The sequence below is a fragment of the Paenibacillus mangrovi genome (genome assembly GCF_022898935.1).
In the GTDB taxonomy this organism is placed as follows: Bacteria; Bacillota; Bacilli; order Paenibacillales; family Paenibacillaceae; genus Paenibacillus_AQ; species Paenibacillus_AQ mangrovi.
Window position 1 is genome coordinate 1 of the sequence record NZ_JALIRP010000017.1, and the last position, 55,800, is coordinate 55,800.

At 47.8% G+C, this 55,800-nt stretch carries 69 protein-coding genes, 2 rRNA genes and 1 other annotated feature (1 of these 72 only partly in view); of the genes, 69 read left to right on the plus strand and 2 right to left on the minus strand.

What is annotated here, in order from left to right:
• The 10 genes from MUG84_RS25085 to pssA all read left to right on the plus strand — a co-directional run.
• Positions 1 to 225 (plus strand): 23S ribosomal RNA (locus MUG84_RS25085); the annotation flags it as partial.
• Between the two features lie 206 nt (positions 226 to 431).
• Positions 432 to 548 (plus strand): 5S ribosomal RNA (gene rrf / locus MUG84_RS25090).
• Positions 549 to 954: 406 nt separating this feature from the next.
• A complete protein-coding gene (locus MUG84_RS25095) occupies positions 955 to 2,124 on the plus strand; it encodes a GNAT family N-acetyltransferase (protein WP_244730607.1) in 1,170 nt (389 codons plus the stop codon).
• Positions 2,125 to 2,595: 471 nt separating this feature from the next.
• Positions 2,596 to 3,057: a CtsR family transcriptional regulator gene (locus MUG84_RS25100; protein ID WP_244730828.1), complete on the plus strand. Its 462-nt coding sequence runs from the start codon at positions 2,596 to 2,598 to the stop codon at positions 3,055 to 3,057.
• A 28-nt stretch (positions 3,058 to 3,085) separates the two neighbouring features.
• Positions 3,086 to 3,610 carry a protein-arginine kinase activator protein McsA gene (gene mcsA, locus MUG84_RS25105; RefSeq protein ID WP_244730609.1) on the plus strand — a complete coding sequence of 175 codons (525 nt, stop codon included), beginning with the start codon at positions 3,086 to 3,088 and terminating at the stop codon, positions 3,608 to 3,610.
• Between the two features lie 29 nt (positions 3,611 to 3,639).
• A complete protein-coding gene (mcsB, locus tag MUG84_RS25110; protein ID WP_244730611.1) occupies positions 3,640 to 4,701 on the plus strand; it encodes a protein-arginine kinase McsB in 1,062 nt (353 codons plus the stop codon).
• Positions 4,702 to 4,766: 65 nt separating this feature from the next.
• Complete coding sequence (gene clpC, locus MUG84_RS25115; RefSeq protein ID WP_244730632.1) at positions 4,767 to 7,220, plus strand: ATP-dependent protease ATP-binding subunit ClpC; 2,454 nt, start codon at positions 4,767 to 4,769, stop codon at positions 7,218 to 7,220.
• A gap of 207 nt (positions 7,221 to 7,427) precedes the next feature.
• Positions 7,428 to 8,795 carry a DNA repair protein RadA gene (radA, locus tag MUG84_RS25120; RefSeq protein ID WP_244730640.1) on the plus strand — a complete coding sequence of 456 codons (1,368 nt, stop codon included), beginning with the start codon at positions 7,428 to 7,430 and terminating at the stop codon, positions 8,793 to 8,795.
• Positions 8,796 to 8,808: 13 nt separating this feature from the next.
• Positions 8,809 to 9,885 (plus strand): DNA integrity scanning diadenylate cyclase DisA, encoded by a 1,077-nt coding sequence (gene disA, locus MUG84_RS25125; protein WP_244730647.1) that lies wholly within the window; start codon positions 8,809 to 8,811, stop codon positions 9,883 to 9,885.
• Between the two features lie 55 nt (positions 9,886 to 9,940).
• Positions 9,941 to 10,669 carry a CDP-diacylglycerol--serine O-phosphatidyltransferase gene (gene pssA, locus MUG84_RS25130; RefSeq protein WP_244730649.1) on the plus strand — a complete coding sequence of 243 codons (729 nt, stop codon included), beginning with the start codon at positions 9,941 to 9,943 and terminating at the stop codon, positions 10,667 to 10,669.
• 107 nt (positions 10,670 to 10,776) lie between these two features.
• Here pssA and MUG84_RS25135 read toward each other — a convergent pair whose 3' ends face one another.
• The gene (locus MUG84_RS25135) at positions 10,777 to 11,172 is read right to left on the minus strand and encodes a nucleoside triphosphate pyrophosphohydrolase family protein (protein WP_244730651.1); all 396 of its coding nucleotides are present in this window, start codon (positions 11,170 to 11,172) and stop codon (positions 10,777 to 10,779) included.
• A gap of 206 nt (positions 11,173 to 11,378) precedes the next feature.
• Here MUG84_RS25135 and MUG84_RS25140 point away from each other — a divergent pair, with 206 nt between their 5' ends.
• From MUG84_RS25140 to rpsI, 59 genes are all read left to right on the plus strand, one after another.
• Positions 11,379 to 12,455, plus strand: a complete 1,077-nt coding sequence (locus MUG84_RS25140; protein WP_244730653.1) for a PIN/TRAM domain-containing protein — start codon at positions 11,379 to 11,381, stop codon at positions 12,453 to 12,455.
• Between the two features lie 112 nt (positions 12,456 to 12,567).
• Complete coding sequence (gene ispD, locus MUG84_RS25145; RefSeq protein WP_280521502.1) at positions 12,568 to 13,272, plus strand: 2-C-methyl-D-erythritol 4-phosphate cytidylyltransferase; 705 nt, start codon at positions 12,568 to 12,570, stop codon at positions 13,270 to 13,272.
• Positions 13,269 to 13,757, plus strand: a complete 489-nt coding sequence (gene ispF, locus MUG84_RS25150; protein ID WP_244730665.1) for a 2-C-methyl-D-erythritol 2,4-cyclodiphosphate synthase — start codon at positions 13,269 to 13,271, stop codon at positions 13,755 to 13,757. The genes ispD and ispF overlap by 4 nt, the downstream gene beginning before the upstream one ends.
• Positions 13,758 to 13,809: 52 nt before the next feature.
• Positions 13,810 to 15,267: a glutamate--tRNA ligase gene (gene gltX / locus MUG84_RS25155; protein ID WP_244730677.1), complete on the plus strand. Its 1,458-nt coding sequence runs from the start codon at positions 13,810 to 13,812 to the stop codon at positions 15,265 to 15,267.
• A 485-nt stretch (positions 15,268 to 15,752) separates the two neighbouring features.
• Entirely contained in the window at positions 15,753 to 16,436 is a 684-nt protein-coding gene (cysE, locus tag MUG84_RS25160; protein WP_244730679.1) for a serine O-acetyltransferase, read from the plus strand.
• Positions 16,437 to 16,503: 67 nt separating this feature from the next.
• Positions 16,504 to 17,910 carry a cysteine--tRNA ligase gene (gene cysS, locus MUG84_RS25165; RefSeq protein WP_244730681.1) on the plus strand — a complete coding sequence of 469 codons (1,407 nt, stop codon included), beginning with the start codon at positions 16,504 to 16,506 and terminating at the stop codon, positions 17,908 to 17,910.
• Positions 17,907 to 18,362, plus strand: a complete 456-nt coding sequence (locus MUG84_RS25170) for a Mini-ribonuclease 3 (protein WP_244730687.1) — start codon at positions 17,907 to 17,909, stop codon at positions 18,360 to 18,362. Before cysS ends, MUG84_RS25170 begins: the two co-directional genes overlap by 4 nt.
• 18 nt (positions 18,363 to 18,380) lie before the next feature.
• Entirely contained in the window at positions 18,381 to 19,124 is a 744-nt protein-coding gene (gene rlmB, locus MUG84_RS25175; RefSeq protein WP_244730689.1) for a 23S rRNA (guanosine(2251)-2'-O)-methyltransferase RlmB, read from the plus strand.
• 6 nt (positions 19,125 to 19,130) lie between these two features.
• Positions 19,131 to 19,652: an NYN domain-containing protein gene (locus MUG84_RS25180; RefSeq protein ID WP_244730691.1), complete on the plus strand. Its 522-nt coding sequence runs from the start codon at positions 19,131 to 19,133 to the stop codon at positions 19,650 to 19,652.
• Positions 19,653 to 19,815: 163 nt separating this feature from the next.
• Positions 19,816 to 20,460 (plus strand): RNA polymerase sporulation sigma factor SigH, encoded by a 645-nt coding sequence (sigH, locus tag MUG84_RS25185; RefSeq protein WP_244730697.1) that lies wholly within the window; start codon positions 19,816 to 19,818, stop codon positions 20,458 to 20,460.
• Between the two features lie 396 nt (positions 20,461 to 20,856).
• Positions 20,857 to 21,006, plus strand: a complete 150-nt coding sequence (gene rpmG, locus MUG84_RS25190) for a 50S ribosomal protein L33 (protein WP_076176720.1) — start codon at positions 20,857 to 20,859, stop codon at positions 21,004 to 21,006.
• 21 nt (positions 21,007 to 21,027) lie between these two features.
• On the plus strand, positions 21,028 to 21,219 hold the full coding sequence (gene secE, locus MUG84_RS25195) for a preprotein translocase subunit SecE (protein WP_244730699.1): 192 nt from the start codon (positions 21,028 to 21,030) through the stop codon (positions 21,217 to 21,219).
• Between the two features lie 31 nt (positions 21,220 to 21,250).
• On the plus strand, positions 21,251 to 21,784 hold the full coding sequence (nusG, locus tag MUG84_RS25200) for a transcription termination/antitermination protein NusG (protein ID WP_036712536.1): 534 nt from the start codon (positions 21,251 to 21,253) through the stop codon (positions 21,782 to 21,784).
• Positions 21,785 to 21,853: 69 nt separating this feature from the next.
• Positions 21,854 to 22,279, plus strand: coding sequence for a 50S ribosomal protein L11 (gene rplK / locus MUG84_RS25205; RefSeq protein WP_160501045.1), 426 nt, complete (start codon positions 21,854 to 21,856; stop codon positions 22,277 to 22,279).
• A gap of 90 nt (positions 22,280 to 22,369) precedes the next feature.
• Positions 22,370 to 23,062, plus strand: coding sequence for a 50S ribosomal protein L1 (rplA, locus tag MUG84_RS25210; RefSeq protein WP_244730701.1), 693 nt, complete (start codon positions 22,370 to 22,372; stop codon positions 23,060 to 23,062).
• Between the two features lie 70 nt (positions 23,063 to 23,132).
• Positions 23,133 to 23,290, plus strand: a sequence feature (ribosomal protein L10 leader region).
• A gap of 112 nt (positions 23,291 to 23,402) precedes the next feature.
• Entirely contained in the window at positions 23,403 to 23,906 is a 504-nt protein-coding gene (gene rplJ, locus MUG84_RS25215) for a 50S ribosomal protein L10 (RefSeq protein ID WP_244730703.1), read from the plus strand.
• Positions 23,907 to 23,975: 69 nt separating this feature from the next.
• Positions 23,976 to 24,341, plus strand: coding sequence for a 50S ribosomal protein L7/L12 (rplL, locus tag MUG84_RS25220; protein WP_244730705.1), 366 nt, complete (start codon positions 23,976 to 23,978; stop codon positions 24,339 to 24,341).
• Positions 24,342 to 24,484: 143 nt separating this feature from the next.
• On the plus strand, positions 24,485 to 25,090 hold the full coding sequence (locus MUG84_RS25225) for a class I SAM-dependent methyltransferase (protein ID WP_244730706.1): 606 nt from the start codon (positions 24,485 to 24,487) through the stop codon (positions 25,088 to 25,090).
• 356 nt (positions 25,091 to 25,446) lie between these two features.
• Complete coding sequence (gene rpoB / locus MUG84_RS25230; RefSeq protein ID WP_244730708.1) at positions 25,447 to 28,992, plus strand: DNA-directed RNA polymerase subunit beta; 3,546 nt, start codon at positions 25,447 to 25,449, stop codon at positions 28,990 to 28,992.
• 79 nt (positions 28,993 to 29,071) lie between these two features.
• Positions 29,072 to 32,686, plus strand: coding sequence for a DNA-directed RNA polymerase subunit beta' (rpoC, locus tag MUG84_RS25235; RefSeq protein ID WP_244730710.1), 3,615 nt, complete (start codon positions 29,072 to 29,074; stop codon positions 32,684 to 32,686).
• 170 nt (positions 32,687 to 32,856) lie between these two features.
• A complete protein-coding gene (locus MUG84_RS25240) occupies positions 32,857 to 33,108 on the plus strand; it encodes a ribosomal L7Ae/L30e/S12e/Gadd45 family protein (protein ID WP_244730712.1) in 252 nt (83 codons plus the stop codon).
• A 168-nt stretch (positions 33,109 to 33,276) separates the two neighbouring features.
• Positions 33,277 to 33,699, plus strand: coding sequence for a 30S ribosomal protein S12 (gene rpsL / locus MUG84_RS25245; protein ID WP_127606536.1), 423 nt, complete (start codon positions 33,277 to 33,279; stop codon positions 33,697 to 33,699).
• Between the two features lie 43 nt (positions 33,700 to 33,742).
• Complete coding sequence (gene rpsG / locus MUG84_RS25250; protein ID WP_127606534.1) at positions 33,743 to 34,213, plus strand: 30S ribosomal protein S7; 471 nt, start codon at positions 33,743 to 33,745, stop codon at positions 34,211 to 34,213.
• A gap of 48 nt (positions 34,214 to 34,261) precedes the next feature.
• Entirely contained in the window at positions 34,262 to 36,343 is a 2,082-nt protein-coding gene (gene fusA / locus MUG84_RS25255; protein WP_244730720.1) for an elongation factor G, read from the plus strand.
• Positions 36,344 to 36,458: 115 nt separating this feature from the next.
• Positions 36,459 to 37,649, plus strand: a complete 1,191-nt coding sequence (gene tuf, locus MUG84_RS25260; RefSeq protein ID WP_244730722.1) for an elongation factor Tu — start codon at positions 36,459 to 36,461, stop codon at positions 37,647 to 37,649.
• Between the two features lie 428 nt (positions 37,650 to 38,077).
• Positions 38,078 to 38,386, plus strand: a complete 309-nt coding sequence (rpsJ, locus tag MUG84_RS25265; protein ID WP_005544556.1) for a 30S ribosomal protein S10 — start codon at positions 38,078 to 38,080, stop codon at positions 38,384 to 38,386.
• A 33-nt stretch (positions 38,387 to 38,419) separates the two neighbouring features.
• Complete coding sequence (gene rplC, locus MUG84_RS25270) at positions 38,420 to 39,043, plus strand: 50S ribosomal protein L3 (RefSeq protein WP_244730729.1); 624 nt, start codon at positions 38,420 to 38,422, stop codon at positions 39,041 to 39,043.
• A 26-nt stretch (positions 39,044 to 39,069) separates the two neighbouring features.
• A complete protein-coding gene (gene rplD, locus MUG84_RS25275) occupies positions 39,070 to 39,693 on the plus strand; it encodes a 50S ribosomal protein L4 (RefSeq protein ID WP_244730736.1) in 624 nt (207 codons plus the stop codon).
• Positions 39,693 to 39,986, plus strand: a complete 294-nt coding sequence (gene rplW, locus MUG84_RS25280) for a 50S ribosomal protein L23 (RefSeq protein WP_244730738.1) — start codon at positions 39,693 to 39,695, stop codon at positions 39,984 to 39,986. Before rplD ends, rplW begins: the two co-directional genes overlap by 1 nt.
• A gap of 12 nt (positions 39,987 to 39,998) precedes the next feature.
• Positions 39,999 to 40,829 carry a 50S ribosomal protein L2 gene (gene rplB, locus MUG84_RS25285; protein ID WP_244730740.1) on the plus strand — a complete coding sequence of 277 codons (831 nt, stop codon included), beginning with the start codon at positions 39,999 to 40,001 and terminating at the stop codon, positions 40,827 to 40,829.
• A gap of 69 nt (positions 40,830 to 40,898) precedes the next feature.
• On the plus strand, positions 40,899 to 41,177 hold the full coding sequence (rpsS, locus tag MUG84_RS25290) for a 30S ribosomal protein S19 (protein ID WP_244730741.1): 279 nt from the start codon (positions 40,899 to 40,901) through the stop codon (positions 41,175 to 41,177).
• A 34-nt stretch (positions 41,178 to 41,211) separates the two neighbouring features.
• A complete protein-coding gene (gene rplV / locus MUG84_RS25295; protein WP_136609112.1) occupies positions 41,212 to 41,544 on the plus strand; it encodes a 50S ribosomal protein L22 in 333 nt (110 codons plus the stop codon).
• Positions 41,545 to 41,557: 13 nt separating this feature from the next.
• The gene (rpsC, locus tag MUG84_RS25300; RefSeq protein WP_136609113.1) at positions 41,558 to 42,223 is read left to right on the plus strand and encodes a 30S ribosomal protein S3; all 666 of its coding nucleotides are present in this window, start codon (positions 41,558 to 41,560) and stop codon (positions 42,221 to 42,223) included.
• Positions 42,224 to 42,225: 2 nt separating this feature from the next.
• Positions 42,226 to 42,660, plus strand: a complete 435-nt coding sequence (gene rplP, locus MUG84_RS25305; RefSeq protein WP_094600172.1) for a 50S ribosomal protein L16 — start codon at positions 42,226 to 42,228, stop codon at positions 42,658 to 42,660.
• Entirely contained in the window at positions 42,650 to 42,847 is a 198-nt protein-coding gene (rpmC, locus tag MUG84_RS25310; RefSeq protein WP_036712586.1) for a 50S ribosomal protein L29, read from the plus strand. The genes rplP and rpmC overlap by 11 nt, the downstream gene beginning before the upstream one ends.
• 43 nt (positions 42,848 to 42,890) lie before the next feature.
• A complete protein-coding gene (gene rpsQ, locus MUG84_RS25315; RefSeq protein WP_136609114.1) occupies positions 42,891 to 43,157 on the plus strand; it encodes a 30S ribosomal protein S17 in 267 nt (88 codons plus the stop codon).
• Positions 43,158 to 43,195: 38 nt separating this feature from the next.
• Entirely contained in the window at positions 43,196 to 43,564 is a 369-nt protein-coding gene (gene rplN / locus MUG84_RS25320; RefSeq protein WP_244730743.1) for a 50S ribosomal protein L14, read from the plus strand.
• 82 nt (positions 43,565 to 43,646) lie between these two features.
• Positions 43,647 to 44,000 carry a 50S ribosomal protein L24 gene (gene rplX / locus MUG84_RS25325; RefSeq protein ID WP_244730745.1) on the plus strand — a complete coding sequence of 118 codons (354 nt, stop codon included), beginning with the start codon at positions 43,647 to 43,649 and terminating at the stop codon, positions 43,998 to 44,000.
• A gap of 31 nt (positions 44,001 to 44,031) precedes the next feature.
• Complete coding sequence (gene rplE / locus MUG84_RS25330) at positions 44,032 to 44,574, plus strand: 50S ribosomal protein L5 (RefSeq protein WP_244730747.1); 543 nt, start codon at positions 44,032 to 44,034, stop codon at positions 44,572 to 44,574.
• Positions 44,575 to 44,620: 46 nt separating this feature from the next.
• Entirely contained in the window at positions 44,621 to 44,806 is a 186-nt protein-coding gene (locus MUG84_RS25335; RefSeq protein ID WP_074961883.1) for a type Z 30S ribosomal protein S14, read from the plus strand.
• Positions 44,807 to 44,838: 32 nt separating this feature from the next.
• Positions 44,839 to 45,237, plus strand: a complete 399-nt coding sequence (rpsH, locus tag MUG84_RS25340) for a 30S ribosomal protein S8 (protein ID WP_244730749.1) — start codon at positions 44,839 to 44,841, stop codon at positions 45,235 to 45,237.
• A gap of 30 nt (positions 45,238 to 45,267) precedes the next feature.
• Positions 45,268 to 45,810, plus strand: coding sequence for a 50S ribosomal protein L6 (gene rplF, locus MUG84_RS25345; protein ID WP_244730751.1), 543 nt, complete (start codon positions 45,268 to 45,270; stop codon positions 45,808 to 45,810).
• Between the two features lie 83 nt (positions 45,811 to 45,893).
• On the plus strand, positions 45,894 to 46,262 hold the full coding sequence (rplR, locus tag MUG84_RS25350; RefSeq protein WP_194234544.1) for a 50S ribosomal protein L18: 369 nt from the start codon (positions 45,894 to 45,896) through the stop codon (positions 46,260 to 46,262).
• A 26-nt stretch (positions 46,263 to 46,288) separates the two neighbouring features.
• The gene (gene rpsE / locus MUG84_RS25355) at positions 46,289 to 46,786 is read left to right on the plus strand and encodes a 30S ribosomal protein S5 (RefSeq protein WP_244730759.1); all 498 of its coding nucleotides are present in this window, start codon (positions 46,289 to 46,291) and stop codon (positions 46,784 to 46,786) included.
• A gap of 12 nt (positions 46,787 to 46,798) precedes the next feature.
• On the plus strand, positions 46,799 to 46,984 hold the full coding sequence (rpmD, locus tag MUG84_RS25360; protein WP_244730770.1) for a 50S ribosomal protein L30: 186 nt from the start codon (positions 46,799 to 46,801) through the stop codon (positions 46,982 to 46,984).
• Between the two features lie 44 nt (positions 46,985 to 47,028).
• Entirely contained in the window at positions 47,029 to 47,469 is a 441-nt protein-coding gene (gene rplO / locus MUG84_RS25365; protein WP_127606501.1) for a 50S ribosomal protein L15, read from the plus strand.
• Positions 47,469 to 48,767: a preprotein translocase subunit SecY gene (secY, locus tag MUG84_RS25370; protein WP_244730772.1), complete on the plus strand. Its 1,299-nt coding sequence runs from the start codon at positions 47,469 to 47,471 to the stop codon at positions 48,765 to 48,767. The genes rplO and secY overlap by 1 nt, the downstream gene beginning before the upstream one ends.
• A 90-nt stretch (positions 48,768 to 48,857) precedes the next feature.
• Positions 48,858 to 49,502 carry an adenylate kinase gene (locus MUG84_RS25375; protein WP_244730774.1) on the plus strand — a complete coding sequence of 215 codons (645 nt, stop codon included), beginning with the start codon at positions 48,858 to 48,860 and terminating at the stop codon, positions 49,500 to 49,502.
• Between the two features lie 5 nt (positions 49,503 to 49,507).
• Positions 49,508 to 50,260: a type I methionyl aminopeptidase gene (gene map / locus MUG84_RS25380; protein ID WP_244730776.1), complete on the plus strand. Its 753-nt coding sequence runs from the start codon at positions 49,508 to 49,510 to the stop codon at positions 50,258 to 50,260.
• A gap of 10 nt (positions 50,261 to 50,270) precedes the next feature.
• Entirely contained in the window at positions 50,271 to 50,579 is a 309-nt protein-coding gene (locus MUG84_RS25385; protein ID WP_244730778.1) for a KOW domain-containing RNA-binding protein, read from the plus strand.
• 2 nt (positions 50,580 to 50,581) lie between these two features.
• Positions 50,582 to 50,797 (plus strand): translation initiation factor IF-1, encoded by a 216-nt coding sequence (gene infA, locus MUG84_RS25390; protein WP_006212898.1) that lies wholly within the window; start codon positions 50,582 to 50,584, stop codon positions 50,795 to 50,797.
• Positions 50,798 to 51,029: 232 nt separating this feature from the next.
• The gene (gene rpmJ, locus MUG84_RS25395) at positions 51,030 to 51,143 is read left to right on the plus strand and encodes a 50S ribosomal protein L36 (RefSeq protein WP_003322638.1); all 114 of its coding nucleotides are present in this window, start codon (positions 51,030 to 51,032) and stop codon (positions 51,141 to 51,143) included.
• 21 nt (positions 51,144 to 51,164) lie between these two features.
• Positions 51,165 to 51,533: a 30S ribosomal protein S13 gene (gene rpsM / locus MUG84_RS25400; protein WP_160501020.1), complete on the plus strand. Its 369-nt coding sequence runs from the start codon at positions 51,165 to 51,167 to the stop codon at positions 51,531 to 51,533.
• 19 nt (positions 51,534 to 51,552) lie between these two features.
• Positions 51,553 to 51,948 carry a 30S ribosomal protein S11 gene (rpsK, locus tag MUG84_RS25405; RefSeq protein WP_244730780.1) on the plus strand — a complete coding sequence of 132 codons (396 nt, stop codon included), beginning with the start codon at positions 51,553 to 51,555 and terminating at the stop codon, positions 51,946 to 51,948.
• Positions 51,949 to 52,082: 134 nt separating this feature from the next.
• Positions 52,083 to 53,027, plus strand: a complete 945-nt coding sequence (locus tag MUG84_RS25410; protein WP_244730781.1) for a DNA-directed RNA polymerase subunit alpha — start codon at positions 52,083 to 52,085, stop codon at positions 53,025 to 53,027.
• A 34-nt stretch (positions 53,028 to 53,061) separates the two neighbouring features.
• A complete protein-coding gene (gene rplQ, locus MUG84_RS25415; RefSeq protein WP_036712632.1) occupies positions 53,062 to 53,427 on the plus strand; it encodes a 50S ribosomal protein L17 in 366 nt (121 codons plus the stop codon).
• Positions 53,428 to 53,682: 255 nt separating this feature from the next.
• Positions 53,683 to 54,459, plus strand: coding sequence for a tRNA pseudouridine(38-40) synthase TruA (gene truA, locus MUG84_RS25420; protein WP_244730783.1), 777 nt, complete (start codon positions 53,683 to 53,685; stop codon positions 54,457 to 54,459).
• Positions 54,460 to 54,643: 184 nt separating this feature from the next.
• Positions 54,644 to 55,081 carry a 50S ribosomal protein L13 gene (gene rplM, locus MUG84_RS25425; protein ID WP_244730785.1) on the plus strand — a complete coding sequence of 146 codons (438 nt, stop codon included), beginning with the start codon at positions 54,644 to 54,646 and terminating at the stop codon, positions 55,079 to 55,081.
• A gap of 19 nt (positions 55,082 to 55,100) precedes the next feature.
• Positions 55,101 to 55,493 (plus strand): 30S ribosomal protein S9, encoded by a 393-nt coding sequence (rpsI, locus tag MUG84_RS25430; RefSeq protein ID WP_244730786.1) that lies wholly within the window; start codon positions 55,101 to 55,103, stop codon positions 55,491 to 55,493.
• Positions 55,494 to 55,636: 143 nt separating this feature from the next.
• Here the strand turns inward: rpsI and MUG84_RS25435 are convergent, their stop codons facing one another.
• A protein-coding gene (locus MUG84_RS25435; protein WP_244730788.1) for a hypothetical protein crosses the window boundary here: on the minus strand, positions 55,637 to 55,800 show its 3' portion. 61 nt of this gene lie beyond the right edge of the window; the window shows 164 of its 225 coding nt (coding positions 62-225); its start codon lies beyond the right edge, outside the window; its stop codon occupies positions 55,637 to 55,639.

The following is a 55,800-nucleotide window of genomic DNA, read 5'->3' on the forward strand; positions in this document are numbered from 1 at the left end:
CGGGATGGACGTACCGCTGGTGCACCAGTTGTTCCGCCAGGAGCATGGCTGGGTAGCTACGTACGGAAGGGATAAGCGCTGAAAGCATCTAAGCGTGAAGCCCCCCTCAAGATGAGATTTCCCAATTCGTAAGACCCCTTGAAGACGACGAGGTAGATAGGTTGGAGGTGGAAGTGCAGCAATGCATGGAGCTGACCAATACTAATCGGTCGAGGGCTTATCCTAAAAGTTTTTCGAAGAAAAACTGGCTTCGGAAGCGTTACGCTTTGCATCGAAGCAGCTTCGAAAACAAATTTTAAAACGCAAATTTATTTCGTATCTAGTTTTCAGGTGATCAAACATCTGAACGATTTTTAAGCTGCATGTCCTTTATAAGGATGGATATTTTGCTGGTGAGTAATCATTGAAGCAAGCGCAGCGCAAAAATCCTGTTTGGTGGCGATGGCGGAGGGGTTCCACGCGTACCCATCCCGAACACGACCGTTAAGCCCTCCAGCGCCGATGGTACTTGGACCGAAGGGTCCTGGGAGAGTAGGAAGCTGCCAAGCAAAGAACCACTGTTGATAACAATCGACGGTGGTTTTTTTATTCGCTTTAATCCTCGAATAAGCTGTGGATTAGTTCAAATCATCGAATGATCATCCACAGATCAAATAAAAATCCCTTTCAGTTCTTCGCACTTGTACACAAAGATATGCACTTCACTCACATTTCCCGCGTTGATTAGTATTCATTCCGCAAAAATTCGTCCACAAATTCACAAATTCATCCCCATCATTCACAGGTTGCTGTGCAGAATGTGCATTTTCGCATGGTATTAATTTTGAAATAGGCTCTGCTTGTGGGTAAATCATTGACTTTGCCAACACCGTTTGCCATACTCGAGATGTAATCCACATGAAGCAAGAAATATAATAGTAGTCTCTTTTCAAATACATAGGTGAGGTGAATGGGATGGAGATCAGGACACTTACGCCCGAAGATTTTGATGCAATGATTGAGCTTGGGGAATATGCTTTCCAATATCGCATGTCTGCAGAACAAGAGGAAAAAGCAAGGAAACGGTTTACTCCGGAGAACACTTGGGGTGCTTTTGATGAAGAAGGACGACTAAGCGCGAAGCTCGCATTACTTCCTGTTGATATCTATGTTTATGGTGAAAAAATGCCGATGGCAGGGATCGCCGGGGTAGCAACTTGGCCGGAATACCGCAGGCAGGGCCTTGTGAAGCAGCTGCTTACGCACTCTCTTCAGGTGATGAATGAATCAGGCAAGCTTCTTTCCATGCTCCATCCGTTTTCATTTCCTTTTTACCGCAAGTACGGATGGGAAATGTTTAGTGAATATAAAAAATACGTCATTCCAACCGACAAGCTGCCGGCTAAGGAAGAAACCGAAGGTACAGTACGCCGCGATATCAAGGATATTGCGATTTTGAATCAGATATATGAAGAGTATGCCAAGGGTTATAACGGTATGATGCTCCGGAGTGAAGATCGCTGGAAGAATTCTATTTTAGATGATGAACATACCGCAGTGTATTATTCCCCATCCGGAGAACCGGAGGGATATCTGCTATATATAGCTGAGAAAAAAGAGCTGTTTGTAGCGGAGTTTGTATGGCTGAGTGAAGAGTCCAGAAAGGCATTATGGACATTCCTGTGCAATCATGACTCGATGGTAACCCAGACCGTATTGGCTCAATTGCCTGCAGATGACGGTTTGGCTTATATGCTAGCAGATCCACGAGTAACTCAGGAGATCGTACCATTCGGTATGGCCAGGATTGTTAACGCAGCAGGTTTTATAGAAGCGTTTCCTTTTCAAAGCAGTGGTCAAGAACAGTCCTGGACAGTACAAATCAGTGATCCCTACGCTCCTTGGAATGAAGGCGGCTGGCAATGGAAGTTATCGGGAGATGGTAAAGCATCGGCTATACCTGCTGATCCGAATGAGAAAACACAGCTTCAATGTGATATCCAAACGCTTACTACCATGATGCTTGGCTACAAACGTCCTACAGAACTCTGGAAAATGGGAAGATTGACTGGAGAGGCCGAGGCCGTAACCCGACTGGAGTATGCTATTCCTGTAGGTCAAACTTTTTTGCTCGACCACTTCTAATCCGTGAGGTTCCCCTGTATGAAAAATGCGGGGGATTTTTTTTAGATTATAGAATTTATAAGTTTTCAGCGAAGCTGAACAATTCTATAATCGCAAGAAAAACTACATCTAAATGCGGTCTGTCTTCTCTGAAAGTACGGCGATAGATGTTTTTCTTATAAGGGGATGAAATCATGCAAAAAGGTCAAAAATGATAAAAATGGAGCTGCCCCCTTGGCAAAGGCTGAGAATGTGTTATAATATAGTCAAAGAAAGTCAAAGTCAATTGACGATTAATATTGCATAAACTGTTTGAATCACACAGTTTGTGTATGATCTGAATTGCCTGATGTTACACTAACAAAGCAGAAGCTGCGGGTATACCGGCAGCCCATGTGTATATTCACTTTCTCCGGTTCGCACAATCCTGAAAATAGGAGCGAAAATGGGAAGTGACGGCTTTCAAGCAGCAATACAAGTGGAGGATGAATGATGCGTAATATCTCTGATATTATTGAACAATATCTGAAGGGTATTTTGCATGAAAGTCCCGAGGGATTGATCGAAATACAGCGTAATGATTTGGCGGACCATTTTTCCTGTGTACCTTCCCAGATCAATTATGTGATAAGTACAAGATTTACGCTGGAGAAGGGCTATCTCGTGGAAAGCAAACGCGGAGGCGGCGGATATATCCGGATTAGGCGCATTGACCTTCCGCAGCATTCGGCGCTCCATACGCATCTTCATACGACAATTGGCAGTACCATTGACCAGACAGTCGCGGAAGGGCTGATTTACCAGCTCGAGGAGGCCCGGTTTTTGAGTAAACGGGAGGCCAATATGATGCGAGCCGCCATTTCCAGAGAGGCCTTGATGGTCAAACTTCCCTACAGGGATGAGATACGTGCGAGAATCATGAAGGCGATGCTGATTTCTTTGCTAGGCAAATAAGTCTGCGGAGAAAAGGAGGTTCATCGATATGTTATGCCAAGAATGTGGAAAGAGACCCGCGACACTGCATTTTACTAAAATCGTAAACGGCGAGAAAAATGAGTTCCATATTTGTGAAGCCTGTGCGAGGGAAAAGGGAGAAATGATTCCGGGTACCTCGGGAGGCTTCTCAATACACAGCTTGTTATCAGGACTGCTTGATTTTGAAACCACGGGCAAAGGGGCTGCCAGCAGCGTCAAAGCACCACAGACCCAGCGGTGCGAGGAATGCGGAATGACGTATTCCCAGTTCAGCAAAATCGGCCGGTTCGGCTGCAGCTCCTGTTATAAATATTTTGGCGACCGTCTAGATCCTCTCTTCAAAAGAGTGCATGGGAACACCGTGCATGTCGGCAAAGTGCCGAAGAGAAGCGGCGGGCGGATTCAATTGAAACGTAAAATCGATGATCTCAAGCTCGAACTGCAGCAGCGTATTCAACAGGAAGAATTTGAAGAAGCTGCACAGCTTCGGGACCAGATCAGAACCCTTGAAAAAGAAATGGCAGCACAGTAAAGCACGCTTGAAGAGAGGAGGAATAGCAGATGCCCAATCTCCGGTTTACCGAGAAAGCGCTGAGTGAATGGATGCGGGGAACGTCAAGCGACTCCGATATTGTCATCAGCAGCCGGGTGCGGATCGCGCGGAACCTGCAGCACTTGCCTTTTCCCCTTTTGGCGACGCGCCAGCAGTCGGAGGAAGTGCTGAATCGTCTGGCTAAAGTGCCGGAGGAGAAGGATATCAAGTCTTTAGGAACATTTTATACCGTAAAACTGGATGAAATTGAGCCTATCGACAAAAATGTGCTGGTAGAGAAGCATTTAATCAGTCCCAGCCTGGCGAATGAGTCCCAAAACGGGGCCGTGATGATCAGTGAAGATGAATCCGTCAGCATTATGATTAACGAAGAGGATCATCTTCGCATTCAATGTCTATATCCGGGTTTTCAGGTCCGGGAGGCGTGGGAAAAGGCGACATCCATCGACGATCTTTTCGAGGCCGAGGTGGATTATGCGTTTGACGACAAGCGCGGTTACCTGACCAGCTGCCCAACCAATGTGGGAACGGGACTCCGTGCTTCGGTGATGATGCATTTGCCGGCACTGGTGATGACGCAGCAGATTAACAGGATTTTATCGGCTGTTTCGCAGGTTGGTCTTACCGTTAGAGGAATTTATGGTGAAGGCAGCGAAGCAATAGGAAACCTGTTTCAAATCTCCAATCAGATCACACTGGGGCAAACGGAGAATGAGATCATCGATAACCTGCACAGCGTTGTGCTGCAAATTATCGAGCATGAAAAGAACGCACGCGCCCGGCTCATGAATGATTCACGTCTGCGCATTACGGACCGGATTAGACGGTCTTACGGCATTTTGTCTTATGCGGAGGTTGTGGATTCCAAGGAAGCTGGCCAAAGGCTCTCCGACGTGCGTCTGGGCATTGATCTCGGTATCGTGCAGGGTCCTTCGGTTGCGGTGATGAACGAACTGAACGTCATGACACAGCCGGGTTTTTTGCAAAAAAAATACGGGCATGACATGAACAGTGAGGAACGGGACATTTACCGTGCAAGGTTGATTCGCGAGACACTCTCGAAGGCTTAGGATACAGTTTTTTACATTAAGATTTAATTTGATTAAATAATTTTAAACTCATGGAGGTGCAGGAGATGATGTTCGGAAGATTCACAGAACGCGCACAAAAAGTATTGGCACTCGCTCAAGAGGAAGCGGTTCGTCTAGGCCATAACAATATCGGTACAGAGCATATTTTGCTTGGACTGATTCGGGAAGGTGACGGCATTGCCGCTAAGGCCTTGATTGGACTTGGACTGGGACTTGAAAAAATCCAGGATGAAGTGGAAACGCTCATCGGCAGAGGACAGGAGCAGCCTACCAATATCGCTTATACTCCGCGCGCCAAGAAAGTCATTGAACTGTCTATGGATGAAGCCCGCAAGCTGGGTCACACCTATGTGGGCACAGAGCATATTCTGCTTGGTCTGATCCGTGAAGGTGAAGGGGTAGCGGCAAGAGTGCTTAACAATTTGGGAATCAGCCTGAATAAAGCGCGTCAGCAGGTGCTGCAGCTGCTCGGAAGCAGCGAAGCGGTATCCAGCCATCACGGTACGCAGGCTAACGTCAGCACACCAACGCTGGATGGCCTGGCTCGTGACCTGACAGCAGCAGCAAAGGAAGGCAACCTGGATCCGGTCATCGGCCGCAGCAACGAGATTGAACGCGTGATTCAGGTGCTGAGCCGCCGTACGAAGAACAATCCGGTTCTAATTGGTGAGCCAGGGGTAGGTAAAACCGCGATTGCGGAAGGTCTTGCCCAAAAAATCATCAACAACGAAATTCCCGAAACGCTGCGTGACAAACGCGTCATGACGCTGGATATGGGTTCTGTCGTGGCAGGCACCAAATATCGCGGCGAATTCGAAGACCGTTTGAAAAAAATTATGGATGAAATCCGCCAAGCCGGAAATATCATCCTGTTCATTGACGAGCTGCATACATTGATCGGTGCAGGCGGCGCTGAAGGCGCAATTGATGCTTCGAATATTCTGAAGCCGTCTCTGGCCCGCGGTGAGCTGCAATGCATCGGTGCCACGACGCTTGACGAATATCGTAAATATATTGAAAAAGATGCCGCTTTGGAGCGTCGATTCCAACCAATTACGGTGGATCAGCCTTCTCCGGAAGAAGCGATTCAGATCCTGTTCGGTTTGCGTGACCGTTACGAAGCCCATCACCGCGTGAAAATTACAGATGAAGCGATCGTGGAAGCCGTGAAGTTGTCCGACCGCTACATCTCTGACCGGTTCCTTCCGGATAAAGCGATCGACCTCATTGACGAGGCGGGCTCCAAAGTAAGGCTTCATACGTATACCATACCGCCAAATCTGAAAGAGCTGGAAAGCCGTCTTGAAGACATCCGTAAGGAAAAAGATTCGGCAGTCCAAAGCCAGGAATTTGAAAAAGCGGCAGCACTCCGTGATACTGAGCAGAAGATTCGCGAGGAACTCGATACCACGAAGAACCAGTGGAAGGAAAAACAAGGTCGTACCGATTCTGAAGTAACACCGGAGGATATCGCTCAAGTAGTAGCCAGCTGGACCGGTATTCCTGTCCGCAAGCTGAAGGAAGAGGAAACCGAACGCCTGCTGAACATGGAAAGCATTCTACATGAACGCGTTATTGGCCAGGAAGAGGCCGTTAAAGCGGTCAGCCGAGCTGTACGCCGCTCTCGTGCGGGTCTGAAGGACCCGAAACGTCCGATTGGTTCGTTTATCTTCCTGGGACCAACCGGTGTAGGTAAAACCGAGCTGGCTCGCGCCCTTGCTGAAGCGATGTTCGGCGACGAGAATGCCGTTATCCGTATTGATATGTCCGAGTATATGGAGAAACACTCCACATCCAGACTCGTCGGAGCGCCTCCGGGATATGTCGGGTATGAAGAAGGCGGCCAGCTGACCGAGAAGGTTCGCCGCAAGCCGTACTCTGTTGTACTACTAGATGAGATTGAGAAGGCGCATCCGGAAGTGTTCAACATCCTGCTGCAGGTGCTGGAAGACGGACGTCTGACCGACTCCAAAGGCCGTGTGGTCGATTTCCGCAACACTTTGATTATCCTCACTTCTAACGTGGGGGCAGAAGCGATCAAGCGGAATTCCACTTTAGGCTTTACCGCAGTGGCCGATGCCGGCGCTGATTACAACAATATGAAGGATAAGGTGATGGGCGAGCTGAAAAAAAGCTTCCGTCCAGAGTTCCTGAACCGGATCGACGAAATCATCGTCTTCCACTCGCTGGAAGAGAAGCATATCGCCGAGATCGTCACTCTGATGTCCGAGGAACTGCGTAAACGCCTGCGCGAGTATGGCGTAGACTTTACACTGACCGACAAAGCCAAGGCGTTCTTGGCCAAGGAAGGTTATGATCCTGCATTCGGTGCACGTCCGCTGCGCCGCGCGATTCAGAAGCATATTGAGGACCGTCTGTCCGAAGAGCTGCTGACTGGTAATGTAGTAAAAGGTGATTTGCTCGTCATCGATGAAGAAAACGGTGAACTCACCGTGAAGAAAAACGATAACGTACCTAGCTACCTAGCTAACTCCTGATACGAACTCTTAGGAGTGATCTGAATTTTCAGAAGGGATTGTCCCGCTGCTTAGTATAAAGCAAGTGGGGCAATCCCTTTTATGTATGTGTAAACTTTTTGCAAATACTTTACGATAAATCTTAATAAATGGTAAAATTAAAATAATGCCAATTTTCTAAGTGACGACAAAAAAAGACATATTTCCGTATCGATAAAAGGAGAGGTCATGGCTAAAACAAAAACTAAATTTTATTGTACAGAATGCGGCTATGAGGCTGCCAAATGGTATGGTAAATGTCCAGGCTGTCAGGCTTGGAATACGATGGTGGAAGAAACAGAAAGCGTCATAAAAACACAAGGGATGAGTTCTCCTCTTTTTCATAGTAAAGAAAAGGCGCTTTCGATCATAAATATAGAAAGCAGCAATGAAGCGCGTGTGCAAACCGGCATCGGTGAGCTCAACCGTGTACTTGGCGGAGGAATTGTTCCAGGGTCGCTAATTCTGGTCGGCGGGGATCCTGGGATCGGGAAGTCGACGCTGCTGCTGCAAACCTCACATGCTTTGACACAATCAGGTCTACGCGTTTTGTATGTATCCGGTGAGGAATCGGTGCGTCAGACCAAACTCCGTGCGGACCGACTGGGAGCCTTATCTCCTGAGCTGTATGTCTTGTGCGAGACGAATATGGATCTTATCGAAGAAGCCATTAACAGTATTCAGCCGCAGTTTCTTGTAATTGACTCCATTCAGACCGTTTATATTCCGGAAGTAACCAGCGCTCCTGGCAGTGTGGCCCAGGTTAGGGAGTGTACGGCACGGTTTATGCGTGTAGCCAAAGGCTTGGGCATTGCCACCGTGCTTGTAGGGCATGTTACGAAGGAAGGAGCCATTGCAGGTCCGAGACTGCTTGAACATATGGTTGACTGTGTATTGTATTTTGAAGGGGAACGGCATCATACCTACAGGCTATTGCGGGCGGTCAAGAACCGCTTTGGATCCACCAATGAGATCGGTATATTCGAAATGAATGAATCCGGCCTTGTGGAAGTGGAGAACCCGTCGGAGCTGTTTTTGTCCGAGCGTCCGCTTGGCGTAGCGGGTTCGACGGTAGTGGCTAGCATGGAGGGAACCCGCCCTGTTCTGGTGGAACTTCAAGCGCTGATCTCTTCTACGCATTTCCCTTCACCGCGCCGGATGTGCACAGGTGTGGACCATCACCGGATGGGCCTCATTATCGCCGTATTGGAGAAGCGGATGGGAATGTTTTTGCAAAACCAGGATGCATATTTGAATGTTGCAGGCGGTGTGAAGCTGGATGAACCGGCGGTCGATTTGGCGATTGCTGTCAGCATAGCCTCCAGCTTCCGAGATATTCCGACAAAGCCTTTTGATGTGATGTTCGGAGAGGTAGGCCTGACCGGCGAGGTCAGAGCGGTCTCACGTGCTGAACAGCGGGTGAAAGAAGCCGAGAAGCTGGGCTTTAAACGGATTATCATGCCAGAGAAAAGCTTGAAAGGGTGGAAACATCCTAAAGGAATTGAAATCATCGGCATCAATACCGTGGCAGATGCACTAGCGGTCGCGTTAGATTAGGGGGCATAAAGAGATGAAGGAACCTAGCCAATTGGATAAAATGAACGACCTGCTGAGGCTGGTCGCACCAGGTACGCCGTTTCGGGATGGCCTGGAAAATGTTTTGCGGGCCAAAACCGGAGGTCTGCTTGTTGTCGGCTACAGTCCGGAAGTGATGGAGGTCGTCGACGGCGGCTTTTCGATCAACTGTGATTTCTCACCCAACTATTTGTACGAGTTGGCGAAGATGGACGGGGCCATTATACTGAGTGAGGACCTGAAGCGGATTCTGTACGCCAATACCCAGCTGATTCCTGATTCCTCCATTTCCTCAATCGAAACGGGTATCCGTCACCGTACTGCGGAACGGGTAGCCAAGCAGACCGGCAAGCTGGTGGTCTCCATTTCCCAGCGCCGCAACATTATTACTTTATATCAAGGTACGCTTAGATATGCGCTAAAAGAAATTGGCGTGATTTTGACCAAGGCGAACCAGGCTCTTCAGACGCTTGAGAAATACCGGGCGGTGCTGAACCAGTCGCTCACCAACCTGTCGGCATCCGAGTTCGAAGAATTGGTGACCGTACCCGAAGTGGTAAATGTGATTCAACGGGTTGAAATGGTACTGCGCATTAAGATGGAGATCAAGCGCTACATCAACGAGCTGGGCAACGAAGGCCGTTTGATCAGCATGCAGATGGAAGAACTGGTCAGCAATATGGAGGAAGAAGCCTGGCTGCTGTACAAGGACTATGCGCGGGAAGACAATGACGAGAAGATCCGTGAGATGATCGCTGGACTTAAGCGGGCAACGGACGACGAGCTGCTCGATATTCATTATGTCATGCGTCTTCTGGGGTATCCTATATCCGCTGCAACCTCGGAAGAATCCATTGCGCCAAGAGGATACCGCATTTTGAACAAAATTCCGCGTTTGCCAAATGTGATTATCCACAATCTGGTTGAGCGCTTCGGACAACTGCCTCATATTATGATGGCAACTATCGAGGAATTGGATGAAGTAGATGGAATTGGCGAAGTCAGAGCCCGCAACATTAAAGAAGGTCTGAAGCGTCTACAGGAACAAGTATTCATTGACAGACAAATTTAAATGCCATACAATCAATGGATGATACGGGGGTACTAATAATATTCGAGGTGAAAAAATGTTTACGAAATCAATTCCGAACTTGTTTACGATAGGTAACTTGTTTCTCGGAATGGTAGGAATTATGCTGGCCTTTGACAACAAATTTAGCTTGGCAGCCATTATGATTATTATTGCGATGCTTTGCGACGGTTTGGATGGCCGGATGGCCCGAGCGCTCAATGCACAGAGCGAATTCGGCAAGGAACTGGATTCTCTCTCGGATGTGATCTCTTTTGGTGTGGCACCCGCAATCATCATGTATGTTACTTCCTTTCATGGTATGCACCAACCACTGATCTGGGCCGTAACGGCGATTTTTCCGATCTGTGGAGCACTTCGTTTGGCACGTTTTAATGTTCGATCCGGAATTCCGGGATATTTTATTGGATTACCTATACCGGCTGCAGGCGGCGTTCTTGCCACACTGTCGCTGTTTCATGATGAAATATCGGCCCCTTATATGATCATTGCCATGTTGATTCTTTCCTATTTGATGGTCAGCACGGTAAAATATCCTAACTTCAAGAAAGTAGGTCTCCCGAAAAAAGCGGTGATGTATGCACCTGTCGTTATTATAGCTGCAGTTGCTATCGCTGTTATTTTCCCGGATCAGACCTCCAAGCTCATTTTTGTTCCACTCGTGCTGTATGCAGCATATGGAATCAAACAAAATGTGAAGAAGCTGACGCGTAAGCGTCGTCGTGACCAATCATCAGAGCACAAAGTGTACAACGATCACTCATAAGAGAACAGTTCGAGGAATAATAAAAAGCATTTATTTCCTGCTACGGCAGTGAAATAAATGCTTTTTTTTCTGCAATATCCAGCATTGATGCGACTCTTCTCCCGTTTCTATGACAAATTAAACAAGCCAAGGGTGGAACATTTTTGCGATTCCTTCTGAACGACCTCATCCATGTTGATATCGAGCAGGTTGCATAAGGCTGACATATAAAAGAGGTTACGCCCCAGCTCGGTACTGATAATTTCCCTGCAGTTTTCGCATAATTCTCCGTGAACGTGAGTCCGTGCAACCCCTTTAGCTTCTTCAAGATTGACTTCAGGCTCGAAGGACTGTTTGGTAGCATGCAATTCGATACAGCCGCAATCCGTAACAGCCTTGGCAACAGCCCGGTTGACGGAGGCGCTGCTTTGTCCGTTTTTGGATAGTACATCGAGTAGACTGCGGTGACGGAGCAACAGTTCGGAAACCTGATCCTGAAAAGCCTGTAAACTTGGTGCGCTCATTTTCCTTTTCACCTCTAGCATAAGAATTGAGTTAATTATATGTCAGTCGTCCACCCATTTTCAACCAGAAATGACACATCTTCCAGATAGAGATTTTGAAATTTAAATAGAAAAAAATGGTGTTAATAGGATTACGCTGTCCGAAATTGGACCATACTGCTAAGGAAATATGTATAACTAATACAATTAAGGAGGTGTGGGAACATATGCTGAGAAAATACATTATCGCATTTGCCGGGCTTTGTGGTGCATGGACGGGCTATACCATTCATCGATCGGCCGGATGGACGTTCCCTAGTTTAGGTATTGATCAATCCATGTGGGGCGGCCTGATGTCTGCAGGACTTGGCGCAATTTTATTTTTGTTGATAGGTTCCATGTGTGCTCAGGCGGTGACCGCCCGTTTTCAGTCCATAATTCAATTGTTGTCAGGTATGCCGATGAACGAACTGGCGGCTGGTGCGGCTGGCCTCACGGGAGGATTGCTGCTGTCTCTGCTGATCTACCCGAGCTTAGCTTGGGCCGGAAAAGCCGGAGATATCGCAGCCGTGGGATTGACGTTATTTTGCGGGTATATGGGATTTCGGATTGGTCTGGATAAAAAGGATGAGCTAGCGGCGTTCTGGACATCTGGCAGATGGAGCAAAGGGGACGCTTACGAGGAGCGGAAAATCGAAGAGCATAAAATTCTGGACACCAGCGTCATTATTGACGGCCGGATCGCGGATATCTGCAAAACGGGCTTTATCGAAGGTACGATCGTCATTCCTGAATTTGTACTTGAAGAGCTCCAGCATATTGCGGATTCGTCAGATCTGCTCAAACGCAATCGCGGCCGCAGAGGACTGGACATTTTGAACAAAATTCAAAAAGAACTGGATGTTAGAGTGCTGATCTACGAAGGAGACTTCGAAGAAATTTCGGAGGTGGACAGCAAGCTCGTTAAGCTCGCCAAAGTGCTTCAAGGTAAGGTCGTGACGAATGACTTCAATCTGAACAAGGTCTGCGAGCTGCAGGGAGTATCTGTACTAAACATTAACGATCTGGCGAATGCGGTCAAGCCGGTCGTCTTGCCGGGAGAAGAAATTATGGTGCAGGTGATCAAGGACGGCAAGGAACATGGCCAGGGCGTAGCTTATTTGGATGATGGAACTATGATCGTGGTTGAAGGCGGACGCGACTATATCGGAAATATGATGGAAGTATTGGTGACGAGCGTGCTTCAGACTTCAGCGGGAAGAATGATTTTTGCCAAACCAAAACTGTTGGAAAAAGCTCAGTAAAAGGGGTATGATGGGGGAAGCAGAGAAAAAATTCCGCGAGACGCGGTTTTTTTCTGTGAAAACACGTCGATTGACGTTTTTCTAACGGGAATTGAGGGAGGCAAGGCACAGCTTGGATACAGAGAACCGAGTGGGTGTAATTGTGGTTTCCGCGGGCAGAGGCACGAGAATGGGAACCCGCGAAAGCAAGCAGTATCTGCTGCTGGAGGACAAGCCCATCATTATGCATACATTAGAAGTCTTCGAACGGATGCCACTGGTTCAGGAAATCGTGCTGGTAACCGGAGCGGAAGATATCGAAAGATGCACGGGGTGGATTGCCCAGTACGGCCTAAGCAAGGTGGTTAGAGTGATTCCGGGCGGCAGTGAAAGACAGCAGTCCGTATATAAAGGCTTGATGGAAATCGGTACGGATTGGGTCATGGTGCATGATGGTGTCCGCCCGTTCGTTGAACCTGAGCATGTCGAGGCTTGCTTTCGGAAAGCTCAGCGATCCGGTGCGGCTGTTCTCGCGGTGAAGGTGAAGGATACAATCAAGCAGGTGAGCGAATCAGGAACGATTGAAGCAACTCCTGACCGCCGTAGTCTGTGGGCGATTCATACCCCACAGGCTTTTCGTCTTTCTGAATTGAAGAAGGCGCATGAGCAGGCCGAAGCCGAAGGCTTCATTGGAACGGACGATTCCATGCTCGTGGAAAGAATGGGTATTCCGGTAGCCGTGGTGGAGGGCAGCTACACCAACATCAAAATCACGACCCCGGAAGATTTGGAATATGCCGCATTCATGTTAAATCGTAAGGGAGAGAAGAATACATGATACGTGTAGGACAGGGCTTTGACGTACACCAGCTTGTAGAAGGAAGGCCATGCATCATTGGAGGAGTCACGATTCCTTACGAAAAGGGGCTGCTTGGACATTCGGATGCCGATGTTCTTTTGCATGCCGTAACAGACGCAATTCTGGGTGCGCTTGGACTCGGGGATATCGGCAAGCATTTTCCGGATACGGACCCGGAATTCAAAGATGCGGACAGCTTGAAGCTGCTGCTTCACATCTGGGAGATGGCGAAGGAGCGGGGATACCGTCTTGGAAACATTGATTCCACGATTATCGCGCAAAAGCCGAAAATGGCTCCATATATTCCGCAGATGGCGGAAGTGATCGCCAAAGCACTCGATGCAGACATTGAACAGGTGAATGTTAAGGCGACGACAACAGAGCAGCTCGGATTTACTGGGCGGGGAGAGGGCATTACGGCCCAATCGGTTGTTTGCCTCGTCAAAGATGTGCTATCATCTTGAAGGATTTGAACGGATACGTGTGTAAGTAAATACAAAAGCGGAGGGGATTATAATGACTGATAAAGTTCGCGTACGGTACGCACCAAGTCCTACAGGACATTTACATATCGGTAACGCCAGAACGGCGTTGTTTAACTATTTGTATGCCCGTAATCAGGGCGGAGATTTCGTGATCCGGATTGAGGATACCGACGTGAAGCGCAACATTGCGGGCGGCGAAGAGAGCCAGCTGAAATACTTGAAATGGCTGGGCCTAAATTGGGATGAAAGCATTGATATCGGCGGCGAATATGGACCTTACCGTCAAACGGAGCGTCTGGATATTTATAATAAATATACACAGGATCTGTTGAACAGAGGTTTGGCATACCGCTGCTACTGCACGGAAGAAGAGCTGGAGAAGGAACGCGAAGAGCAGATGGCTCGCGGTGAAACTCCTCGTTATTCCGGCAAGCACCGTGATTTAACTGAAGAGCAGTGCAAGGCTTTTGAAGCGGAAGGACGCATTGCCAGCATTCGTTTCCGTGTTCCTGAAGATAAAACCTACACGTTTGACGATATGGTTAAAGGGATGATCTCCTTTAATACACAGGAAACTGGCGACTTTGTCATCGTAAAAAAGGACGGCATTCCAACATACAACTATGCAGTTGTAATCGACGATTATCTGATGAAAATCACACATGTTCTGCGTGGTGAAGACCATATTTCGAATACGCCGCGCCAGCTCATGATTTATGAGGCTCTTGGCTGGGAAGCACCGCGTTTCGGTCATATGACACTAATCGTCAACGAAAACCACAAAAAACTGAGCAAACGGGATGAGTCCATCATTCAGTTCATTGAACAGTATGATCAGCTCGGTTATCTTCCGGAAGCTCTGGTTAACTTTATTGCTCTTCTCGGCTGGTCGCCGGAAGGGGAAGAAGAAATCTACGGCCGTGAAGAACTGATCAAGATCTTCAACCCGGACCGCTTGTCGAAGAGCCCGGCGGTGTTTGACCAGAACAAGCTGGCACACCTGAACAACTATTACATCAAGCATGCCGATCCGGACCGGATTGCCAAGCTGGCGATTCCTCACCTTCAAAAGGCAAACCGTCTGCCTGCCGAACTAAGCGAAGAGCAGGAAGCATGGGCGAAGAAGCTTGTAGCGCTGTATCAAGAGCAAATGACGGCGGCGTCGGATATTGTCGAACTGTCCGACATGTTCTTCCGCGCGCATTTGGAAGTGGACGAAGAAGCTCAGCCGATACTGACTGAAGAACAGGTGCCAACCGTACTGAAAGCTCTGCTGGACAAAATCGAAGCTTCCGAAGAATATACAGCCGCTCAAATCGCCGCTCTGATCAAAGAAGTGCAGAAGGAAACCGGATTTAAGGGTAAACAGCTGTTTATGCCAATCCGTGTGGCCCTAACTGGCCAAATGCATGGCCGCGATTTGAACGAAACGATCTATCTGCTGGGGAAAGATCGCGTGATCGAGCGTTTGAGATCTCACATTAGCTGAAAACATTTCTTGTCAGTCTGATGTATTTTCGGATATAATAACTACCAAAATAAGTTCTATAAAAACCTGTCTTAAGAAGCAGGCCCTAAAATAGACGAAGTTGCCAACAGCGACGAACAGGAGAAGTACGCTTTAGCCCAGGCATTTGCCAGAGAGGATAACCTCATGGAGAATCTGCTTTCCATGTGGCTGGAAGTTATCCATATGCCGATTGCGGAAATGCGCCTGTGAGCTGCATGGATGAGCGGTTCTAAGATAGAACCGTTAGACTATGCCGGAAGGTCCCCCGTTATCAGGACAGTTGAGAGGAATCCAAGTGGGTACATGGGTAAAAGTAAATGTACATGAAGTTTGGATTCAAGCAGAGTGGAACCGCGTATAACGCCTCTGCAGCGAAAGCTGCCGAGGCGTTTTTTGGTCTATAGGTCGAGATATCTTTCGCTAGGCTAACGAAGGATTAGAAGAGGACGAAGAGGGGAACGGATATGTTTAAGCAGATCAAATCGGATATCCAGACGGTATTTGAAAATGATCCGGCCGCCAGAAGCCTGTTCGAAGTGGTATTCACATATTCAGGGCTGCACGCCATCTGGGCTCACCGGATTGCCCATAAGTTTTACACTCGAAGGTGGTTCACCCTAGCACGGATCATTTCGCAGTCCAGCCGCTTCATGACGGGGATTGAGATCCATCCCGGTGCCAGAATCGGCCAAAGACTTTTCATCGACCATGGTATGGGTGTCGTTATCGGGGAAACTTGCGAGATCGGTGATGATGTCGTCATTTACCAGGGTGTCACGCTGGGGGGAACAGGGAAGGAAAAGGGAAAACGCCACCCGACGATCGGCAATAATGTCGTTATCGCTTCCGGTGCCAAGGTTCTGGGTTCTTTTAAAGTGGGAGATCAATGCAACATTGGTGCGAACTCGGTCGTACTGAGGGAGGTTCCTTCCAACAGTACGGTCGTGGGTATTCCGGGCACGATTGTTAAACAGGACGGCCGCCGTGTGGACCGCCTCAGCCATCAGCTGCCTGACCCGATCGTCGATTCGATCCGCAGCATGCAAAAGGAAATCGATCGTCTTCGCAGCGAGCTCGAAAGCATCAAAGACGAAAACACCGACTTGGTTCGGATCAAAGCTGCTGCAGGCAGGGAGCGGGGGGAATAGCCTGCTTTAGGAAGCCAGGGTCAGAAACTTATCGGTGCTCAACAATAGAACGAAAGGAAATGTGATTATGGCACTTCAAATTTACAACACACTCATTCGTTCCAAGGAAGAATTTGTTCCGCTGGAACCCGGAAAAGTGAAAATGTACGTATGCGGACCTACTGTGTACGACTATATTCATATCGGCAATGCGCGACCTATGATCTTTTTTGACGTGGTACGCACGTACCTGCAACAGATCGGCAACGAGGTAAATTACGTGGTGAACTTTACGGATGTGGACGATAAGCTGATCCGCAAGGCGGAGCAGATGGAAACCACGGTTCCTGAGGTAGCTGACAGATTTATCGAGGCATATTTCGAGGATTTGGAAGGACTGGGCATTCAGAAAGCAACAATCCATCCGCGCGTAACCGAGAATATGGACAATATCATTGCGTTTATTCAGGAGCTTGTGCAGAATGATTTCGCTTATGAAAAGGGCGGCGACGTCTTCTACCGGACGAATAAGTTCCCGGACTACGGCAAATTGTCGCATCAAAAGCTGGATGAACTGCAGTTCGGCATCCGGATTAACGTCGATCAACGCAAGGAGAACCCAGAGGATTTCGTGCTCTGGAAGGCAGCGAAGCCAGGTGAAATCTTCTGGTCCAGTCCATGGGGAGACGGCCGTCCCGGCTGGCATATTGAGTGCTCAGCGATGGCCCGCCGCTATCTGGGAGATACGATTGATATCCACGGGGGCGGTCAGGATTTGCAGTTCCCGCACCATGAGTGCGAAGTAGCTCAGTCGGAAGCACTGTCAGGCAAACCGCTGGCTAACTACTGGATGCATAACGGCTACATTAAAATCAACAACGAAAAAATGTCGAAATCGCTCGGCAATGGTATTCTGGTGAAGGAACTGCGCAAGGAGTTCAAAAAGGAAGCGATCCGTTATTTCATGCTCTCGACGCATTACCGCAATCCGCTGAACTTCAACGCGGAGACTATGGATCAGGCGCTGAAAAGCGTGGAACGGATTGCGAATGCGGTCTCGAACCTGAAGCACCGCCTCGAAACGGTAACTCCTGACGGTCATGGACCGGTAAGGGAAGAAGTGAAGCAGAAGCTAGACGGCATTCTGAAGCAGTATTACGAAAAGATGGACGACGATTTCAATACGCCAGACGCGATTACCGCCATGTTCGAATGGGTTAATGAAGCTAACCTGCTGCTGCAGGAGCCTGTGGTGAATCCCGAAGAGCTGAAAGCCATGCTGGCAGCCTTTGATGAGCTGAACGCAGTACTTCGTCTGTATGTAAGCGATGAGGCGGAGCTACTGGATGAAGACGTGGAAAATCTGATCGCAGAGCGCGCGCAAGCCCGTAAAGACAAAAACTGGAGCCGCGCGGATGAAATCCGTGATCTCCTGGCAGCCCAGGGCATTGTGCTAGAGGATACAGCGCAGGGTATGCGCTGGCGGCGGAAATGAGCGGGCAGGACAATCAGGGGCTGCTGCCGGAAGCGGGATGGTTCGACTATCCCCCTTCCAGACAGCCTCGTCTGATTCCGCCGATTGTGCTCGCTTATATTGGAGACGCCATTTATGAGGTTGCAGTCAGGCAATATCTGATATCCAAATCGAACCTGAAGCCGCATCAGCTTCACCGGCAGGCGACTGGAATGGTATCCGCGAAAGCGCAAAGCCGGATCGTTACCGCACTTGAGCCTGTTTTTACGGAAGAGGAAAAGGATGTCGTAAGACAAGGGCGTAATGCCAAGTCCGGCAGCATTCCCAAAAATGCCGATGTCCTGGAATACCGCCACGCAACGGCTTTTGAAAGTCTGATCGGATATTTGTACTACTCGCAGCAGCAGGAACGGATGCGGGAGCTGATCGGAATGGGTATAGAATATATGGAACAACAACAGCATGGAAAATAAAGCTTAGTGGAGGATGTCATGGAAGAAGAAATCATCGGCGGGAAGCATTCGGTCATCGAAGCACTTAAATCCGGCCGCACCATCAATAAAATCTGGGTTGCCGAAAATGCACAAAAGCATTTGACGCAGCCGATCATCATCGAGGCGAAGAAGCTTGGCGTTGTCATCCAGCAGGTGGATAAGCGCAAGCTCGATCAGCTAGCTCCAGGGGTTCAGCATCAGGGCGTTGTAGCGCAAGTAGCGCCATACGCTTACGCGGAAGTCGAGGATATTTTGCTTGAAGCCGAGAATAAGGGTGAACCGCCATTTATTCTGCTGCTGGATGAGATTGAGGATCCACATAATCTAGGATCAATTCTGCGTACGGCAGACTGCACCGGTGTGCATGGCGTCATCGTTCCGAAGCGCCGCTCGGCACAGGTGACAGCCACCGTGTCCAAAACCTCTGCCGGTGCAGCGGAATATGTTCCGGTAGCCAGAGTAACAAATTTGGGACAGACCATCGACTCTTTGAAGGAAAAAGGAATCTGGGTCGTGGGTACGGATGTGTCTGCTGAATCGGGAATCTATGAAACGAATGTCTTCGACGGCCCGGTAGCCATCGTCATTGGGAATGAAGGCAAAGGTATGGGACGGCTTATCCGGGAAAAATGCGATGTCTTGATCAAGCTGCCGATGAACGGACAGATCAACTCACTGAACGCTTCCGTGGCTGCCGGCGTTGTGATGTACGAAGTATTACGCCGCCGCAATCAAGGTTAACGTGCAATGGCGGATTTGCGGGATGTGCTCCTGGTGGACGGCTACAACATGATCGGAGCCTGGCCGTCTCTTGCGAAGCTGTCGCAAATCAGCATGCAGGAGGCTCGCGATCATCTGCTTGGCAAGCTTGCGGATTACCAGGCTTTTACCGACCGCAAGGTTATTGCCGTGTTCGATGCGTACCGTGTTCCAGGGCTCGGCAAAGCCTTTAATCAAAGTAAAATCCAGGTTTACTTCACAAAAGAGAAGGAAACTGCCGATGAATGTATAGAGCGGCTTGTCGGAGAGCTCAGTCTCCGCAGCCGTAAAATATACGTAGCGACCAGCGATTTCATCGAGCAGCATGTGATTTTCGCGCGCGGTGCGCTGCGGCTTTCCGCCAGGGAGCTTCTCATTGAGGTGGAAAACTGCGAAAAAGCGATTCAAAGCCGCATTAAGCGCGATCATGCTCCATCGACGCGGAATACGCTGGACAGCAAGCTTAAACCGGAGCTTAGAGAAATATTCGAGAAATGGCGCAGAGAATAACATAAATTGGAATCTATTACAAATTTGAATCTCTTGACAATTTTGTTATTGATGTTCTTTTTTAGGTAATACGTGGTTGACGGTATGAACTGCCATCATATATACTGTTCGTATATTTCACAGAGTAACGGGGTACCTTGCGTTGCAGCCGGGGGGATTCTTGGTGAGTGTAGACCTCAAAGAATTAACGTTGTCGGATTACGAGTACAAGTCAGATGAGGACGTTGTCGAATATTTTCGTGAAGGCGATAGCGAAGCGCTGGAGTTCTTGATTAACAAGTACCGGAATTTTGTGCGCGCCAAAGCCAGGTCTTACTTTCTGATCGGTGCCGACCGGGAAGATATCATTCAGGAAGGCATGATCGGCTTATATAAATCGATTCGGGATTTCAGAGTGGACAAGCAGTCTTCGTTCAAAGCTTTCGCCGAGCTCTGCATTACACGGCAGATCATTACGGCGATTAAGACGGCAACGAGGCAGAAGCATATTCCGCTGAATTCCTACGTGTCTTTGGACAAGCCGATTTACGATGAGGATTCCGACCGGACGCTGCTTGATGTGATTTGCGGCACTCAGGTGTCTGATCCTGAAGAACTGATTATTAACCAGGAAGAGTTCGTAGGTCTGGAGGACAAGATGTCCGAGATTTTAAGCGACCTGGAACGCAAAGTGCTGATGCTGTACTTGGATGGCCGCTCCTACCAGGAGATCGCGGTTGATCTGAAGAGACATGTGAAATCGATTGATAACGCACTGCAGCGTGTCAAACGTAAACTGGAACGATATTTGGAAGTTCGCGACAATTAGACGCTTAGATCGAAAAAGACTCATTTCAGAGTCTTTTTTTTTCACGAGGGAACATTGCTATGTTTAAGCACCTCAGGAATGAACTATAATGGTAAATGAATGCAGGTGGCTTTCAGTAGAGAAAAAAGGCTTGAAATACAAGGGGAAAAGCGATCCCGGCATGCCGATAACAGGGCTATTCTTTCGTTGACACAGTTTGACCCTTATGATAAAGTGTTTTAGGTAGGCCTAAATTCGCGTGTTCTAATGGATGAGTGAGCAAAGACCAATCGGTTTTTGTTTCTTATTCATTTCGCAAGAACGGTTTTTTTCTTTTCAGCAATGAAGGGCTTGGGCTGTTCTGCTAGGAAATATAGAGCCTTCTGAAAAGAAGGACGTCTTCGGGAGGTGCACAGCATGCGGGTAATTATCACTTTGGCTTGTACAAACTGCAAACAAAGAAACTACACGACTACCAAAAACAAGCGAAATCACCCCGACCGCATGGAGATGAAGAAATTTTGCAAGTTCTGTAACGAGCAAACTCCTCATCGCGAAACCAGATAGTTTTTTGGAGGTGTAGTCGGCGTGAAAAAAGGTTTCAAGTCTCTGTTTTCCTTTTTCTCTGAAAGCTGGGCGGAGCTCAAAAAAGTTCGCTGGCCTAATCGTAAAGAGTTGACGAGCTATACTCTTATCGTCCTCGGCACCATTGTATTCGTCACGATTTATTTTTGGGTTCTGGATATCGGCATTTCCGCTGTGATCGAAGCGATTATTTAAGAAGGGTCCCGGGTGGCTTGATATGGAAACTATGGAAAAAAGATGGTACGTTGTTCATACCTATTCCGGGTATGAGAACAAAGTCAAGGCCAATTTGGAGAAGCGCGTTGAGTCCATGGGCATGGAAGACAAGATTTTCCGCGTTCTTGTTCCGATGGAAGAAGAAGTGGTAAACAAGGATGGTAAGAAAAAGACCGTCATGAGAAAAGTTTACCCCGGATATGTCTTGGTTGAAATGATCCAGACTGACGACTCTTGGTATGTTGTACGCAATACGCCTGGAGTTACTGGATTCGTCGGATCGACGGGTTCAGGATCCAAGCCAACACCATTGCTTCCAGAAGAAGTTGATCAGATTCTGAAGCATATGGGTATGGAAGAACCTAAACCGAAGATTGAATTCGACATCAAGGAATCCGTGCGCATCAAGGTTGGTCCGTTTGCGAATTTTGTAGGCTCTGTAGAAGAAATTCTTGCCGACAAGAGCAAGCTCAAAGTTCACGTTAACATGTTTGGACGGGAAACCCCGCTTGAGCTCGATTATACTCAAGTGGAGAAGATATAAAATTCTTCAGGTTTCTTGTGGGAGGGGCAACCTTAGTCCCGTTAACCACTTTTTAAGGAGGTGTCTTACATGGCAAAAAAGGTAATCAAAATGGTGAAACTGCAAATCCCTGCAGGTAAAGCGAATCCGGCTCCACCAGTAGGTCCAGCATTGGGTCAAGCGGGTGTCAACATCATGGCATTCTGTAAAGAATTCAACGCTCGTACTGCTGATCAAGCTGGTCTGATTATTCCGGTTGAAATCTCGGTATTTGAAGATCGCTCTTTTACGTTTATCACTAAAACTCCACCGGCTGCAGTTCTGCTTCGCGTAGCTGCAAAAATCGAGAAGGGTTCCGGCGAACCTAACAAGAAAAAGGTGGCAACTGTTAAACGTAGCGCGGTTCGTGAAATCGCTGAAACTAAAATGCCTGACCTTAACGCTGCTTCCGTTGAAGCTGCTATGCGTATGGTTGAAGGTACTGCCCGCTCTATGGGTATCAATATCGAAGACTAATTTTTATTTCGGTTTTTCTGCGACAACCGGTCAAGCATGACCGGCACATGTGGGAGGAATTTCCGTTAAAACCACAAAGGAGGAACAAACATGGCGAAACATGGTAAGAAATATGTTGAGTCTGCCAAGCTGATTGACAGCGAAGCATTTTACGAGCCGGCAGAAGCCGTTGAGCTTGTGAAAAAGGCTGCGACTGCTAAATTCGACGAGACCGTTGAAGTTGCAGTTCGTTTGGGCGTAGACCCGCGTAAACAAGACCAGGCTGTTCGCGGTGTCGTTGTACTGCCTCACGGCACAGGTAAAACACAACGCGTACTGGTATTTGCAAAAGGTGATAAAGCGAAGGAAGCGGAAGCGGCTGGCGCGGATTATGTTGGCGATCAGGACATGATCAACAAAATCCAACAAGGCTGGTTCGAATTCGATGTCTGTGTAGCTACACCTGACATGATGAGTGAAGTCGGTAAACTGGGTCGTCTGCTCGGTGGTAAAGGCCTCATGCCTAACCCTAAAGCAGGTACAGTTACATTCGATGTTTCCAAAGCTGTTCAAGAAATCAAAGCTGGTAAAATCGAATACCGTCTGGATAAAGCAGGTCAAATTCACGCTCCAATCGGTAAAGTATCTTTTGATGCGGTTAAACTGAATGAGAACCTCAAAGCTCTCATCGACGCACTCAACCGTGCTAAACCGGCTGCTGCAAAAGGTGTTTATCTGAAAGGGATCGCAGTATCCTCGACGATGGGACCGAGCGCACGCGTGAACACAGCTACTTTCAGATAATAAAAGTTAATGTTGACTTTTGTCACGTTATCTGATATTATGTAAAAGTTGTTGTTAAACAGCTGACCATTAAAGTTGAATATGCTTACCGTAGACAGTAGGTGCCCTCAAGGCTTAATTTCCTACCGAGGTGTTGTGATAGAATATAGATGATTGCTGCGAATGCGTTTCGGACAATCATCATTCATCAGGCCTTCGTGATTCTACGGAGGCTTTTTACTTGCCTAGAATTAGTAGGGATGGGAAGTACTCAGACTTCTTATCCAAACTATTGCAGAATGTCCCGGCAGGCCGGATCCTCCGGATGCCGAGGACAGTGAATTTTTCAGGAGGTGTAGACATGGCAAACGCAAAAGTGATTCAAGCGAAACAAGAAGCGGTAGATGTTGTAACAGCCAAATTGCGCGATAGTGCAAGTACCGTTGTAGCTGACTACCGTGGATTGAACGTTTCCCAGGTGACTGAACTGCGTAAGCAGCTTCGTGAAGCTGGCGTTGAATTCCAAGTGTTGAAAAACACATTGCTGCGCCGCGCTACCGCTGCTGCTGAGCTGTCTGAATTGGACGAAGTATTGACTGGTCCTACAGCGATTGCTTTCAGTGCGGATGACGCCGTAGCTCCAGCTAAAATCCTTAACGATTTTGCTAAGAAGAACGATGCATTGAAATTGAAAGGTGGCGTGGTCGAAGGCCGTGTAGTTGGCGTTGACCAAGTCAAAGCGCTGGCAGAACTGCCATCCCGCGAAGGTCTCCTTTCCATGCTCCTCAGCGTGCTTCAAGCTCCTATGCGCAACTTCGCGCTTGCAGTTAAAGCCGTTGCAGAGAAAGAAGAACAAGGCGCGTAAGTACCTGATTCTTCATGCAGTATGAAGTACAACCACAAAAAACTTTTATTATAAAATGGAGGTTCAACCATGAGTAAAGAGCAAATCTTGGAAGCAATCAAAGGTATGTCTGTTTTGGAACTGAACGATCTTGTTAAAGCAATTGAAGAGGAATTCGGCGTAACTGCTGCAGCTCCAGTAGCTATGGTAGGCGGCGGCGCTGGCGCAGCTGAAGCTGAAGAGCAATCCGAATTCGACGTTGTATTGACTAGCGCTGGTGCTTCCAAAATCAACGTTATCAAAGCAGTTCGCGAAATCACTGGCCTTGGCTTGAAAGAAGCTAAAGACCTCGTTGACAACGCACCAAAACCACTGAAAGAAAAAGTGGGTAAAGAAGAAGCTGAATCCATCAAAGCTAAATTGGAAGAAGCAGGCGCTGCTGTAGAAGTGAAGTAATTCCTTCTTAAGCGGTGTTAAACATAACAAACCCCTTGAATTCTCAAGGGGTTTGTTTTTGTAAAAACAGGATTTCCTCAAGTCTGAACTTCATTAGATCGGGGAATTCTGTGAATACAAGACGAGAATACGGAGGGACGGGCATGTCACAGCATTATTACTCAAATCAGCCGGAGGCCAGCCATGATCGGCGTCAACTGGAAGAACATTTGCGCGGACTAACCTTCCGTTTTATCAGCGATGCCGGTGTATTTTCCAAAAAGGGCGTTGACTACGGCAGTAAGGTGCTTATAGAGGCGTTGGATATTCCGATGGATGCGGAAGTTCTGGATGTTGGCTGCGGTTATGGCCCGATTGGTTTTTCTGCGGCAAAGCTGGCAGGTAACGGTCATGTGACCATGCTTGATGTGAACTCCCGTGCGGTTGAATTGGCCAAGGAAAATGCGAAGCTTAACGGCATTCAAAACGTGACCATTTTGGAAAGTGACTTGCTTGCGGCCGTAGAGGGGAAAAGCTTTGATGTCGTGCTTACGAATCCGCCGATCCGTGCCGGGAAAGAAACCGTGCATGCGATTTTTGAACAAGCCCATGCGCATTTGCGGGATGGGGGAGCGTTGTGGATTGTCATCCAGAAGAAGCAGGGAGCTCCTTCAGCTAAGGCGAAGCTTGAAAGTTTGTTTGGACGGGTAGAGGAAGTAACGAAGGATAAAGGCTACCGAATTTTTAAGGCTATAAAAACTTCTAAATAATGTGCAATAGGACTATTGACTTGAAATTACTGATGTGATATTATTATATAATGTCAGTATTAGGATAGGCTTCTTGTCTTTAGTTGACTGAAATGTCAATAGCTTTATGCGGAGAGATGCATAAACGAAGGCATGTTCACGTATAATATGTACATTTTGGGCAAATCTACAGGATATGAAGTCACTTCCGTGTTTAGCTAGGAAGACCATGGATAAGTTGCTCTTTGTTCGAAAGCATTCGGGTGAGGGCTTTTCTTTATTTGTGGATGAATCCTCTGCATGAATCCATTATAAGGTTCCAAACAGAGGTTCGCAATCAATTTTTGAAGTGAGTAGACATGAGGGGTGAGTTAAAGTTGGCAGGACATCTTGTTCAGTATGGTCGACGCACTCGGCGAAGTTATGCGCGAATTAATGAAGTACTAGAGGTTCCGAACCTGATCGAAATCCAACAGAAATCATACGAATGGTTTTTGGAGGAAGGATTGCGCGAAATGTTCCAGGATATCTCGCCAATTCAGGATTTTACGGGAAATTTGGTGCTGGAGTTCATTGACTACAGCCTTGGTGAACCTAAATACACCGTCGATGACGCAAAGGAACGCGACGTGACGTATGCAGCACCTCTACGGGTGAAGGTACGGCTCATCAACAAAGAGACCGGAGAAGTCAAAGAACAGGAAGTATTCATGGGGGATTTCCCTCTGATGACGGAGACCGGTACATTTATTATCAATGGCGCAGAACGGGTCATTGTCAGCCAGTTGGTACGCTCTCCTAGCGTCTACTTCAGTACGAAAGTCGATAAGAACGGCAAAAAGACATACGGCGCGACAGTTATTCCTAACCGCGGCGCATGGCTTGAACTGGAGACGGATGCGAAGGATATTATGTATGTCCGGATTGACCGTACCCGTAAAATTCCGGTTACCGTTTTGCTTCGGGCGCTTGGTTTCGGCAGCGACGCCGAGATTTTGGACCTGCTTGGCAACGACGAATATATCCGCAATACGCTGGACAAAGACAATACCGATTCTACGGAAAAAGCGCTCATTGAAATTTACGAACGCCTCCGTCCAGGCGAACCGCCTACGCTGGATAACGCAAAAAGTCTCCTCGTAGCGCGTTTCTTTGATCCGAAACGATATGATCTGGCCAACGTCGGCCGTTATAAAATCAATAAAAAGCTCCATATCAAGAACCGTCTCTTCAACCAACGCCTTGCTGAAACGCTGATCGACACCCAGACGGGCGAGATCATTGCGGAAGCAGGACAGATGGTTGACCGCCGTTTGCTCGATGAGATTCTACCTCATCTGGACAATATGGCTGGACACAAAACCTACCATGTAGCCAACGGCGTGCTGGATGCGGACGACATTCCGCTGCAAAGCATTGATGTGTTCTCTCCGATTGAGGACGGAAAAGTAATTAAAGTCATCGCGAATGCCAACATCGATAAAACGGTGAAGCATATTACGCCTGCTGATATTATTTCCTCGATCAGTTACTTTATTAATCTGCTGCACGGCATCGGCAACACGGATGACATTGACCACCTTGGTAACCGTCGTCTGCGTTCTGTTGGTGAACTGCTTCAGAATCAGTTCCGTATCGGTCTGTCCCGTATGGAACGTGTGGTTCGTGAAAGAATGTCGATCCAGGATGCGAATGTCATCACGCCACAGGCGCTGATTAACATACGTCCTGTGATTGCATCCATTAAAGAGTTCTTCGGAAGCTCCCAGCTGTCACAGTTTATGGACCAAACGAACCCGCTTGCTGAGCTGACGCACAAACGCCGTCTGTCTGCACTCGGACCCGGCGGTTTGACGCGTGAACGCGCGGGCTTTGAAGTCCGTGACGTCCATCACAGTCACTACGGCCGTATGTGTCCAATCGAAACGCCGGAAGGTCCGAACATCGGTTTGATCAACTCCCTGTCTACATTCGCCCGTATTAATGAGTACGGCTTTATCGAAGCTCCGTACCGTTGGGTTGATCCGAAGACAGGCGTCGTAACCGATCATATCGACTATCTGACGGCTGACGAAGAAGACAACTATGTAGTCGCTCAGGCAAACGCGGTACTTAATGAAGACGGAACGTTTGCGGAAGAAATGGTTATCGTCCGCTACAACAAACAGTCCGACAACATCTTGCCGATGCCAAACGAACGTGTTGACTACATGGACGTATCCCCTAAACAAGTGGTATCCGTCGCAACGGCGCTCATTCCGTTCCTCGAGAACGATGACTCTAACCGTGCGCTGATGGGATCGAACATGCAGCGTCAAGCTGTGCCACTGTTGATTCCTAAAGCTCCGCTTGTCGGAACAGGTATGGAACACAAATCGGCGAAGGATTCGGGCGTATGTATCGTTTCTAAGCATGATGGCATTGTGGAACGTTCGAGTGCGGACGAGATCTGGGTACGCCGGATCGAAAACGTGGACGGCAAAGAAGTGAAGGGCGATATCGTTAAACATAAATTACACAAATTTATGCGTTCGAACCAAGGAACGTGCATCAACCAACGTCCGCTCGCCAAAAAAGGCGACATCGTGAAGAAAGGCGACATTCTGGCAGACGGACCTTCCACAGAGATGGGTGAATTGGCCCTGGGCCGCAACGTTGTCGTTGCGTTCATGACCTGGGAAGGTTACAACTACGAGGATGCCATTCTGCTGAGCGAGAAGATGGTTAAAGAGGACGTATATACTTCGATTCACATCGAGGAATATGAATCCGAAGCACGTGATACCAAGCTCGGACCTGAGGAAATCACCCGCGATATTCCAAACGTTGGTGAAGATGCTCTCAAGAACCTCGACGAGCGCGGCATAATCCGCATCGGTGCCGAAATCAGCGCCGGCGACATTCTGGTTGGTAAAGTAACTCCTAAAGGTGTTACGGAACTGACGGCTGAAGAACGTCTCCTGCACGCGATCTTCGGTGAGAAAGCCCGCGAAGTTCGCGACACGTCCCTCCGCGTACCGCATGGTAGTGACGGTATTATCGTTGACGTTAAAGTGTTTACCCGCGAGAACGGCGATGAGCTGCCTCCTGGCGTAAATCAACTGGTTCGTGTGTACATTGCTCAGAAGCGTAAAATCTCTGAGGGTGACAAAATGGCCGGGCGTCACGGTAACAAAGGGGTCGTGGCCCGTATCCTTCCGGAAGAAGATATGCCGTTCCTGCCGGACGGTACGCCTGTACAGGTCGTGCTGAACCCGCTGGGCGTACCTTCGCGGATGAATATCGGGCAGGTGCTCGAAGTCCATCTGGGCTTTGCGGCCATGCAGCTTGGCATTCACGTGGCAACGCCGGTATTCGACGGAGCCAATGAGTATGACGTGTTTGACACGATGGAAGAGGCAGGCATGCAGCGCAATGGTAAGACCGTGCTGTATGACGGACGTACTGGCGAAAGATTTGAACGCGAAGTTACGGTTGGCGTCATGCACATGATCAAACTGGCGCACATGGTTGACGATAAAATCCATGCCCGTTCGACAGGTCCTTACTCTCTCGTTACGCAGCAGCCTCTGGGTGGTAAAGCTCAGTTCGGCGGTCAGCGCTTCGGTGAGATGGAAGTGTGGGCGCTGGAAGCCTACGGCGCCGCATATACGCTGCAGGAAATCCTCACCGTCAAATCCGACGACGTTGTCGGCCGGGTGAAGACGTACGAATCCATCGTCAAGGGCGAGAACGTTCCGGAGCCAGGTGTTCCTGAATCGTTCAAGGTCTTGATCAAAGAGCTTCAGTCTCTGGGTATGGATGTGAAGATCTTGAGCGGCGACGAGCAGGAAATCGAGATGAAAGAGCTCGATGATGAAGATGAGACTGCAGGCGATAAGCTGAGCCTCAATCTAGAAGGCGCGGAAGTCGGAGTGGAATAAGTTCGTGAGTGGCGGCGGACGGGGCTAACCCGTCTGCCTCATTCTCGGATTAAAACAATAGGACTAGGAGGGTTGCTCCTTGTTGGACGTAAACAATTTCGAATTCATGAAAATCGGGCTTGCATCCCCGGAAAAAATTCGTTCATGGTCCCGCGGAGAAGTAAAAAAACCGGAAACCATCAATTACCGTACGCTGAAACCGGAGAAAGAAGGCCTGTTCTGCGAACGTATTTTTGGACCGCAAAAAGACTGGGAATGCCATTGTGGTAAATATAAGCGTGTCCGTTACAAAGGCGTTGTCTGCGACCGCTGCGGCGTCGAAGTAACCCGTGCGAAAGTTCGTCGCGAACGGATGGGCCATATTGAGCTGGCAGCTCCCGTATCCCATATCTGGTACTTTAAAGGCATTCCGAGCCGTATGGGTCTCGCTTTGGATATGTCTCCAAGATCTCTGGAAGAGATCATTTACTTTGCATCTTATGTTGTAACGGATCCAGGAGATACGCCTCTGGAGAAGAAACAGCTTTTGTCTGAAAAAGAATACCGCAGCTACCGTGAGAAATACGGCTACGGATTCCAAGCAGGCATGGGTGCTGAAGCCATCAAGAAACTTCTTCAGGACCTCGATGTGGAGAAAGAACTCGATTTCCTGAAAGAGGAGCTTCGTACCGCTCAAGGCCAGCGTCGTAACCGTGCGATCAAACGCCTTGAAGTGATCGAAGCATTCCGTAATTCCGGCAACAAGCCTGAATGGATGATCATGGATGTTCTTCCGGTTATTCCTCCGGAACTTCGTCCGATGGTACAACTGGACGGCGGACGTTTCGCAACGTCTGACCTGAATGACCTGTACCGCCGTGTAATCAACCGTAACAATCGTCTCAAGCGCCTGCTTGACCTCGGTGCTCCGGACATCATCGTACAGAACGAAAAACGGATGCTGCAGGAAGCTGTCGACGCGCTGATCGATAACGGCCGCCGCGGACGTCCTGTAACAGGTCCTGGTAACCGTCCGCTCAAATCCCTCAGCCATATGCTGAAAGGTAAACAAGGACGTTTCCGTCAAAACCTGCTCGGTAAACGTGTTGACTACTCCGGCCGTTCTGTTATCGTCGTTGGACCGTACCTGAAAATGTATCAATGCGGTCTGCCGAAGAAAATGGCGCTGGAACTGTTTAAACCGTTTGTTATGAAAGAACTGGTCAATAAAGGCCTTGCTCATAATATTAAGAGCGCTAAACGGAAAGTTGAACGTGTAAGTCCGGATGTATGGGATGTACTCGAAGAAGTCATTAAAGAACACCCAGTACTGCTGAACCGCGCACCGACGCTTCACCGTTTGGGTATTCAAGCGTTCGAACCGATCCTGGTTGAAGGCCACGCGATCCGTCTTCACCCGCTCGTATGTACGGCGTACAATGCCGACTTCGACGGTGACCAAATGGCGGTTCACGTTCCACTGTCTGCTGAAGCTCAGGCCGAGGCCCGCATTCTGATGCTGGCATCTGGTAACATCCTGAACCCTAAAGACGGTAAACCAGTCGTTACCCCTTCCCAGGATATGGTCCTTGGTTCTTTCTATCTGACGATGGATAACAAGGAAGAGAAGGGAAGCGGCATGATCCTGCGCTCCGTGAATGAAGCCGTATCGGCTTACCAACGCGGTACAGCAGGATTGCACGCCCGTGTTGCGATTCCGGTTAAAGCACTGGGTAAAACCAGCTTTACCGAGAAGCAGCAAGACGCAATGCTCTTGACGACTGTTGGACGCATCATTTTCAACGAAATTTTCCCAAGCAGCTTCCCGTACATTAACGAAGCAACCCGCGACAATCTGTTCAACGGAACGCCTGAGAAATATTTCGTTTATGAAAAAGGCGCGGATATCCGTGAGCGCATGTTCGCATTGCCTATCAGCAGCGCTGTAGGTAAAGAATACCTCGGACAAATCATTGCTCGCTGCTTCGAGATTTACCATACAACGGAAACCTCCGTTATTTTGGATAAAATCAAACAGCTCGGATTCACATATTCGACCCGTGCCGGCGTAACGGTTGCGGTAGCGGACGTTATCGTGCCTGATGAAAAACAAGCGATCCTGAAGGAATCCGACGACAAGGTAGCGGTTGTAACGAACCAATACCGTCGTGGTCTGATTACCAACGAAGAACGCTATGACCGTGTCATCGACATTTGGTCCAAAGCCAAAGACGATATTACGGAAGTCCTCATGAAATCGATGGACCGTTTCAACTCCATCATGCTCATGGTTGACTCCAAAGCACGGGGTAACAAATCGCAGATCACCCAGCTGGGCGGTATGCGGGGTCTGATGGCCAACCCATCCGGTCGGATCATCGAACTCCCAATCAAATCAAACTTCCGTGAAGGTCTGACCGTCCTCGAGTACTTCTTGTCCACGCACGGCGCGCGGAAAGGTCTGGCGGATACGGCGCTTCGTACCGCTGACTCGGGTTACTTGACCCGTCGTCTGGTTGACGTTGCGCAGGACGTGATTGTACGCGAGGAAGACTGTGGAACGGATAAAGGCTTCACCGTCAGCCGTATTCAAGACGGTAAAGAGGTTATCGAGGATCTTTACGATCGTATCGAAGGCCGTTACTGCTTCGAGACCGTTCGCCATCCGGAAACCAAAGAAATTCTGGTTCACCGCAACGAACTGATCGATTCGGACAAAGCGAACCTGATCGTAGATTCCGGCGTTACCAAGCTGCAAATCCGCTCTGTGCTCAGCTGCCGTGCGCGTCATGGCGTATGTAAGAAGTGTTACGGACGGAACCTGGCTACGGGTAAATTCGTCGAAATCGGTGAAGCAGTCGGCATCATCGCTGCCCAATCCATCGGCGAACCGGGAACCCAGCTCACCATGCGTACGTTCCATACAGGCGGCGTAGCAGGTGACGATATCACCCAGGGTCTTCCGCGTATCCAGGAGCTCTTTGAAGCCCGGAATCCGAAAGGTCAAGCAACCATCAGTGAAATTGATGGCGTGGTTAAAGAGATCCGTGAAGGTAAAGACCGCCGCGAGATCGAAGTTCAAGGGGAAGCGGAAACGAAAACCTACTCCGTTACCTACGGTTCCCGTCTGCGCGTAAGCGAAGGACAGGAAATCGAAGCTGGCGACGAGTTGACCGAAGGTTCGATCGACCCTAAAGAAATGCTGCGCATCAAAGGGATCCGCGGCGTGCAGAACTACATCCTTCAGGAAGTTCAGCGCGTATACCGGAATCAGGGCGTAGAAATCAACGACAAGCACGTCGAAGTTATGATCAAGCAGATGCTGCGTAAGATCCGGATCGTAGATGCCGGGGATACAACGCTCCTGCCTGGCGCTTTCAGCGATATGCATGAATACGAAGCAGCGAACAAAGAAGCGATTCTGAGCGGCAAGGAACCGGCTGTTGCCAAACCTGTACTGCTCGGTATCACCAAAGCTTCCCTGGAAACTGATTCGTTCCTGTCTGCCGCATCCTTCCAGGAAACAACGCGCGTGTTGACAGACGCTGCCATCAAAGGCAAAGTCGACCAGCTGCTCGGCCTGAAAGAAAATGTCATCATCGGTAAATTGATCCCTGCAGGTACAGGTATGAACCGTTACCGCAGCGTCAAATTCGATGATCCGAATGCGGAAAATGACAGCTCTAAAGAGCTCGAAACTGCTTCTGTAGAATAAGTCGAGAATATGGAGAGCGAGTTGCGAGGGTGGCCGGGCAGCCGTGCTGCCTTCGCGAAAGCTTTTCAATGATTTTCTGTTGAAGTTCTTGACATCGCTCAGCGCAGGTGCTAATATATCAAAGGTGCGTGAGCGGCAACATCCCTGTGCTTTTGGAGGAGTCGTAAAAGATGTCTAATGATAAAGGATTACAGGATGCTCATGTAAAGATCGGGGCCAAACAAACCATGAAGCTCGTGGAGTTAGGCCAAGCCGCAGAAGTTTATGTGGCTGAAGATGCGGAAAACCGGCTCATTTCCAAGATCGAAGGCCTGTGCAACAAGCACGGCGTGAAGATCACCTATGTGGACACCATGCAGCATTTGGGGAAAGCATGCGGTATTGAAGTGGGTGCAGCAATGGCTGCCATCATTAAACCATAGTGATATGGAATGGACAATATGTTCAATCTGTAAGGAACGTTTTTGTTGGAGAAGGCTTAAATTCTCTCGGCAAAAACTTTTCATTTGTTCTTTTATGAACCACCTGGGTCTGTGGACTTAAAAAATGGTTTGTAAGGAGAATAATCATATTGGAAGGGGGTGGCTAGAATGCCAACAATTAACCAACTAGTTCGCAAAGGACGTCAAGCAAAAATCTACAAATCGAAGTCCCCTGCTCTGCAGAAAGGATATAACGCTTTGAAGCGTGAAGATACGGATTTGAGCGCTCCTCAAAAACGTGGGGTTTGCACCCGTGTAGGTACAATGACTCCGAAGAAACCGAACTCCGCACTTCGTAAATATGCCCGTGTTCGCTTGACGAACCGCATTGAGGTGACTGCTTACATTCCGGGGATCGGACACAACCTGCAAGAGCACAGTGTGGTATTGGTTCGCGGTGGACGGGTAAAAGACCTTCCGGGTGTACGTTACCACATCGTTCGCGGCGCACTTGATACAGCTGGTGTGAACAACCGTATGCAGGCTCGTTCCAAATACGGCGCTAAGCGTCCTAAAGCTAAAAAATCCTAATGGATTCCATAAGAATTAAACATGATGAGAAAGGGGGATATCCATGCCACGCAAAGGTCCAGTTACCAAAAGAGACGTGCTGCCAGATCCGGTGTATAACAGCAAGCTGGTTACTCGTCTGATCAACCGCATTATGCTGGATGGTAAAAGAGGTGTTGCTCAAAGCATTCTTTACAATTCGTTCAAGTTGATTCAAGAACGTACTGGTAAAGATCCTATGGAAGTGTTTGAAGCAGCTATCAAAAATATCATGCCAGTTCTGGAAGTTAAAGCTCGCCGTGTCGGCGGTGCCAACTACCAGGTACCAATCGAAGTAAAACCAGAGAGACGTACTGCTCTCGGTCTTCGTTGGCTCGTAAACTACTCCCGCAACCGCGGTGAGAAAACCATGGAAGAGCGTTTGGCAGCAGAGATCATCGATGCTTCCAACAACACAGGCGCTTCCGTTAAGAAACGCGAAGACACACACAAAATGGCTGAAGCGAACAAAGCGTTTGCACACTACCGCTGGTAGGATTCAGTTCAACATATTACACTTCAATTTTGAAGGGAGACTATTTTCATGGCAAGAGAGTTCTCCTTGAAAAATACACGCAATATCGGGATCATGGCGCATATTGACGCTGGTAAAACGACCACCACAGAGCGGATCTTGTTCTACACAGGCCGTACGCACAAAATCGGTGAAGTTCACGAAGGTGCGGCAACAATGGACTGGATGGAACAAGAACAGGAGCGCGGGATCACGATTACTTCCGCTGCGACGACCGCTTCTTGGAAAGGTCACCGCGTAAATATCATTGACACCCCGGGGCACGTTGACTTCACTGTTGAAGTTGAACGTTCCCTTCGTGTATTGGATGGGGCAGTAGGTGTTTTTAGTGCGAAAGAGGGCGTTGAGCCTCAGTCTGAAACTGTATGGAGACAGGCTGACCGTTACGGCGTACCACGTATCGCATACGTGAACAAAATGGACATCATCGGTGCCGACTATCTGAACGTAGTTGCGGATATGCACGACCGTCTGCAAGCGAACGCAGTTGCAATTCAGCTGCCAATCGGTGCGGAAAACGACTTCAGAGGTATTATCGATATCATTGAGCAAAAGGCGCATATGTTCAAGGATGACCTGGGTCAAGATATCGAAGTAATCGAAGTTCCAGCAGAGTTCAAAGACAAAGTCGAAGAACTTCGCGCAGAACTGATCGAGAAAGTTGCAGAACTCGACGAGGACTTGACAATGAAGTATCTGGAAGGTGAAGAAATCACTATTCCTGAACTGAAAGCTGCACTCCGTAAAGGTGTTGTAGAAGTTAAAATCTTCCCGGTTATCTGCGGCTCTTCTTACCGCAACAAAGGGGTTCAGCTGATGCTGGATGCCGTTATCGATTACCTGCCAGCTCCTGTTGACGTTCCATCCATTCAGGGTCACCTGGAAGACGGAACTGAAGTTGAACGTCATTCTTCCGACGAAGAACCGTTCGCAGCTTTGGCATTTAAAATCATGACTGACCCTTACGTTGGTAAATTGACGTTCTTCCGCGTATACTCCGGTATTCTTCAATCCGGTTCTTACGTATTGAACGCAACCAAAGGCAAACGTGAACGTATCGGCCGTATTCTTCAAATGCATGCGAACAGCCGCCAAGAAATCAGCGAAGTTTACTCCGGTGATATTGCAGCTGCCGTAGGTCTGAAAGATACAGGTACAGGGGACACGCTTTGCGACGAAAAATCTCCGGTAATCCTGGAATCCATGAACTTCCCGGATCCGGTTATCGAGATTGCCGTAGAACCAAAAACCAAAGCCGATCAAGACAAAATGGGCGTTGCTTTGGGCAAATTGACAGAAGAAGATCCTACGCTGCGTGCTCATACAGATGAAGAGACTGGCCAAACCATCTTGGCTGGTATGGGTGAACTTCACCTCGACATCATCATTGACCGTATGCGTCGTGAATTCAAGGTAGAAACCAACGTGGGTAAACCACAGGTTGCTTACCGCGAAACCTTCCGTCAACCAGCTCGCGTCGAAGGTAAATTCGTACGTCAGTCCGGTGGTCGTGGTCAATACGGTCACGTATGGGTTGAGTTCGAACCTCTCGAAGCAGGTACTGGCAGCACATTCGACAGCAAAATCGTCGGTGGTTCCGTACCAAGAGAATACATTCAGCCTGCACTGAATGGTATCGAGGAAGCCATGAAAAATGGTGTCCTCGCCGGCTTCCCGCTTGTAGACGTTAAAGCTACAATCGTAGACGGTTCGTACCATGATGTCGACTCCAATGAAATGGCGTTTAAGATTGCCGGTTCCATGGCGCTTAAAGCAGCTAAAGACAAGTGTAAGCCTGTCCTGCTCGAGCCAATCATGAAAGTCGAAGTTACTGTCCCTGAAGAGTACATGGGTGACGTAATGGGTATGCTGAACTCCCGCCGTGGACGGATCGAAGGTATGGATTCCCGTTCCGGTGCTCAAATCATCCGTGCGAAGGTGCCTCTGTCCGAAATGTTTGGATACTCGACAACTCTTCGTTCCGGTACCCAAGGACGCGGCGTGTTCTCCATGGAACTGTCTCACTACGAAGAAGTTCCTAAGAACATCTCTGAAGAGATCGTTTCCAAGTCCAAAGGTTCTGCTGAATAAGCTAACCAACGTTTTTAAAACTGACCGGTACATCCAACATCCAAGACAACCTGCATAAGTACCGGTCGGCATAAACATACAAAACATTATTCCATTTAAGGAGGAATTGTTCAAAATGGCAAAGGCTAAATTTGAACGTAACAAACCGCACGTTAATATCGGTACTATCGGTCACGTTGACCATGGTAAAACTACTCTGACAGCTGCTATCACAACTGTATTGTCCACAACTTACGGTGGTGCTGCTGTAGCATTTGACCAAATCGACAAAGCTCCAGAAGAGCGCGAGCGCGGTATCACAATCTCTACTGCACACGTAGAGTACGAAACACCTGCTCGTCACTATGCACACGTTGACTGCCCAGGACACGCCGACTATGTTAAAAACATGATCACTGGTGCTGCTCAAATGGACGGAGCAATCCTGGTTGTATCCGCAGCTGACGGCCCTATGCCGCAAACTCGCGAACACATCCTGTTGTCCCGCCAAGTAGGCGTTCCTTACATCGTTGTATTCTTGAACAAATGCGACATGGTTGAAGACGCTGAACTTCTTGAATTGGTTGAAATGGAAGTACGCGACCTGTTGAGCGAATATGACTTCCCAGGCGACGACACTCCAATCATCCAAGGTTCTGCTCGTGAAGCTCTGCAAAACCCAACTGGCGAGTGGGCACAAAAAATCGTTGAAATGTTCAAGATCATCGACGAGTACATCCCAACTCCAGAACGCGACACTGACAAGCCTTTCCTTATGCCTGTCGAGGACGTATTCTCCATCACTGGCCGCGGTACCGTTGCTACAGGTCGTGTAGAACGTGGTACTGTTAAAGTGGGCGACGAAATCGAAATCATCGGTATCGCTGAAGAGTCCAAAAAATCCGTCGTTACTGGCGTAGAAATGTTCCGCAAATTGCTTGATTCCGCTCAAGCTGGTGACAACATCGGAGCCCTGCTTCGTGGTGTAGACCGTGCTCAAATCGAACGTGGTCAAGTACTGGCTAAGCCAGGTTCAGTTAAGCCTCACACTGAATTTACTGCACAAATCTACGTTCTGACTAAAGAAGAAGGTGGCCGTCATAAGCCTTTCTTCACTGGATACCGTCCACAGTTCTACTTCCGTACAACTGACGTAACTGGTATCATCAACCTGCCAGAAGGTTCCGAAATGGTTATGCCTGGCGACAACATTACTGTAACAGTTAATCTGATTGCTCCAATCGCGATCGAAGAAGGAACTAAGTTCTCTATTCGTGAAGGTGGACGTACAGTTGGCGCTGGTGCGGTAGCAACTATCATTAAATAATAAAGGCTTATGCCTTTCGATATGCAACATTGTGTTGGAACGAGTAACGATGTGATGTAAACGCAGGACACAGAGGGCGCTTCTTTCGGGAAGTGCCTTCTGCTTTTTAGATATCGAGTTACATTTGTTTATTATATAGAAGGAAGCAGTCGATATGGCAAAACAGCACCTGATAGGTGAAGTGTTCGGCTGCCAAAATGGCTTAGATATATCTGGATTCACATCCATTTGAAAAGAATGAAGTTCATTTGATTAAAAAGCTTGCAATGTGCCCGTTCTTTCTATATAATAATGAATGTTGTTCTGAGACGTTGCGATGATGTGAGAGGTTACTGACACACCCGGCCCCTTTGCCATGGAGCAGTGTGTTAGAAAATTTTCACGGAGTATGTCCGATACCAAATTGGGCGATAGAAGGAGGGACTAAAATGGCAAAGCAAAAAATTCGTATTCGTTTGAAAGCTTACGATCACAGAATTCTTGATCAATCCGCTGAGAAAATTGTTGAAACTGCGAAACGTTCTGGTGCAGGTGTATCCGGACCGATTCCGCTTCCAACTGAAAAACAAATCATTACTATTCTCCGTGCGGTACACAAGTATAAGGATTCTCGGGAACAATTCGAAATGCGCACTCATAAGCGTTTGATCGACATTGTGAACCCAACTCCACAAACTGTGGATGCTCTTATGCGCTTGGACCTGCCGTCCGGTGTAGATATCGAAATTAAATTGTAATTTTTGAATTGAGAAGAGAAAAGAGGTGTCAACATGAAAGGTATCTTAGGAAAAAAACTCGGAATGACTCAAGTATTTACTCCAGAAGGTAATGTAATTCCTGTAACGGTTATCGAAGCAGGTCCTTGTGTTGTTCTGCAAAAGAAAGATGTCGAGAACGACGGATACGAAGCGATCCAGATCGGTTTCTCTGATAAGAAAGAAAGTAGATCCAACAAACCTGAAGCAGGTCATGCCAAGAAGGCTAATACTGCACCTAAGCGCTACGTTCGCGAAGTTCGCGGTGTTGACCTCGGAGCTTACGAGGTTGGCCAAGAGCTGAAAGCTGACATTTTTGCAGAAGGCGAATATGTTGACGTAACTGGTACTTCTAAAGGTAAAGGTTTCCAAGGTAACATCAAACGTTGGGGACAAAGCCGCGGACCAATGGCTCACGGTTCCCGTTACCATCGCGGACCAGGTTCCATGGGCTCCATTCAAGCAAACCGCGTCCCTAAAGGCAAACGCCTTCCAGGACATATGGGTCATGTGACCGTTACGGTTCAAAAGCTTGAGATTGTTAAAGTTGACACAGAACGCAACGTACTGCTGGTCAAAGGCGCAATCCCAGGCCCTAAAAACAGTTTCGTGAAAATCAATGAAACGGTGAAGAAATAATCACCTAAGGAAAGGAGGAACAAGAAATGCCAAAAGTATCCGTGTTTAATGTCAGCGGAAGCCAAGTTGAAGAATTGGAACTGAACGATGCGGTATTCGGTATTGAACCTAACGTTCATGTTATGAACCAAGCTGTATTGCTGCAAAGAGCATCTTTGCGTCGCGGTACACACAAAGTGAAAGGTCGTTCTGAAGTACGCGGCGGCGGACGTAAGCCTTGGAAACAAAAAGGCACAGGCCGTGCTCGTCAAGGTTCGATCCGTTCACCACAATGGAAAGGCGGCGGTACTGTATTTGGTCCAACACCACGCAGCTACTCGTTCAAACTTCCTAAGAAAGTTCGTCGTCTGGCGATCAAATCCGCATTGTCTTCCAAAGTGATCGACAATAACGTTATCGTTTTGGATGCACTTGCGCTGAACACGCCTAAGACAAAAGAATTTGCATCGATCTTGAACAACCTTAAAGTGGAACGTAAAGCTCTGATCGTGGCTCCTAGCTATGATGATAATGTGGCTCTTTCCGCTCGTAATATTCCTGGTGTGAAATTCGTAGCGGCAGACGGCATTAATGTTCTCGACGTACTAATGTACGACAAGCTGATCATTACGAAAGAAGCAGTTCAGAAGGTAGAGGAGGTGCTCGCGTAATGAAAGATCCTCGTGATATTATCAAACGTCCTGTGATTACAGAACGTACTGCTGAATATATGGCTGACCTTAAGTATGCTTTCGAAGTTGACATTCGTGCCAACAAAACCGAAATCAAACAATCCGTTGAGTCTATTTTCAAAGTGAAAGTAACCAACGTTACCACTATGCGCGTTCCAGCTAAGCCGAAACGTTATGGCCGCTACAACGGATACACATCCGAGTGGAAAAAAGCCATCGTAACGCTGAGCAAGGACAGCAAAGCGCTCGAGTTTTTTGAATCTGTAGAGTAAGGAGGAAATCACGTGCCTATTAAAAAGTATAAACCTACTTCCCCGGCAAGACGTAACATGTCCGTGTCTACGTTCGAAGAGATCACGACAAATCAGCCGGAGAAATCGTTGCTTGCACCGCTTAGCAAAAAAGCTGGCCGCAACAACCAAGGTAAAATTACAGTTCGTCACCACGGCGGCGGACATAAACGTAAATACCGTATCATCGACTTCAAACGTACGAAAGACGGCATACCAGGTACCGTTGCTACAATCGAGTATGATCCGAACCGTACTTCTAACATCGCTCTGATCAACTATGCAGACGGAGAGAAGCGCTATATCATCGCTCCTAAAGGTCTGAAAGTTGGAGACAAGATCGAATCCGGACCGAGCGCCGACATCAAAATCGGTAACGCTCTTCCAATGGAAAACATTCCAGTAGGTACTGTTATCCACAACATCGAACTGCAACCTGGCAAAGGCGGACAATTGGTTCGTGCAGCCGGTACCGAAGCTCAGCTTCTGGGTAAAGAAGAAAAATACGTATCCGTACGTTTGTCTTCTGGCGAAGTTCGTAAACTTCTGAAAGTTTGCCGCGCAACCATCGGTTCCGTTGGTAACGAAGATCATGAGCTCATCAAGATCGGTAAAGCAGGTCGTAGCCGCTGGCTTGGACAACGTCCTGAAGTACGCGGTGTTGTTATGAACCCTAACGATCACCCACACGGTGGTGGTGAAGGCCGCGCTCCAATCGGACGTAAATCGCCAATGTCTCCATGGGGCAAACCAACCCTTGGTTACAAAACGCGTAAAAAAGGAAAAGCTTCTGACAAGTATATCGTTCGCCGCCGCACAAAATAATGCACATTGTGCATAACTTTGTGAAGTGCCGAAAGTAACGAGAGATTGGACGAAGGGAGGATTTTATAGATGAGTCGCAGTTTGAAAAAAGGACCTTTCGTTGATGGGTACCTGCTGAAAAAAGTAGAAGTGATGAACGAGTCGAGCAAGAAAGCTGTTATCAAAACTTGGTCCCGCCGCTCTACGATTTTCCCACAATTTATCGGTCACACGTTCGGTGTATACGATGGACGCAAACACGTGCCTGTATACGTAACGGAAGACATGGTAGGTCACAAGTTGGGTGAATTCGCTCCAACACGTACTTACAAAGGTCACACGGACGATGACAAGAAAACAAGAAGATAATTTGAAGCTCTTTGTTTGAGAGGAGGTAAAACAAATGGAAGCAAAAGCACATGCTAGATCGATCCGGATTGCTCCTCGTAAAGTCAAGCTCGTGATTGACTTGATCCGTGGTAAGCAAGTTGGTGAGGCTATCGCCATTCTCCGCCACACTCCGAAATCGGCTTCCCTGGTTGTAGAGAAGCTGCTGAACTCGGCGATTGCCAATGCTGAGCATAACTACTCTATGGACATTAACAGTTTGGTTGTTAGCCAGGTTTTCGTTAACCAAGGACCAACCATGAAGAGATTCCGTCCACGTGCCATGGGTCGTGCAAGCAGAATCAATAAACGCACCAGCCACATTACTTTGGTGGTATCTGAAAAATAAGGAGGGATAACGTGTGGGCCAAAAGGTAAATCCAGTCGGACTCCGGATCGGTATTATTCGCGATTGGGAATCGAAATGGTATGCAGGCAAAGATTTCGGAAATCTTTTGCTGGAAGACGTTAAAATTCGTGAATACCTTAAGAATAAACTGAAAGATTCAGCTGTATCTCGTATTGAAATTGAGAGAGCTGCAAATCGTGTGAATGTAACTATCCACACTGCGAAACCAGGTATGGTTATCGGTAAAGGTGGTTCTGAAGTCGAAGTACTTCGCAGCCAAGTTACTAAAATTGCAGGCGGTAAAAAAGTTCACATCAATATCTCTGAAATCAAACATGCGGATCTGGATGCAATCTTGGTTGCAGAAAGCATCGCTCAACAATTGGAACGTCGTGTATCTTTCCGTCGCGCTCTGAAACAAGCGATTCAAAGAACAATGCGTTCTGGTGCAAAAGGAATCAAAACTCAAGTCGGCGGACGTCTTGGCGGTGCCGAGATCGCTCGTTCGGAAGGATATAGTGAAGGAACAGTTCCTCTTCATACGCTCCGTGCTGATATTGACTACGGTACAGCAGAAGCGCATACTACTTATGGCCGTATCGGCGTAAAAGTATGGATCTATCGTGGTGAGGTACTTCCTCCGGCTAAGAAACAAGCTGCTCAGGAAGGAGGCAACTAATCATGTTGGTACCAAAACGTGTAAAACACCGCAAGCAACAACGCGGTCACATGAAAGGTATGGCTAAAGGCGGCACTGAGCTTAACTTCGGTGAATTCGGTCTGCAAGCTCTTGAGCCAACTTGGATTACGAACCGTCAGATCGAAGCAGCGCGTATTGCTATGACGCGTTACATCAAACGTGGCGGTAAAGTATGGATTAAGATTTTCCCAGATAAACCAATCACTCAAAAACCTCTTGAGGTTCGTATGGGTAGCGGTAAAGGTAACGTGGAAAAATGGGTCGCAGTTGTCAAACCAGGTAAGATTATGTTTGAACTTGGAGGCGTGCCTGAGGAAATCGCTCGCGAAGCGATGCGTCTTGCCGCTCACAAGCTGCCGATCAAAACGAAGTTTGTGAAACGTGAAGAATTGGGTGGTGAAGCAAATGAAAGCTAATGATCTGCGTAACTTGACCACTGCAGAAATTGAGCAAAAGATTGCGGGTTTTAAAGAGGAGCTCTTTAACCTCCGTTTTCAATTGGCTACCGGACAGCTTGACAACCCGACTCGGATCCGTGATGTGCGCAGGGAAATAGCTCGTGCTAAAACCGTCATCCGTGAAAGAGAACTTGGGATTAGTTAATTGAATCAGTCATTTTTGCCTGTATTCAGGAAGGAGGCTAACGATGAGCGAAGAACGCAATGCTCGTAAAGTGCAAGTTGGTAAAGTTGTCAGTGACAAAATGGAAAAAACCATTGTTGTAGCTGTTGAAACTTACAAAAAACATGATCTCTACCACAAGCGTATTAAATATACTAAAAAGTTTAAAGCGCATGATGAGAACAATACTGCAAAAATCGGAGATACCGTTAAAATCATGGAAACTCGTCCACTCTCTAAAGACAAACGCTGGAGATTGGTAGAAGTCGTTGAAAAAGCGGTTATCATCTAAAGATATAGCGACAGTTTTTCCGAAAGGAGGAAATTTCAATGATTCAACCATTTACACGTCTGCATGTAGCTGACAACTCTGGTGCGAAGGAACTGATGTGTATCCGCGTTTTGGGTGGTACTGGACGTCGTACTGCTGCAATCGGTGATCTGATCGTTTGTTCCGTGAAACAAGCAACACCAGGCGGCGTTGTCAAAAAGGGTGACGTAGTCAAGGCTGTTGTGGTTCGTACGAAGCGTTCTGTACGCCGTAAGGACGGATCTTATATCGCATTTGACGAAAACGCAGCGGTTGTTGTTAAAGACGACAAGAGCCCTCGCGGAACTCGTATTTTCGGACCAGTGGCTCGCGAACTTCGTGATAAAGACTTCATGAAAATCGTTTCCTTGGCACCGGAAGTTATCTAAGACTTCAAATGAATCGGATAACCGATTGAATAAATCGTTCCAAGTTATCTTGCCAAACGGCAAGCCGCAGGAGGTGTAACAAATGCCAAAAGTGAAAAAGGTTCTGGAATCGCACAATAACAAGCTGCACGTCAAAAAAGACGACACGGTTATGGTGATCAGCGGTAAAGACAAAGGCAAAAAAGGCCGTGTCATTGCAGCATATCCTCGTGAGAACCGTGTGCTTGTGGAAGGCGTCAACATGGTGAAAAAACACCAGAAGCCGAACCAAATGAATCCACAAGGCGGAATTATTGAACAAGAAGCGCCGATCCATGTATCCAATGTGATGCATCTTGATCCTAAGAGCGGTAAAGTAACTCGTGTTGGTTACAAAGTGCTCGATAACGGTAAAAAGGTTCGCGTTGCTAAGAAGTCCGGAGAAGTTATTGACTAATCGAACAGTGGAGAAAGGAGGTTTATGATTCATGACAACAAGAATGAAAGAACGCTTTCTGAACGAAATTACTCCTGCCTTGATGCAGAAGTTCAACTATTCTACGGTAATGCAAGTACCTAAAATCGAGAAGGTTGTCATCAACATGGGTGTGGGTGATGCTGTATCCAACTCGAAAGTGCTTGATTCCGCAGTTGCTGACATGCAGCTGATTGCTGGTCAAAAACCAGTCATTACTCGTGCTAAAAAATCCATCGCCGGATTCAAATTGCGTGAGAATATGCCGATCGGTGTGAAAGTAACGCTGCGCGGTGAGCGCATGTATTACTTCTTGGACAAATTGTTCAACATTACTCTTCCACGCGTACGTGACTTCCATGGCGTGTCCACCAAAGCATTTGACGGACGCGGTAACTACACACTTGGCCTCAAGGAACAACTGATTTTCCCTGAGATTGAGTATGATAAAGTGGATAAAGTCCGTGGTATGGATATCGTAATCGTAACGACGGCTAAAACTGACGAAGAGTCCCGCGAGCTGCTCGCTCAATTGGGAATGCCTTTTGCGAAGTAATTCGTGAATCCATTTCTCCGAAAATTTTTAGGAGGTGTCAGGCTAAGTGGCAAAAACTTCGATGAAAGTAAAACAACAACGTACGCCTAAGTATAAAGTTCGTGCTTACACGCGCTGCGAACGTTGCGGTCGTCCACATTCGGTACTGCAAAAGTTCAAAATTTGCAGAATTTGTTTCCGTGAATTAGCTTATAAGGGCCAGATTCCTGGCGTCAAAAAAGCAAGCTGGTAAGAAGTTTATAATCGGGAAGGAGGTTTACACACATGACTATGTCTGATCCAATTGCAGATATGCTTACTCGTATCCGTAACGCCAACACTGTGCGTCACGAAACAGTAGAAATGCCTGCTTCGACGATGAAAAAACAAATCGCTGATATCTTGAAGCGTGAAGGTTTCATCCGTGATGCAGAATATATCGAAGACAATAAACAAGGGATTATCCGTGTTTTCCTGAAATATGGTGCAAACAACGAACGCGTTATCTCCGGTTTGAAAAGAATCAGTAAACCAGGTCTGCGCGTTTACACGAAGAGCAACGAAATCCCTCGTGTACTCGGCGGTCTCGGAATTGCGATTATCTCCACTTCTAAGGGGATTATGACCGACAAAGAAGCTCGTCAATCCAAAGCTGGCGGAGAAGTTGTCTGCTACGTTTGGTAATACACGTCACAAAACAAGGAGGTGCAACAAATGTCCCGTATTGGTCGCAAACCAATCGCAGTACCTAGCGGTGTGGATATCACACTGAACAATACCGAAATCACTGTTAAAGGTCCTAAAGGTTCTTTGACTCGTGAACTTCACAAGGATATGAAAGTAACGGTTGAGAACAACGAGATCATCGTTGAACGCCCATCTGATAACAAACTGCATCGTTCCCTTCACGGCACGACACGCAGCGTTGTCAACAACATGGTGAGCGGCGTAACCGAAGGATTCTCCAAATCTCTGGAATTGGTTGGGGTCGGATATCGTGCAAACAAATCCGGAGATAAGATCGTTCTGAACGTTGGTTACTCTCATCCAGTTGAAATCACTCCAGAACCAGGTATCGAATTCGAAGTGCCTGCAAATACGAAAATCATCGTTCGCGGAATCGACAAAGAGCGCGTAGGTGCATACGCTGCTCAAATTCGTGCCGTTCGCGAGCCTGAGCCTTACAAAGGTAAAGGGATTAAGTATGAAGGCGAGCGCATTATCCGTAAGGAAGGTAAAGCTGGTAAGAAGAAATAAGCTTTCTAAACTTATCAGTCTTTTACCCCGTGCGTCTTAAAGTGAAGCTGTAATGGCAAACTGAAAGGAGTGAAAGGGAAGTCATGATTACAAAACAGGATAAGAACAAGGCACGTGTCAGACGTCATCTGCGTGTACGTAAGAAAATCCAAGGTACTGCAGCTCGTCCACGTCTGAACGTATTCCGTTCTTCTAAACATATCTATGCTCAACTGATCGATGACGTAGCTGGTGTAACCATCGTTTCTGCATCTACAGTTGATAAAGAACTTAGCGGTTCTGTTAAAAACGGCGGCAGCGTTGAAGCAGCTCGTCAAGTAGGCGAACTGGTCGCGAAACGCGCTAAAGAAAAAGGTCACACAGCGGTTGTATTCGACCGTGGAGGTTACCTGTATCATGGACGGATTCAGGCCCTGGCTGAAGCAGCACGCGAAGCAGGGTTGGAATTCTAAGAATTTCTAAAAAGGAGGTTAACGACTTGCGTGTAGATCCGAACACTTTAGAACTGTCTGAAAGAGTTGTAAATATTAACCGCGTAGCTAAAGTTGTAAAAGGCGGACGCCGTTTCAGCTTCAGCGCTCTGGTTGTTGTCGGCGACGGCAAAGGCTGGGTCGGTGCAGGTATCGGTAAAGCCGGTGAAGTACCTGACGCCATCCGTAAAGGCATCGAAGATGCTAAGAAAAACCTGATTCACGTTCCGATCGTAGGAACATCAATTCCTCACCTGGTTACTGGCCACTTTGGCGCTGGTCGCGTTCTTTTGAAACCAGCTTCCGAAGGTACTGGAGTAATCGCCGGCGGTCCTGTTCGTGCAGTACTCGAGCTGGCTGGTGTAGGTGACATCTTGACAAAATCTTTGGGTTCTTCGAACTCCATGAACATGGTCAACGCGACTTTGGAAGGCTTGTCCCGTCTGAAACGCGTTGAAGAGGTTGCCAAACTTCGTGGCAAATCTGTCGAAGAGCTTCTCGGTTAAGGAGGGAATGTCATGACTAAACTTCAAATTACCCTCGTCCGCAGTGTGATCGGTCGTCCTGAAACTCAGCGTATTACCGTGAAGACTCTCGGCTTGCGTAAACTTAACTCTAGCGTGGTTCACAACGACAATCCCGCGATTCGCGGTATGATCAACAAAGTGAGCCATCTGGTATCTGTTACTGAAATCGAAGGTTAATCTGCATAGATTAACCTACAAATATTAAGGAGGTGCAACGAACGATGAAGTTACATGAACTTACTTCAGCTACTGGATCCCGTAAAGACCGTAAGCGTGTAGGTCGCGGTACAAGTAGCGGAACGGGTAAAACATCCGGCCGTGGTCACAAAGGGCAAAATTCTCGTTCCGGCGGCGGTGTACGTCCTGGATTCGAGGGTGGACAAAACCCGTTGTATCGTCGTCTGCCAAAACGTGGATTTGTAAATCCTACGCGGAAAGAGTATGCGATTGTTAACATCGAAGAACTGAACAGCTTTGCAGAGGGTACGGAAGTGACTCCTGAATTCTTGGTGGAGAGCGGCGTAGTGAAAAATACGAAAAGCGGCATCAAAATTCTTGGCAACGGTGAAGTTACCGTGAAGTTGACTGTAAAAGCAAATAAGTTCTCTCAATCTGCGGTAGAGAAGATCGAGGCTGCCGGCGGTAAAACCGAGGTGATCTAATGTTTAAGACCCTGAAGAATATATGGCGGGTTGAGGACCTTCGTAATAGAATTTTGTTCACCTTGTTAGTACTGATCGTTTACCGTATCGGTTCATTTGTTCCTGTTCCAGGCGTCAACAAAGCTGTTCTGGAAATGACGAATCAGCAAGGCTCAGAATTGTTTGGTCTCTTAAACACGTTCTCGGGTGGTGCGTTGCATCAATTCTCGATCTTCGCCCTCGGGATCGTGCCGTATATTACCTCGTCCATTATCGTGCAGCTGCTCTCGATGGATGTTATTCCAAGGCTCGCTGAGTGGGCAAAACAAGGCGAGCACGGGAAAAAGAAATCAGCGCAATTGACACGGTATATGACGATTGTATTGGGTCTCATTCAGGCGTTCGCGATGTCAATCGGTTTTAACCGTTTGTACTCGGCTGAAATGATTCCTAATGCTACATTTGTGGATTATCTACTGATTGCCATCGTGCTGACAGCGGGTACCGCATTCCTGATGTGGCTGGGTGAGCAGATAACGGAAAAGGGAATCGGCAATGGTATTTCCATTCTGATCTTCTCAGGGATTGTCGCGAACATTCCTTCAATGATCCGTTCTACGGTTCAGTCCAGTTTTATTCAAGAAGGCCAGACTTTTATGAATACCCTGAAAACAATAATTTTGTTCCTTGTTATCGTGCTGATTATTGTGGGTGTCATTTACATCCAGCAGGCGATTCGTAAAATTCCTGTTCAATATGCAAAACGTGTGGTAGGCAACAAGATGTACGGTGGACAGAATACGCATATTCCGCTGAAAATCAATGCGGCTGGCGTTATTCCGGTCATCTTCGCTGTATCTTTGCTGCAGTTCCCTGTCATTATCGCAAGCTTCTGGTCAAATCATGATTGGGCTAAGTGGATCATGAATAACCTGAGATATGACCACCCACTGGGTATGGTACTGTACGTACTGATGATTATCGGTTTCACATTCTTCTACACCTTCGTGCAGATGAATCCAAACCAAATGGCAGACAATATGAAGAAAAACGGCGGCTATATCCCGGGCATTCGCCCTGGTAAAGCAACCGAGAAATATCTGACACGAGTAATGACCCGTCTTACTATGACCGGTGCCATCTTCCTGGCTCTTATTTCTCTCTTGCCGATAGCTTTCGGTACATTAGCCGGCTTGCCAAGCTCGGTTAAAATCGGAGGTACTTCACTGCTGATCGTCATCGGGGTTGCACTCGATACAATGAAGACCATCGAAAGTCAGTTGATTAAACGACACTACAAAGGTTTTATCAATAAATAAGTGATAGGTTCCGGTGAAGTGATTTTTAAGCTTCCCGGCAACTTATTGCGTTGTTCCTTGTAAAGAGGCATGTCGGAGGGAGAGAGAAACGTGAACATACTATTCATGGGCCCTCCTGGGGCAGGGAAAGGAACACAGGCGGAAGTCATTGTAAATGAATTCGGCATTCCCCATATTTCCACCGGCGATGCATTTCGTCTGGCGATTAAACAGGGAACTCCCATTGGGATCAAAGCCAAAGAGTACATGGATCAAGGGCTTTTGGTACCGGATGATGTAACGATCGGCATTGTGGAAGAACGTCTGCAGCAGTCCGATTGCGAAAAAGGTTTTTTATTGGACGGTTTTCCAAGAACTCTTTCGCAAGCGGAAGCGCTGGATGGTATTCTTAGCAGACTGAACACCCAGCTCGATCATGTCATCAACCTGAAAGTAGACCGTGACAAATTGATGGCGCGCCTTACGGGTCGCCGGATTTGCAAAAGCTGTGGCGCTACTTATCATGTGATCTTCAACCCGCCTAAACAGGAAGGTGTATGTGATAAATGCGGAGGCGAGCTGTATCAGCGCTCAGATGACAACGAAGAGAGCGTCGGTACCCGTCTGGACGAATATATCAACAAAACAGCACCACTCCTAGCATTTTATGAGAACAAAGGTCTATTGCGTCAGATCGATGGTGATCAAGAAATCGGTACGGTATCTAGCGAAATCGTATCGGTGCTGCGAGGTTAGTCGTAATGATCATTTGTAAGTCCGAAACGGAACTCGGCTTTATGCGGGAAGCAGGGCGAATTGTGGCGGAAACGCACCGTCTCATGGCAAAGCATATTGAACCTGGCATTACGACCGGGGAACTTGACGCTATTGCCGACCACTACATCCGCAGTCAAAAAGCACTGCCGTCTTTTAAGGGCTACAATGGTTTTCCTGCCAGCATTTGCGCTTCAGTCAATGATCAATTGGTACACGGATTTCCCGGCAAACGCAAATTAAACGAAGGCGACATTGTTACGCTAGACATCGGTGCGCAGTACCGTGGTTACCATGGAGACTCCGCTTGGACCTATCCTGTAGGCAGAATTACCGATGAAGCCCAGCGTCTGCTGGACGTCACCGAAAAGTCTCTGTATGCAGGCTTGGAACTTGTCAAACCTGATGTGCGCCTGTTCACGATCTCACATGCCATCCAGAGCGTCATTGAAGACGCCGGCTTCTCGGTTGTTCGCGAGTATGTCGGACACGGAGTTGGGGCAGAACTGCATGAAGAACCGAATATTCCGAACTTTGGCCTCCCGGATCGGGGACCTCGGCTCAAACCCGGCATGGTGCTGGCGATTGAACCGATGGTGAATGCCGGATCACGGTATGTCAAAACGCTGGAAGATAATTGGACGGTCGTTACAGTCGACGGATCCTTGTGTGCTCATTTTGAGCATACAGTAGCCGTAACTGACGAAGGTCATGAGATTCTCACAAAACTGGATATGTAGGTGATTGTTCTTGAGTAATCAAAGCACCCTGCAAATCGGTCAGATTGTGAAAATCCTGAAAGGTAAAGATGCCGGACAGGTGGCCGTGGTCGTATCTATTGATGACAGCAGGTTCGCATATATAGCGGATGGGAACAAACGAAAGTTTGACCAGAGAAAGAAGAAGAATCTTCTTCACCTGGAGCCCCAGTCCTTCATCAGCAGCGAGGTCGCAAACAGTTTAAATGAAAGCGGTCGGGTCACAAACGGAAAGCTGCGGTTTGCAGTCATGAAGTTTGTGCAGTCCACCGAATCCCATGCTGAAGAGAAAGGAGACTAACTGTGGCCAAAGAAGATGTAATTGAAGTGGAAGGTACGGTCATCGAACCGTTGCCGAATGCTACGTTCAAGGTTGAGCTTGAGAATGGTCATCAAATTCTTGCTCACGTTTCCGGTAAGCTGCGGATGCACTTTATCCGTATTCTGACAGGCGACAAAGTGGTCGTGCAGTTATCGCCTTATGATTTAACCAAAGGCCGTATAACGTACCGCAAGTAATTTTTACCGAATCTTTCTTTAAGACGCCGAGGATGTTATGATCCTATATGGCACTTGAAAAAGTTCTATCCTGGTTTTACACTTGTAAAATCCGGTTGATACTATAAGATATGAATTTGCTTCCTTCATGATGGGAGCAAATCCTTATGAAGAGAGTTTTGCGCTCTGCAAAGCTTTAGTCAATCCTTACGAAGTGAGTTTTGCTTTGCAAAACTTGAGGGAGGTAATTAACATGAAGGTGAGACCTTCTGTAAAGCCTATTTGCGAAAAATGCAAAGTCATTCGCCGCAAGGGTACTGTAATGGTTATTTGTGAAAATCCGAAGCACAAACAAAAACAAGGTTAATAGAAGGGGGTGTAGCGTAAAATGGCTCGTATAGCTGGTGTGGATTTGCCACGTGACAAACGCGTTGAGATCGCCTTGACTTATATTTTCGGAATCGGTAAAACGACTTCCCAGAAAATTCTGAGCACTACAGGCATCAATCCGGACACTCGTGTTCGTGATTTGACGGAAGATGAAGTCAGCAAATTGCGTGAAACGATCGACAAAACGGTTAAGGTTGAAGGTGACCTGCGTCGTGAAATTTCCTTGAATATTAAACGTCTCGTTGAGATCGGTTGCTATCGTGGAGTGCGTCATCGCCGCGGTCTGCCGGTTCGTGGACAACGTACTAAAACGAATGCTCGTACACGGAAAGGCCCTCGTCGTACTGTAGCGAACAAGAAGAAATAAGAAGGGGGGATAAAAGAGAATGGCTAAACCGAAAAAAGTCGTACGTACTAAACGTCGTGACCGCAAAAATATTGAATCCGGAGTGGCTCATATCCGTTCCACGTTCAATAATACGATCGTAACAATTACGGATCCTCATGGAAACGCAATTTCCTGGGCAAGCTCCGGCGGCCTTGGATTCAAGGGTTCCCGTAAGTCGACTCCGTTCGCAGCTCAAATGGCTGCTGAATCCGCGGCTAAAGCTGCAATGGAACATGGTATGAAGGCGGTAGAGGTTATGGTTAAAGGTCCAGGTGCAGGCCGTGAAGCAGCGATCCGCTCTTTGCAAGCTGCTGGTCTGGAAGTTAGCATGATCAAAGACGTAACTCCAGTTCCGCACAACGGTTGCCGCCCACCTAAACGTCGTCGTGTCTAATTGAAGTCAACCTGAAGAATGTGGTATATTTCCGGCACAATCTGCTAATAATGGTTGTTTAGGCATACTACATGGTAACACAAGATAAGGTGACAGTTTCAAATAGGAGCGACGTTTGAAGGAGGGGTACTTGCGTGATTGAAATCGAAAAGCCGAAAATTGAGACCGTAGACGTCAGTGAAGATGGAGCCTATGGCAAGTTTGTTGTAGAACCGCTTGAGCGTGGATATGGAACGACTTTGGGGAATTCCCTTCGTCGGATCCTGCTTTCCTCGCTGCCAGGCGCAGCCGTAACATCCGTACAAATCGATGGCGTTCTCCACGAGTTCTCAACGGTTCCGGGTGTAATGGAAGACGTGACGGAAATTATTCTGAACCTGAAGGCTCTTTCCCTGAAAATTCATTCGGATGAGGAGAAAATCCTCGAGATTGATGCAGAGGGTGAAGGAGTTGTGACGGCAGGAGATATCCGGGCGGACAGCGATGTGGAAATTCTCAATCCAGACCTTCATATTGCTACAATGGGTCCAGGTTCGAGACTTCACATGCGTATTTTTGCTAACCGCGGTCGTGGCTATGTCCAAGCAGATAAGAATAAACGTGATGATCAACCGATTGGAGTCATCCCGGTCGATTCTATCTATACCCCGATTAGCCGCGTCAACTATGGCGTGGAGAATACGCGGGTTGGTCAAGTGACCAACTATGATAAATTGACGCTTGAAGTCTGGACTGATGGTAGCATTCGTCCGGAAGAGGCTGTAAGCCTCGGCGCCAAAATCTTGACCGAGCATCTGATGCTCTTCGTGGGTCTGACCGACGAAGCGAAAGATGCAGAAATCATGGTCGAAAAAGAAGAAGACAAAAAAGAAAAAGTGCTTGAAATGACGATTGAAGAGCTTGATCTCTCTGTTCGTTCCTACAACTGCCTCAAACGTGCTGGCATTAATACAGTACAAGAGCTGACTACGAAATCCGAAGAAGACATGATGAAAGTCCGTAACCTGGGCCGCAAGTCTTTGGAAGAAGTTCAAGAAAAGCTCGAGGAACTGGGACTAGGACTGCGTACAGAAGAATAGCATCTTAGAATCGTTAGCGAAGGAGGGGAAATACATGGCATACCAAAAGTTGGGCCGCGATTCCAGCGCACGTAAAGCTTTGTTCCGTGATCTGGTAACCGACCTGTTCTTATATGAGCGCATCCAAACTACGGAAGCGAAGGCGAAGGAAGTTCGTTCCATCGCTGAAAAGCTGATCACGAAAGCGAAGAAGGGTGACCTTCACGCTCGCCGTCAAGTGGCAGCATTCGTTCGTCGTGAAACAGTTGACGGAGAGCAAGACGCAATCCAAAAATTGTTCAGCGAACTGGCTACCCGTTATGCTGAGCGTCCAGGCGGATACACTCGTATCCTGAAGCTCGGACCTCGCCGCGGTGATTCCGCGCCTATGGTTTATCTGGAACTGGTTGACCGCGCGTAAACAGGTGAGGATGGGGAAAGGGGGGAAGGAATCGTATGATTCTGATCGAACCCTTTTTTTCACGTCCGGGGCCTGTGGACGGATGAAGACGATTCTTTTTTCCGGATACAGGCCAGGGTTCGTGTTCCTTTGACTAGGGTCAGGAACGGCTTCGCCGTGTTGTACGGCGAAGCCGTTTTATGTTTCAGCATGTAAGCGGCGTGTGATCGGCCTTTTTCACAATAGATGGGCAGAGGATTCAGGAGGTACAGGGGAATGCGCAACATATGTATGAAAGTCAGCTATGACGGTACGAACTACAGTGGTTTTCAGACCCAGCCGGACGGGAACGCCATTCAGGATTATCTGGAGAAAGCTATTGATATGCTGACGGGAGAGAAAGTGAAGATCCATGCCTCGGGCCGCACCGATGCTGGTGTACATGCTTATGGGCAGGTGTTTCACTTTCACACCACTTCCAAGATTCCTGTGGAACGATGGTGTATGGCGCTCAACTCCAGACTGCCGAGAGATATCATGGTGACTGAAGCCAGAGAAGTCCCACTGGATTTCCATTCCAGAAGGTCGGCGAAACGCAAAACGTATCGTTATACCATCAATGCCAATCAATTCCCGGATTTATTCCGAAGAAATACAGAGCTCCACCATCCCGGCAAGCTGAATGTTGAGGCCATGTCGGAAGGACTCAAGTATTTGATTGGTACGCATGACTTTACATCTTTTGCGTCCCGGCACTCTACCAAGCCTTCTCACATCCGCACCGTATATGATGTCCATATCGAAAGGGATCAATCCATGTGCCGCCCGGGAACCCGGGATCAGGGCTTGATCCATCTCTATATCACCGGCAACGGCTTTTTGCAGCATATGGTCCGCATTATTGCGGGTACTTTGCTGGAAGTGGGGAAGGGCCGGAAGAAGCCAGAGGATATCGCATCGATTCTGGAGGCCAAAGACCGAATGAAAGCTGGTCCGACGGCGGAATCCAAGGGACTTATTTTATGGAATGTGGAGTATGAGAATTTCAATTAAAAACATTGAAAATCAGCTTGCGATTTGTCTGCCTATACTGTAAAATAAAAGTTGTGTTTTCTTGATGGCTATCCCACAGCCCCCAATCTTGAAAATCACAAACCTTAACATTTACAATTGACTTTTGATAACGACAAAGAACGAAGATAAATGATTTTCGGACGAATACAAGGAGGAACTATTCATGCGTACCACCTATATGGCGAAGCCAAATGAAGTTGAGCGCAACTGGCTCATCATTGATGCCGAAGGCAAAACGCTTGGTCGTTTGGCGAGCGAAGCAGCTGCTTTGATCCGCGGCAAACACAAGCCACAATTTACACCTCACGTTGACGGTGGTGATTTCGTAGTCATCATCAATGCTGAGAAAATCCACCTGACAGGCAAAAAGCTTCAAAACAAAAAATACTATCGTCACTCCATGCATCCAGGTGGTTTGAAAGTGACTAACGCTCAGGACCTGCTGAACAGCAAACCAGAACGTGTATTGGAATCTGCTGTTCATGGTATGCTTCCTAAAACCCGCATGGGCGAAAAAATGAAGCTGAGACTGAAAGTATATGCAGGCACCGAACATCCACATGCAGCACAAAAACCAGAAGTTTACGAACTTCGCGGATAATTAAAAGGAGGACAGTTTCATGGCACAAGTACAATACTATGGGACAGGTCGTCGTAAACATTCGGTAGCACGTGTTCGCCTTGTACCGGGTGAAGGACGCATTGTCATCAATAAGCGCGACATCAATGAATATTTCGGTTTGGAAACCCTCAAACTGATCGTTAAACAACCACTGAACCTGACTGAAACACTGGGACAATACGATGTAGTTGTTATTGCTCACGGTGGTGGTATCTCTGGTCAAGCAGGAGCAATCCGTCACGGTATCTCCCGTGCACTGCTCAAAGCTGATCCAGACTTCCGTTCGGCTCTGAAAAAAGCAGGATTCCTGACTCGTGACCCACGCATGAAAGAACGTAAAAAATACGGTCTCAAAGCGGCTCGTCGCGCTCCTCAGTTCTCGAAACGTTAATATTCCTTGGTACCCAAGGACTTACAGCCTCTGGCCTTTATGGTCAGGGGCTTTTTATATTTTGATCACGACCGGGCTACATCACACTTATAACGAAAAAAACTGCCTACCGGCAGTCTTTCATGTCCATCGAAATCATACAGTTAGCCTTGTAAAATATGTAATGCATCTTCTACTGAACGAATTTCTCCGTACGCATCCTTTTTGAGCAGTTGGGTATGGCAGGAAGGACACTCCGCAAATACCTCGCTATATCCCAAGCCGTCGTCATTTCGGCCATCTTTCCACCAAATATCGATTTGTGCCT

Bases quoted from the DNA above. Each gene is read 5' to 3' on its own strand.
- MUG84_RS25095 (WP_244730607.1), top strand. From the start codon at position 955: ATGGAGATCAGGACACTTACGCCCGAAGATTTTGATGCAATGATTGAG.
- MUG84_RS25100 (WP_244730828.1), top strand. From the start codon at position 2,596: ATGCGTAATATCTCTGATATTATTGAACAATATCTGAAGGGTATTTTG.
- mcsA (WP_244730609.1), top strand. From the start codon at position 3,086: ATGTTATGCCAAGAATGTGGAAAGAGACCCGCGACACTGCATTTTACT.
- mcsB (WP_244730611.1), top strand. From the start codon at position 3,640: ATGCCCAATCTCCGGTTTACCGAGAAAGCGCTGAGTGAATGGATGCGG.
- clpC (WP_244730632.1), top strand. From the start codon at position 4,767: ATGATGTTCGGAAGATTCACAGAACGCGCACAAAAAGTATTGGCACTC.
- radA (WP_244730640.1), top strand. From the start codon at position 7,428: ATGGCTAAAACAAAAACTAAATTTTATTGTACAGAATGCGGCTATGAG.
- disA (WP_244730647.1), top strand. From the start codon at position 8,809: ATGAAGGAACCTAGCCAATTGGATAAAATGAACGACCTGCTGAGGCTG.
- pssA (WP_244730649.1), top strand. From the start codon at position 9,941: ATGTTTACGAAATCAATTCCGAACTTGTTTACGATAGGTAACTTGTTT.
- MUG84_RS25135 (WP_244730651.1), bottom strand. From the start codon at position 11,172: ATGAGCGCACCAAGTTTACAGGCTTTTCAGGATCAGGTTTCCGAACTG.
- MUG84_RS25140 (WP_244730653.1), top strand. From the start codon at position 11,379: ATGCTGAGAAAATACATTATCGCATTTGCCGGGCTTTGTGGTGCATGG.
- ispF (WP_244730665.1), top strand. From the start codon at position 13,269: ATGATACGTGTAGGACAGGGCTTTGACGTACACCAGCTTGTAGAAGGA.
- gltX (WP_244730677.1), top strand. From the start codon at position 13,810: ATGACTGATAAAGTTCGCGTACGGTACGCACCAAGTCCTACAGGACAT.
- cysE (WP_244730679.1), top strand. From the start codon at position 15,753: ATGTTTAAGCAGATCAAATCGGATATCCAGACGGTATTTGAAAATGAT.
- cysS (WP_244730681.1), top strand. From the start codon at position 16,504: ATGGCACTTCAAATTTACAACACACTCATTCGTTCCAAGGAAGAATTT.
- MUG84_RS25170 (WP_244730687.1), top strand. From the start codon at position 17,907: ATGAGCGGGCAGGACAATCAGGGGCTGCTGCCGGAAGCGGGATGGTTC.
- rlmB (WP_244730689.1), top strand. From the start codon at position 18,381: ATGGAAGAAGAAATCATCGGCGGGAAGCATTCGGTCATCGAAGCACTT.
- MUG84_RS25180 (WP_244730691.1), top strand. From the start codon at position 19,131: ATGGCGGATTTGCGGGATGTGCTCCTGGTGGACGGCTACAACATGATC.
- rpmG (WP_076176720.1), top strand. From the start codon at position 20,857: ATGCGGGTAATTATCACTTTGGCTTGTACAAACTGCAAACAAAGAAAC.
- nusG (WP_036712536.1), top strand. From the start codon at position 21,251: ATGGAAAAAAGATGGTACGTTGTTCATACCTATTCCGGGTATGAGAAC.
- rplK (WP_160501045.1), top strand. From the start codon at position 21,854: ATGGCAAAAAAGGTAATCAAAATGGTGAAACTGCAAATCCCTGCAGGT.
- rplA (WP_244730701.1), top strand. From the start codon at position 22,370: ATGGCGAAACATGGTAAGAAATATGTTGAGTCTGCCAAGCTGATTGAC.
- rplJ (WP_244730703.1), top strand. From the start codon at position 23,403: ATGGCAAACGCAAAAGTGATTCAAGCGAAACAAGAAGCGGTAGATGTT.
- rplL (WP_244730705.1), top strand. From the start codon at position 23,976: ATGAGTAAAGAGCAAATCTTGGAAGCAATCAAAGGTATGTCTGTTTTG.
- MUG84_RS25225 (WP_244730706.1), top strand. From the start codon at position 24,485: ATGTCACAGCATTATTACTCAAATCAGCCGGAGGCCAGCCATGATCGG.
- MUG84_RS25240 (WP_244730712.1), top strand. From the start codon at position 32,857: ATGTCTAATGATAAAGGATTACAGGATGCTCATGTAAAGATCGGGGCC.
- rpsL (WP_127606536.1), top strand. From the start codon at position 33,277: ATGCCAACAATTAACCAACTAGTTCGCAAAGGACGTCAAGCAAAAATC.
- rpsG (WP_127606534.1), top strand. From the start codon at position 33,743: ATGCCACGCAAAGGTCCAGTTACCAAAAGAGACGTGCTGCCAGATCCG.
- fusA (WP_244730720.1), top strand. From the start codon at position 34,262: ATGGCAAGAGAGTTCTCCTTGAAAAATACACGCAATATCGGGATCATG.
- tuf (WP_244730722.1), top strand. From the start codon at position 36,459: ATGGCAAAGGCTAAATTTGAACGTAACAAACCGCACGTTAATATCGGT.
- rpsJ (WP_005544556.1), top strand. From the start codon at position 38,078: ATGGCAAAGCAAAAAATTCGTATTCGTTTGAAAGCTTACGATCACAGA.
- rplC (WP_244730729.1), top strand. From the start codon at position 38,420: ATGAAAGGTATCTTAGGAAAAAAACTCGGAATGACTCAAGTATTTACT.
- rplD (WP_244730736.1), top strand. From the start codon at position 39,070: ATGCCAAAAGTATCCGTGTTTAATGTCAGCGGAAGCCAAGTTGAAGAA.
- rplW (WP_244730738.1), top strand. From the start codon at position 39,693: ATGAAAGATCCTCGTGATATTATCAAACGTCCTGTGATTACAGAACGT.
- rpsS (WP_244730741.1), top strand. From the start codon at position 40,899: ATGAGTCGCAGTTTGAAAAAAGGACCTTTCGTTGATGGGTACCTGCTG.
- rplV (WP_136609112.1), top strand. From the start codon at position 41,212: ATGGAAGCAAAAGCACATGCTAGATCGATCCGGATTGCTCCTCGTAAA.
- rplP (WP_094600172.1), top strand. From the start codon at position 42,226: ATGTTGGTACCAAAACGTGTAAAACACCGCAAGCAACAACGCGGTCAC.
- rpmC (WP_036712586.1), top strand. From the start codon at position 42,650: ATGAAAGCTAATGATCTGCGTAACTTGACCACTGCAGAAATTGAGCAA.
- rpsQ (WP_136609114.1), top strand. From the start codon at position 42,891: ATGAGCGAAGAACGCAATGCTCGTAAAGTGCAAGTTGGTAAAGTTGTC.
- rplN (WP_244730743.1), top strand. From the start codon at position 43,196: ATGATTCAACCATTTACACGTCTGCATGTAGCTGACAACTCTGGTGCG.
- rplX (WP_244730745.1), top strand. From the start codon at position 43,647: ATGCCAAAAGTGAAAAAGGTTCTGGAATCGCACAATAACAAGCTGCAC.
- rplE (WP_244730747.1), top strand. From the start codon at position 44,032: ATGACAACAAGAATGAAAGAACGCTTTCTGAACGAAATTACTCCTGCC.
- rpsH (WP_244730749.1), top strand. From the start codon at position 44,839: ATGACTATGTCTGATCCAATTGCAGATATGCTTACTCGTATCCGTAAC.
- rplF (WP_244730751.1), top strand. From the start codon at position 45,268: ATGTCCCGTATTGGTCGCAAACCAATCGCAGTACCTAGCGGTGTGGAT.
- rplR (WP_194234544.1), top strand. From the start codon at position 45,894: ATGATTACAAAACAGGATAAGAACAAGGCACGTGTCAGACGTCATCTG.
- rpmD (WP_244730770.1), top strand. From the start codon at position 46,799: ATGACTAAACTTCAAATTACCCTCGTCCGCAGTGTGATCGGTCGTCCT.
- rplO (WP_127606501.1), top strand. From the start codon at position 47,029: ATGAAGTTACATGAACTTACTTCAGCTACTGGATCCCGTAAAGACCGT.
- secY (WP_244730772.1), top strand. From the start codon at position 47,469: ATGTTTAAGACCCTGAAGAATATATGGCGGGTTGAGGACCTTCGTAAT.
- map (WP_244730776.1), top strand. From the start codon at position 49,508: ATGATCATTTGTAAGTCCGAAACGGAACTCGGCTTTATGCGGGAAGCA.
- rpmJ (WP_003322638.1), top strand. From the start codon at position 51,030: ATGAAGGTGAGACCTTCTGTAAAGCCTATTTGCGAAAAATGCAAAGTC.
- rpsM (WP_160501020.1), top strand. From the start codon at position 51,165: ATGGCTCGTATAGCTGGTGTGGATTTGCCACGTGACAAACGCGTTGAG.
- rpsK (WP_244730780.1), top strand. From the start codon at position 51,553: ATGGCTAAACCGAAAAAAGTCGTACGTACTAAACGTCGTGACCGCAAA.
- rplQ (WP_036712632.1), top strand. From the start codon at position 53,062: ATGGCATACCAAAAGTTGGGCCGCGATTCCAGCGCACGTAAAGCTTTG.
- truA (WP_244730783.1), top strand. From the start codon at position 53,683: ATGCGCAACATATGTATGAAAGTCAGCTATGACGGTACGAACTACAGT.
- rplM (WP_244730785.1), top strand. From the start codon at position 54,644: ATGCGTACCACCTATATGGCGAAGCCAAATGAAGTTGAGCGCAACTGG.
- rpsI (WP_244730786.1), top strand. From the start codon at position 55,101: ATGGCACAAGTACAATACTATGGGACAGGTCGTCGTAAACATTCGGTA.